64 protein-coding genes (2 of these 64 cut by a window edge) are annotated in these 54524 nt (G+C 57.8%); 37 read left to right on the forward strand and 27 right to left on the reverse strand.

Going from position 1 to position 54524, the window contains the following annotated elements; all coding sequences use genetic code 11:
* The 3 genes in view from AC2FEB_RS17075 to AC2FEB_RS17085 are tightly spaced (at most 10 nt apart) and all read left to right on the forward strand, a layout consistent with a single transcriptional unit that may run on beyond the window.
* Positions 1–83, forward strand: the end of a protein-coding gene (locus AC2FEB_RS17075; protein ID WP_496675219.1) for a DUF6638 family protein. Its footprint begins 1255 nt before the window's first position; only the last 83 of its 1338 coding nucleotides appear in the window; its start codon lies beyond the left edge, outside the window; it ends in the stop codon at positions 81–83.
* A gap of 1 nt (position 84) precedes the next feature.
* Complete coding sequence (locus AC2FEB_RS17080) at positions 85–351, forward strand: hypothetical protein (RefSeq protein WP_117871028.1); 267 nt, start codon at positions 85–87, stop codon at positions 349–351.
* A 10-nt stretch (positions 352–361) separates the two neighbouring features.
* The gene (locus tag AC2FEB_RS17085) at positions 362–1006 is read left to right on the forward strand and encodes a DUF1523 family protein (protein WP_117871026.1); all 645 of its coding nucleotides are present in this window, start codon (positions 362–364) and stop codon (positions 1004–1006) included.
* Between the two features lie 46 nt (positions 1007–1052).
* On the opposite strand, the gene AC2FEB_RS17090 is transcribed toward AC2FEB_RS17085, so the two are convergent.
* The 6 genes from AC2FEB_RS17090 to AC2FEB_RS17115 all read right to left on the reverse strand — a co-directional run bounded on the left by AC2FEB_RS17090 (position 1053) and on the right by AC2FEB_RS17115 (position 8269).
* On the reverse strand, positions 1053–2147 hold the full coding sequence (locus AC2FEB_RS17090; RefSeq protein WP_496675216.1) for a flagellar basal body P-ring protein FlgI: 1095 nt from the start codon (positions 2145–2147) through the stop codon (positions 1053–1055).
* On the reverse strand, positions 2144–3151 hold the full coding sequence (locus AC2FEB_RS17095; protein ID WP_496675215.1) for a flagellin: 1008 nt from the start codon (positions 3149–3151) through the stop codon (positions 2144–2146). Before AC2FEB_RS17095 ends, AC2FEB_RS17090 begins: the two co-directional genes overlap by 4 nt.
* A gap of 2 nt (positions 3152–3153) precedes the next feature.
* A complete protein-coding gene (gene flgK / locus AC2FEB_RS17100) occupies positions 3154–4605 on the reverse strand; it encodes a flagellar hook-associated protein FlgK (RefSeq protein WP_496675213.1) in 1452 nt (483 codons plus the stop codon).
* A 32-nt stretch (positions 4606–4637) separates the two neighbouring features.
* On the reverse strand, positions 4638–5933 hold the full coding sequence (locus AC2FEB_RS17105) for a flagellar hook protein FlgE (RefSeq protein WP_496884232.1): 1296 nt from the start codon (positions 5931–5933) through the stop codon (positions 4638–4640).
* 91 nt (positions 5934–6024) lie between these two features.
* Complete coding sequence (locus AC2FEB_RS17110; RefSeq protein WP_496675209.1) at positions 6025–6864, reverse strand: flagellar motor protein MotB; 840 nt, start codon at positions 6862–6864, stop codon at positions 6025–6027.
* A gap of 85 nt (positions 6865–6949) precedes the next feature.
* The gene (locus AC2FEB_RS17115; protein ID WP_496884244.1) at positions 6950–8269 is read right to left on the reverse strand and encodes a FliI/YscN family ATPase; all 1320 of its coding nucleotides are present in this window, start codon (positions 8267–8269) and stop codon (positions 6950–6952) included.
* Positions 8270–8374: 105 nt separating this feature from the next.
* Between AC2FEB_RS17115 and AC2FEB_RS17120 the strand changes: the two genes are divergently transcribed.
* The 9 genes from AC2FEB_RS17120 to AC2FEB_RS17160 are packed head-to-tail and all read left to right on the forward strand — an operon-like array spanning position 8375 to position 12919.
* Positions 8375–8761: a FlgB family protein gene (locus AC2FEB_RS17120; protein ID WP_117871011.1), complete on the forward strand. Its 387-nt coding sequence runs from the start codon at positions 8375–8377 to the stop codon at positions 8759–8761.
* Positions 8762–8772: 11 nt separating this feature from the next.
* A complete protein-coding gene (flgC, locus tag AC2FEB_RS17125; protein WP_496675207.1) occupies positions 8773–9159 on the forward strand; it encodes a flagellar basal body rod protein FlgC in 387 nt (128 codons plus the stop codon).
* 12 nt (positions 9160–9171) lie between these two features.
* The gene (gene fliE / locus AC2FEB_RS17130; RefSeq protein ID WP_117871007.1) at positions 9172–9462 is read left to right on the forward strand and encodes a flagellar hook-basal body complex protein FliE; all 291 of its coding nucleotides are present in this window, start codon (positions 9172–9174) and stop codon (positions 9460–9462) included.
* Between the two features lie 4 nt (positions 9463–9466).
* Complete coding sequence (locus AC2FEB_RS17135) at positions 9467–9739, forward strand: flagellar biosynthetic protein FliQ (RefSeq protein WP_117871005.1); 273 nt, start codon at positions 9467–9469, stop codon at positions 9737–9739.
* Entirely contained in the window at positions 9739–10449 is a 711-nt protein-coding gene (locus AC2FEB_RS17140) for a flagellar hook-basal body complex protein (RefSeq protein WP_496675204.1), read from the forward strand. The genes AC2FEB_RS17135 and AC2FEB_RS17140 overlap by 1 nt, the downstream gene beginning before the upstream one ends.
* A gap of 21 nt (positions 10450–10470) precedes the next feature.
* Positions 10471–11256: a flagellar basal-body rod protein FlgG gene (gene flgG, locus AC2FEB_RS17145; RefSeq protein WP_496675202.1), complete on the forward strand. Its 786-nt coding sequence runs from the start codon at positions 10471–10473 to the stop codon at positions 11254–11256.
* Entirely contained in the window at positions 11256–11672 is a 417-nt protein-coding gene (gene flgA / locus AC2FEB_RS17150) for a flagellar basal body P-ring formation chaperone FlgA (RefSeq protein ID WP_496675200.1), read from the forward strand. The genes flgG and flgA overlap by 1 nt, the downstream gene beginning before the upstream one ends.
* The gene (flgH, locus tag AC2FEB_RS17155; protein ID WP_496675198.1) at positions 11672–12403 is read left to right on the forward strand and encodes a flagellar basal body L-ring protein FlgH; all 732 of its coding nucleotides are present in this window, start codon (positions 11672–11674) and stop codon (positions 12401–12403) included. The genes flgA and flgH overlap by 1 nt, the downstream gene beginning before the upstream one ends.
* 9 nt (positions 12404–12412) lie before the next feature.
* On the forward strand, positions 12413–12919 hold the full coding sequence (locus AC2FEB_RS17160) for a flagellar basal body-associated protein FliL (RefSeq protein ID WP_496675197.1): 507 nt from the start codon (positions 12413–12415) through the stop codon (positions 12917–12919).
* A gap of 33 nt (positions 12920–12952) precedes the next feature.
* Here AC2FEB_RS17160 and AC2FEB_RS17165 read toward each other — a convergent pair whose 3' ends face one another.
* The 8 genes from AC2FEB_RS17165 to AC2FEB_RS17200 form a co-directional block, all read right to left on the reverse strand.
* Positions 12953–13339, reverse strand: a complete 387-nt coding sequence (locus AC2FEB_RS17165; RefSeq protein ID WP_496675195.1) for a hypothetical protein — start codon at positions 13337–13339, stop codon at positions 12953–12955.
* Entirely contained in the window at positions 13336–14424 is a 1089-nt protein-coding gene (flhB, locus tag AC2FEB_RS17170) for a flagellar type III secretion system protein FlhB (RefSeq protein ID WP_496675193.1), read from the reverse strand. Before flhB ends, AC2FEB_RS17165 begins: the two co-directional genes overlap by 4 nt.
* Complete coding sequence (locus AC2FEB_RS17175) at positions 14421–15194, reverse strand: flagellar biosynthetic protein FliR (RefSeq protein WP_496884233.1); 774 nt, start codon at positions 15192–15194, stop codon at positions 14421–14423. Before AC2FEB_RS17175 ends, flhB begins: the two co-directional genes overlap by 4 nt.
* Positions 15191–17278 carry a flagellar biosynthesis protein FlhA gene (flhA, locus tag AC2FEB_RS17180; RefSeq protein ID WP_496675189.1) on the reverse strand — a complete coding sequence of 696 codons (2088 nt, stop codon included), beginning with the start codon at positions 17276–17278 and terminating at the stop codon, positions 15191–15193. Before flhA ends, AC2FEB_RS17175 begins: the two co-directional genes overlap by 4 nt.
* Before the next feature lie 9 nt (positions 17279–17287).
* A complete protein-coding gene (locus AC2FEB_RS17185; protein ID WP_496675187.1) occupies positions 17288–17986 on the reverse strand; it encodes a transglycosylase SLT domain-containing protein in 699 nt (232 codons plus the stop codon).
* 73 nt (positions 17987–18059) lie between these two features.
* Entirely contained in the window at positions 18060–18488 is a 429-nt protein-coding gene (locus AC2FEB_RS17190) for an Lrp/AsnC family transcriptional regulator (protein WP_496675185.1), read from the reverse strand.
* 52 nt (positions 18489–18540) lie between these two features.
* A complete protein-coding gene (locus AC2FEB_RS17195) occupies positions 18541–19860 on the reverse strand; it encodes an MFS transporter (RefSeq protein WP_496675183.1) in 1320 nt (439 codons plus the stop codon).
* Positions 19861–19863: 3 nt separating this feature from the next.
* Positions 19864–20121, reverse strand: a complete 258-nt coding sequence (locus tag AC2FEB_RS17200; RefSeq protein ID WP_117870976.1) for a metal-sensing transcriptional repressor — start codon at positions 20119–20121, stop codon at positions 19864–19866.
* 133 nt (positions 20122–20254) lie between these two features.
* On the opposite strand from AC2FEB_RS17200, the gene AC2FEB_RS17205 reads away from it, so the two are divergent.
* The 7 genes from AC2FEB_RS17205 to ptsN all read left to right on the forward strand — a co-directional run bounded on the left by AC2FEB_RS17205 (position 20255) and on the right by ptsN (position 25040).
* Positions 20255–20869 carry a ribonuclease D gene (locus AC2FEB_RS17205; RefSeq protein WP_496884234.1) on the forward strand — a complete coding sequence of 205 codons (615 nt, stop codon included), beginning with the start codon at positions 20255–20257 and terminating at the stop codon, positions 20867–20869.
* Positions 20866–21834: a KpsF/GutQ family sugar-phosphate isomerase gene (locus tag AC2FEB_RS17210; RefSeq protein ID WP_299637140.1), complete on the forward strand. Its 969-nt coding sequence runs from the start codon at positions 20866–20868 to the stop codon at positions 21832–21834. Before AC2FEB_RS17205 ends, AC2FEB_RS17210 begins: the two co-directional genes overlap by 4 nt.
* An 11-nt stretch (positions 21835–21845) precedes the next feature.
* Positions 21846–22445, forward strand: coding sequence for an LPS export ABC transporter periplasmic protein LptC (gene lptC / locus AC2FEB_RS17215; RefSeq protein ID WP_496884235.1), 600 nt, complete (start codon positions 21846–21848; stop codon positions 22443–22445).
* Positions 22446–22448: 3 nt separating this feature from the next.
* A complete protein-coding gene (locus AC2FEB_RS17220) occupies positions 22449–22940 on the forward strand; it encodes an LptA/OstA family protein (protein WP_371415282.1) in 492 nt (163 codons plus the stop codon).
* Complete coding sequence (lptB, locus tag AC2FEB_RS17225) at positions 22940–23698, forward strand: LPS export ABC transporter ATP-binding protein (protein WP_299900130.1); 759 nt, start codon at positions 22940–22942, stop codon at positions 23696–23698. The genes AC2FEB_RS17220 and lptB overlap by 1 nt, the downstream gene beginning before the upstream one ends.
* A 252-nt stretch (positions 23699–23950) precedes the next feature.
* The gene (gene hpf / locus AC2FEB_RS17230; RefSeq protein WP_117870967.1) at positions 23951–24514 is read left to right on the forward strand and encodes a ribosome hibernation-promoting factor, HPF/YfiA family; all 564 of its coding nucleotides are present in this window, start codon (positions 23951–23953) and stop codon (positions 24512–24514) included.
* 61 nt (positions 24515–24575) lie between these two features.
* Positions 24576–25040, forward strand: a complete 465-nt coding sequence (gene ptsN, locus AC2FEB_RS17235; protein ID WP_117872900.1) for a PTS IIA-like nitrogen regulatory protein PtsN — start codon at positions 24576–24578, stop codon at positions 25038–25040.
* 57 nt (positions 25041–25097) lie between these two features.
* Here ptsN and dalA read toward each other — a convergent pair whose 3' ends face one another.
* Positions 25098–25613, reverse strand: coding sequence for a divisome-associated lipoprotein DalA (gene dalA, locus AC2FEB_RS17240; protein WP_496675176.1), 516 nt, complete (start codon positions 25611–25613; stop codon positions 25098–25100).
* Between the two features lie 169 nt (positions 25614–25782).
* On the opposite strand from dalA, the gene AC2FEB_RS17245 reads away from it, so the two are divergent.
* Both AC2FEB_RS17245 and AC2FEB_RS17250 read left to right on the forward strand, forming a co-directional pair.
* Positions 25783–26382, forward strand: a complete 600-nt coding sequence (locus tag AC2FEB_RS17245; protein WP_496675174.1) for a L,D-transpeptidase — start codon at positions 25783–25785, stop codon at positions 26380–26382.
* A 139-nt stretch (positions 26383–26521) separates the two neighbouring features.
* Positions 26522–26704 (forward strand): hypothetical protein, encoded by a 183-nt coding sequence (locus AC2FEB_RS17250; protein WP_117870963.1) that lies wholly within the window; start codon positions 26522–26524, stop codon positions 26702–26704.
* A 72-nt stretch (positions 26705–26776) separates the two neighbouring features.
* Here the strand turns inward: AC2FEB_RS17250 and hemH are convergent, their stop codons facing one another.
* Both hemH and AC2FEB_RS17260 read right to left on the reverse strand, forming a co-directional pair.
* Positions 26777–27826 (reverse strand): ferrochelatase, encoded by a 1050-nt coding sequence (gene hemH, locus AC2FEB_RS17255; RefSeq protein WP_496675172.1) that lies wholly within the window; start codon positions 27824–27826, stop codon positions 26777–26779.
* A gap of 56 nt (positions 27827–27882) precedes the next feature.
* Positions 27883–28713, reverse strand: coding sequence for a methyltransferase domain-containing protein (locus AC2FEB_RS17260; protein WP_496675170.1), 831 nt, complete (start codon positions 28711–28713; stop codon positions 27883–27885).
* Here AC2FEB_RS17260 and AC2FEB_RS17265 point away from each other — a divergent pair.
* The 4 genes from AC2FEB_RS17265 to AC2FEB_RS17280 are packed head-to-tail and all read left to right on the forward strand — an operon-like array spanning position 28694 to position 31037.
* Positions 28694–29458, forward strand: coding sequence for a double zinc ribbon domain-containing protein (locus AC2FEB_RS17265; RefSeq protein WP_496675169.1), 765 nt, complete (start codon positions 28694–28696; stop codon positions 29456–29458). The two genes, AC2FEB_RS17260 and AC2FEB_RS17265, sit on opposite strands and share 20 nt — an antisense overlap.
* Positions 29459–29496: 38 nt before the next feature.
* Positions 29497–29754, forward strand: a complete 258-nt coding sequence (gene grxC / locus AC2FEB_RS17270) for a glutaredoxin 3 (protein WP_117870955.1) — start codon at positions 29497–29499, stop codon at positions 29752–29754.
* Positions 29754–30584 (forward strand): carbon-nitrogen hydrolase family protein, encoded by an 831-nt coding sequence (locus AC2FEB_RS17275; RefSeq protein ID WP_496675166.1) that lies wholly within the window; start codon positions 29754–29756, stop codon positions 30582–30584. Before grxC ends, AC2FEB_RS17275 begins: the two co-directional genes overlap by 1 nt.
* 12 nt (positions 30585–30596) lie before the next feature.
* Complete coding sequence (locus AC2FEB_RS17280) at positions 30597–31037, forward strand: MarR family winged helix-turn-helix transcriptional regulator (protein WP_117870951.1); 441 nt, start codon at positions 30597–30599, stop codon at positions 31035–31037.
* A 100-nt stretch (positions 31038–31137) separates the two neighbouring features.
* Here AC2FEB_RS17280 and AC2FEB_RS17285 read toward each other — a convergent pair whose 3' ends face one another.
* A complete protein-coding gene (locus AC2FEB_RS17285) occupies positions 31138–31719 on the reverse strand; it encodes a hypothetical protein (protein WP_496884236.1) in 582 nt (193 codons plus the stop codon).
* Between the two features lie 10 nt (positions 31720–31729).
* A complete protein-coding gene (gene ubiG / locus AC2FEB_RS17290) occupies positions 31730–32476 on the reverse strand; it encodes a bifunctional 2-polyprenyl-6-hydroxyphenol methylase/3-demethylubiquinol 3-O-methyltransferase UbiG (RefSeq protein ID WP_496675162.1) in 747 nt (248 codons plus the stop codon).
* Positions 32477–32524: 48 nt separating this feature from the next.
* Between ubiG and pip the strand changes: the two genes are divergently transcribed.
* The 6 genes from pip (at position 32525) to infB (ending at position 39818) form a co-directional block, all read left to right on the forward strand.
* A complete protein-coding gene (gene pip / locus AC2FEB_RS17295; RefSeq protein ID WP_496675160.1) occupies positions 32525–33502 on the forward strand; it encodes a prolyl aminopeptidase in 978 nt (325 codons plus the stop codon).
* Positions 33499–34320 carry an ABC transporter substrate-binding protein gene (locus tag AC2FEB_RS17300; protein WP_496675158.1) on the forward strand — a complete coding sequence of 274 codons (822 nt, stop codon included), beginning with the start codon at positions 33499–33501 and terminating at the stop codon, positions 34318–34320. The genes pip and AC2FEB_RS17300 overlap by 4 nt, the downstream gene beginning before the upstream one ends.
* 159 nt (positions 34321–34479) lie before the next feature.
* Positions 34480–35070, forward strand: a complete 591-nt coding sequence (gene rimP, locus AC2FEB_RS17305; RefSeq protein WP_117870941.1) for a ribosome maturation factor RimP — start codon at positions 34480–34482, stop codon at positions 35068–35070.
* Positions 35070–36689 (forward strand): transcription termination factor NusA, encoded by a 1620-nt coding sequence (nusA, locus tag AC2FEB_RS17310; protein WP_496675156.1) that lies wholly within the window; start codon positions 35070–35072, stop codon positions 36687–36689. Before rimP ends, nusA begins: the two co-directional genes overlap by 1 nt.
* Positions 36690–36711: 22 nt before the next feature.
* Positions 36712–37335, forward strand: coding sequence for an RNA-binding protein (locus tag AC2FEB_RS17315; protein ID WP_496675154.1), 624 nt, complete (start codon positions 36712–36714; stop codon positions 37333–37335).
* Positions 37336–37343: 8 nt separating this feature from the next.
* Entirely contained in the window at positions 37344–39818 is a 2475-nt protein-coding gene (infB, locus tag AC2FEB_RS17320; protein ID WP_117870935.1) for a translation initiation factor IF-2, read from the forward strand.
* Between the two features lie 68 nt (positions 39819–39886).
* Here infB and AC2FEB_RS17325 read toward each other — a convergent pair whose 3' ends face one another.
* The 6 genes from AC2FEB_RS17325 to AC2FEB_RS17350 all read right to left on the reverse strand — a co-directional run bounded on the left by AC2FEB_RS17325 (position 39887) and on the right by AC2FEB_RS17350 (position 45523).
* Positions 39887–40714: an alpha/beta hydrolase gene (locus AC2FEB_RS17325; protein ID WP_496675152.1), complete on the reverse strand. Its 828-nt coding sequence runs from the start codon at positions 40712–40714 to the stop codon at positions 39887–39889.
* A 3-nt stretch (positions 40715–40717) separates the two neighbouring features.
* Entirely contained in the window at positions 40718–41602 is an 885-nt protein-coding gene (locus AC2FEB_RS17330; protein WP_496675150.1) for a tryptophan 2,3-dioxygenase, read from the reverse strand.
* Between the two features lie 64 nt (positions 41603–41666).
* Positions 41667–42695: an L-threonine 3-dehydrogenase gene (gene tdh / locus AC2FEB_RS17335; protein WP_496675298.1), complete on the reverse strand. Its 1029-nt coding sequence runs from the start codon at positions 42693–42695 to the stop codon at positions 41667–41669.
* Between the two features lie 19 nt (positions 42696–42714).
* Entirely contained in the window at positions 42715–43665 is a 951-nt protein-coding gene (locus AC2FEB_RS17340) for a PLP-dependent cysteine synthase family protein (RefSeq protein WP_496675148.1), read from the reverse strand.
* Positions 43662–44849, reverse strand: a complete 1188-nt coding sequence (locus tag AC2FEB_RS17345) for a glycine C-acetyltransferase (RefSeq protein WP_496675147.1) — start codon at positions 44847–44849, stop codon at positions 43662–43664. Before AC2FEB_RS17345 ends, AC2FEB_RS17340 begins: the two co-directional genes overlap by 4 nt.
* Positions 44850–44959: 110 nt before the next feature.
* Positions 44960–45523, reverse strand: a complete 564-nt coding sequence (locus AC2FEB_RS17350) for a helix-turn-helix domain-containing protein (protein ID WP_117872897.1) — start codon at positions 45521–45523, stop codon at positions 44960–44962.
* 116 nt (positions 45524–45639) lie between these two features.
* Here AC2FEB_RS17350 and AC2FEB_RS17355 point away from each other — a divergent pair, with 116 nt between their 5' ends.
* Positions 45640–46815 carry an acetyl-CoA C-acyltransferase family protein gene (locus tag AC2FEB_RS17355; protein ID WP_496675145.1) on the forward strand — a complete coding sequence of 392 codons (1176 nt, stop codon included), beginning with the start codon at positions 45640–45642 and terminating at the stop codon, positions 46813–46815.
* A gap of 95 nt (positions 46816–46910) precedes the next feature.
* Here AC2FEB_RS17355 and ubiB read toward each other — a convergent pair whose 3' ends face one another.
* Complete coding sequence (gene ubiB / locus AC2FEB_RS17360; RefSeq protein ID WP_496675143.1) at positions 46911–48440, reverse strand: 2-polyprenylphenol 6-hydroxylase; 1530 nt, start codon at positions 48438–48440, stop codon at positions 46911–46913.
* Between the two features lie 3 nt (positions 48441–48443).
* On the reverse strand, positions 48444–49196 hold the full coding sequence (gene ubiE / locus AC2FEB_RS17365; protein WP_496675141.1) for a bifunctional demethylmenaquinone methyltransferase/2-methoxy-6-polyprenyl-1,4-benzoquinol methylase UbiE: 753 nt from the start codon (positions 49194–49196) through the stop codon (positions 48444–48446).
* Positions 49197–49282: 86 nt separating this feature from the next.
* Between ubiE and mutM the strand changes: the two genes are divergently transcribed.
* The 5 genes from mutM to dnaN all read left to right on the forward strand — a co-directional run.
* Positions 49283–50134 carry a bifunctional DNA-formamidopyrimidine glycosylase/DNA-(apurinic or apyrimidinic site) lyase gene (gene mutM, locus AC2FEB_RS17370; protein ID WP_496675139.1) on the forward strand — a complete coding sequence of 284 codons (852 nt, stop codon included), beginning with the start codon at positions 49283–49285 and terminating at the stop codon, positions 50132–50134.
* Between the two features lie 66 nt (positions 50135–50200).
* Positions 50201–50977: an acryloyl-CoA hydratase gene (gene acuK / locus AC2FEB_RS17375; RefSeq protein WP_117870917.1), complete on the forward strand. Its 777-nt coding sequence runs from the start codon at positions 50201–50203 to the stop codon at positions 50975–50977.
* 223 nt (positions 50978–51200) lie between these two features.
* Positions 51201–51464 carry a 30S ribosomal protein S20 gene (rpsT, locus tag AC2FEB_RS17380; protein WP_152459792.1) on the forward strand — a complete coding sequence of 88 codons (264 nt, stop codon included), beginning with the start codon at positions 51201–51203 and terminating at the stop codon, positions 51462–51464.
* Between the two features lie 555 nt (positions 51465–52019).
* Positions 52020–53405, forward strand: a complete 1386-nt coding sequence (gene dnaA, locus AC2FEB_RS17385; protein WP_496675136.1) for a chromosomal replication initiator protein DnaA — start codon at positions 52020–52022, stop codon at positions 53403–53405.
* A gap of 225 nt (positions 53406–53630) precedes the next feature.
* A protein-coding gene (dnaN, locus tag AC2FEB_RS17390; RefSeq protein WP_496675134.1) for a DNA polymerase III subunit beta crosses the window boundary here: on the forward strand, positions 53631–54524 show its 5' portion. It continues 228 nt past the right edge of the window; 894 of the gene's 1122 nt are visible here — the first part of the coding sequence; it begins with the start codon at positions 53631–53633; its stop codon lies off the right edge, out of view.

Here is a 54524-nt window from a genome sequence, read left to right on the forward strand (position 1 = left end):
AACCGGATATGAACGGCGACGATCGGGTCAGCGATGACATAATCGCACGGGTCGGCCCGTGGGGTTCGGTGAGGAAAGGCTGATATGTTCGGATTGTTGCGCCTTTTGCTGATCTTGTTGGTGATCCAGACGGTTACCTATTTCGCACTGTCTTTCTACTCGCGCGGGATGCGCCGTCGCAAACTGGAAACCTGGTGGGATGAAAAAGGCAAGACGGGCAACAAGGAAGCCTTTGTCGAACGCGGATTGCATGTGTATGACAACTCGTTTCGGCGTAAACTGATCTTGGGTGTCTATATCGTGCCGTGGGTGGCGATTGGCGCGATGATCTACATCGTGAATTACATGTGAGGGTTTAGGCATGGCCTATGTGAAATGGGCGTTCATTATCATTTTCTGGGGTACGATTGCCGTGATCCTGCAGTATTCGCTGCCGCAGCATGACATTGTGCGCATCGTGAATACCTATGAAGAACGGCAGGATCTGAACGATTGGACCCGGATATTCTGGTCAGAGCCGGAAGATCAGTCCACCAGCCTGTCCAACCGGGATGTGCAGTTCATTCAGGCGGTGCGGGCCAACGGAAAACCCATCGTATACCGAAACGAGGATACCGGTTGGGGCTGGCCGCCGTATTTCAAGTTCGACACAGCGAACCTCTATACCGAGGCCAATGATGCTAAGTCGACCAAGGAAAACCCGAAATGGGTGGTCGTGACCCATTATGGTTGGCGAAACGAATTCATGTCGATCTTTCCCAACGCCATTTTCATCGAAGATGTAGAAGGGCCGGATGTTCGGATCATTCCCTGGTTCAATATCATCTTCCTGACGATCTTTGCCGCGTTGGTCTGGGCGATATGGGTGCGTTGGCGCAGGTTCCGGCAGGCTCGGATCGATCCGATGATCGAAAACGTGGAAGACGGGCTATATGCAGCCGGTGATGCCATTGAAGAGCGGCGCAACAGGTTTCGCCGCTGGCTGGACAGCTGGAAATCGAAATAGACCGCAGCTTTGGCGGGCGTGCCAGCAGCGCGCCCATCCAGGCCCTTCACCTGACGATGAATTCCGCATGCAGTGCGCCTGCTGCCTTGATCGTTTTCAGAATGTCGATCATGTCCTGAGGCGAGACCCCAAGCGCGTTCAGACCGGCGACAACCTCGGACAACGTGGTGGCCTCGGGGATTTCGGCGAGGCCGGTCCCTTCTTCTTCCTCGATCCCTGCGATTGTACGTGGCACGACCACTGTTTCACCTCTGGCAAACGGGTTGGGCTGAACCGCAATCGGTGCCTCCTGAACCGTCAGCGTCAGATTGCCTTGAGAGACTGCCACACGCGAAATACGGACCTCCTGTCCCATGACAATGGTACCAGAGCGTTGATCGACAACAACACGCGCTTTTGATTCCGGTTCAACCAGAATGTTCTCAATGCGCCCTATGGCGTGGGCTGTTGAAACTGCCTGCGTCGCCGCGACGTTGAGCTCAACCGTACCGGAATCCCGCATGATCGCCACGGCTCTGTTGAACTCGGTGTTTATCGCGGTTTCGATACGTGCGGCTGTGGTGAAATCGGGCTCTCTGAGTGCAAGGCGCATTTGAGTGAGGGTTGACAGGTCGAAGTCAATTTCACGCTCGACCCTTGCGCCGGACGGAATAACGCCCGAGGTTGGTACCCCGCGCACGACTGAAGCTGCCTCTCCTTCAGCCGAAACGCCGCCCGCAAGGATTGTGCCCTGTGCAACCGCATAGATTTGTCCGTCGGCCGCGTTCAGCGGGGTCATGATCAGAGTGCCGCCTAGCAGGCTGTTGGAATCGCCTATGGCTGAAACCGTTACATCGATTTGACCACCCACCCTTGCAAAAGGTGGCAGGCTGGCTGTGACCAATACCGCCGCCACGTTTTTGGGTCGGAAATCCTCACCGGTGACGTTGACACCAAGACGTTCAAGGATGTTGGACATGATCTCTTCGGTGAAAGGCGCGTTGCGTAACCCATCGCCGGTTCCGTTCAAACCGACAACCAGACCGTAACCCACAAGATCGTTGCCCCGGACACCATCAAAATCCACGAGGTCCTTGAGACGTATTGCCCCAGCCCAGGCCATGCCGGGAAGGAGGATCAGGAGAAAAATCAGCGCCCTCATCTCAGAAAATTTACAAGAGACAGGTTCGCATTGCGAACGGCTACGGAATACAGGCTTTCCAACTGAAATTGCACCGTTTGCAGTTTCGCTGCCGTCTCATAAGGATCGGCCGCGATCAGTTCGTTCCGGCTGAATTCCAGACTGGTTCGGGCTGCGGAATTGCGTGTTGCGGCCTCTTCAATGCGGGCTTCGGCCGCTCCGACTTTTGCCCGGAGTTTCACGGTTGCATCCTGTGCATTGGCCAGATCGACACCCAACTGCGTGAACAAAGCGGTGCGTTGACCGGGAGAAAGCGCCAATGTGCTGTCAGTGGCCAGTGCGGCTACTGCAACATCCCTGAGAGCGGCCTTGAACGCCGGGTCCATTGCCGTGATCGGCAGCGTGACGCTTTCGTTTTCCGATATCTGCATCGGAGACAGGGTGTTGCTTGACCCCTGATAAAATACGGCGTCAAACCCTGCCGGGTCGTTGAACCAGGTATCCGCCGCCAGCCGGATATCGGAGACGGTGACAAGCCCGGTTACCTGCGACTTCAGCGCTGCCAAAAGACCGTCCGAAGAGGACAGCGGCGACACATCAGTGGCAGTGCCGGAAAACAGGCTGCGCCCACCCACACGTGTGTTCAGCGTCGAGATCATCGTGTCCAGCTCATTTTTGGCCTGTTGTGACGCTTGTTCATGATTAACGGGCTGATTGGCGGTTCCGTAAGCCAGTAAAGACGCGGTCATGTCTCCAACCGAATCTCCGAAGGTTTTTAGGCTCAGTTGCATGGCATCGGTGAACAGGGCTGCTTCGGACGTTGCGATGCCAAAGGCGTCGAGTCTGGCGAGGCTGCGGTCGAGATCCAGAATTTGTGAATAATCCCCGCCAAGCCGACCCGAGATGTCCTTTACCTGCCCGGTGGACATCTCGTAAGAGAGGGTTTCGATCTGGGTTTTGATATTTGTTGCGCGGGTTCGCAAGGTCATTCCTCGCGCCAAATCGCCGATAGAAGTGATGTTCATGGTCACAACCTCAGAAGAGTTTCCAGAAGCTCGTCAACAACAGAGATGACACGGGCGTTTGCGGCATATGTCTGTTCGACCTGCATGAGCCGTTGCAGTTCCTGATCGGAATCCACGGCCTGGGCGGCCTCGATCTGCGCCATTTGCTGCTGGAAGCTGTTTGCAAAAGTCTTGCGCTGATCTGCGGCATGGGCGTATGCGCCTGCTTTCGACAACAGGGCCTCGGTCAACTCGGCAGCGCGCATGTTTCCCGTACCGAACAGCCCGCCGGGTATCGGATGCGCGTCGGTTAATATGTCCCCGAACGCGCGCAGTTGTACGGCCTGCCCGGGGTCACCCGGTGTTGCGGCACCCAGACCCGCGCGCAGTTTCCAACTGTCCCCGCCATTGTCAGGGTCTACCGTCGAATTGAGTGAGATCCGTGATGCAAGTCCGACAACAGATGCTGGATCAAAGCGGTTGCCGTTATCGGTAAACAGACCGGGATCTGTCGCAAGAACCGACATATCCAAACCCGGCGTTTCAAATCGCTCAATCAAGTCTTGCGCAACCGTGTCCAGCTGAACCTGCGCCTCAACCGATAATTCGTCACGGATGGTGAACTGCGCCATCAGCGCCCCGCCGCGGATTTGAGCGTTGTCTCCGCTTGTCCGTGCCGGGTTGCCGTTCATTTCCAGACCGGACAACAGACCATTTGCCACTGCCATGTGGGGCTTTGTTTCACCGGTCGTAGAAAACGTGAATTCCGAGGCTTTGCCTTCCAGCAGGATCAACCCACCTTCTGAGTACAGCGACACCTGATCATTGGCGCGAGGTACGACATTGACCGGGATCAGGGCATTGACCTGATCGATCAGGACGTGTCGCTGATCCAACAGGGCACCGATGTCACCGCCAGAGTTCTGTATGGCGGGAAGCTTGGCATTCAGGTCTTCGATATCTTTCAGAGTCTGATTCAGGCTGTCGATCTGAGCGCCGATTTTTCGATCTGCGTCCGAGCGCGCCTGGCGCACGCCCTCTGATGCTGCATTCAGTTCATTGGTCAGATCGCGGGCCGAACGCGCAACCTGATCCAGCCGTTCGATAGAGTCAGGCAGACTGGCCGCCGTGATAAAGGCGTTTTCTAACGAGGACAGACGGGTAGATAGCGAAGGGCCGTCGGCAGGAGACCCCACCAGTTGTTCGAACTGCGAGTGAAAGTCCGAAATGGCCGATCGAAAGGTGAGTTCGGCGTCAGACGAACGTCTGTTGGCGGTCAAAACCGGATCCTGATGCCGGACCACGCCAACGGTGCGGACGCCATTTCCGGATATTGGACTTGTCGTAAGTTCGAGAGACCGACGCGCATAACCGGGGGTCAGCGCATTCGCGATGTTTCCGGACACCACAGCGGCCCCGCGACTGGCCGCAGTCAGCCCGCCCAATGCATTATTCAGTGCTGTCGACATGTTCATGAGGCCGCTCCTTTCTTTAGGTCAGAGCTTGATCAACGTTTCAGGTTTGTCGTTTCCTGCAGCATCTCGTCCACCGTCTGGATCACTGTGGCGCTGGAAGAATAGGCGCGTTGCGTTTGGATCAAGGATGTCAGCTCGGTGGCCACATCCGTGGTGGATTCTTCACGCGCGAACGAGACGAGATCTCCGGTAGGACCTTCGCCTGCGTTCCAAAGAAAGAACGTGCCGCTTTCACGGGATGGCGCGTAGGTCTGGCTGTCCAACGCGGTCAGGCCGTTGGGATTGGGGACATCTGCCAGCGGAATCTGGTACATTCGGCGGCTGACGCCGGTGTCGTACAACGCGTAGACATATCCGTTCTCATCGACCTGAACGCTGGTCATTGTGCCAACGGCAGAACCATCACGTGTGATCGAAACAGGTGCAAACGTGTCGGACAATTGGGTTATGCCATCTGCATCCCCAATCAGGCCAATATTGACCTCAACCGGTCCGCCGGCAACATTTACCATGACACTGCCCGTTGCTGGGTCATAAGCACCGCCAGAAACAGGTGTGACGCTAGCCAAGGTGCCGCCAGCCGTTCGGTTGTCGGTGAAGGTCAGCGTGTATTCCCCAATGATCGCGCTGCCCGAGGCCGAGTCACGCAAGACCATGGTCCATTCGTTGCTGCTGCCGGATGCGGGAACAGTTGGGGTCAGTTCAATATCGATGCTCTCGGATTTGCCGAGATTGTCGAAATATTCAACCGACAAAGGTTGAACGTCCCCCGGAGCACCCGCATCTGTCGCCGTGGCCGGCAAGTTCATACGCAGGTTCATTTGCGTGGTGGGCGCGCCCGATAACTGGTTGACACTCAGCTGAATGGGTTCAAGCGCAGCAGGCGTGTCGCGCGAAACCGGTGGAATAGTGCCATCTGGTGCAGCGGGCCATCCCAGAAGAACAAGGCCAGATTCGGTGACCAAATATCCTTCTTCATTGGTACGGAATGACCCTGTTGTTGTCAGCAACATCTCGTTCGAGTTATTCCCGACCTGAGAGCTGGGGCGCACAGGCAAAATGCCGCGCCCCCGTACTGCCAGATCAGTTGAGTTGCTGGTTGTGACCAGAGGCCCGCGCTGATCAACCATGCGCTGGCTTGTCGTCCGCACGCCGCCTGCCGAATAGCTGCCACCCTGACCGGACGTGACCATTGAATGAAAATCCGTCTCGACCCGTTTGTACCCAAAGGTCGAAGAATTCGCGATGTTGTCGGATATCGTCGCCAGCCTGTTGGCATTGGCTTTCAGCGCCGCCACACCGGCATTGAGCGAAGAGGAAATGGTCATGGGTGCGCCCTTCTGTTGCGTCCGTCTTTGGTGCAACAGGTAACGCACAGCCCCTTAACAGCGCGCTAACATGTAAAATGCGCTCTATAGTTCAGGGTTGGCGCAGGAAGATCACTTCTATCCTGTTGTTTCGCGCAGCCATGGGATTGTCGGAGAACAATTCTCTGTCTGCATGGCCCGTAACACGATCCATCCTTTGTGCCTCAACGCCCTTGTCCTGCAGTAACTGACGCAATGTTTGTGCCCTGGCGGTGGACAGATTCCAGGCTGTGTTGCGCGCCTGCACAACCGGAGACGCACTGACATGCCCTTCGACAGCAATCGAATTGACAACAAGATCCGAGGCCCGGGCGATGATCAGGGCCAGGGCCCGCAGAAAGCTGGTTGGTTTGTCAGAGTCTGATTCGAACAATGCCTGATCGTCGGTGTCGAACAGTTCCACAACCAAACCTTCATCGGTGACCCGTGTGACGATATGCTTGAGCAGTTTGTCCGAGACCTCGCTTTCACCGGTACGCCCCAGCAGTTGCGCCTCCAACGTAGTGAAGTCTTCCTTGTTTTCTTTGCCGCCGCCTTCGGCATTCACTCCGATTGAACCACGGGCTTGATGCGATTCGGTCGGGTGCCTGGTCGTGGCACCCTGACCGTCTCGCAACAGCGTGTCTTCAGACAACATGCTGTCGCCGCCAAAGGCTCCGTCGCCGCCGCCGGATTCCGGGCTCAGCGGGATTGTTGGCGCAAAATAATCTGCCAACCCTTTTCGTTGCTGTTCCGTTGTTGCGTTCAGCAGCCACATCAACATGAAGAAGGCCATCATGGCCGTAACAAAGTCTGCATACGCGACTTTCCACGCGCCACCGTGATGGCCATCGCCACCCGATACACGCTTCTTCTTGATGATGATTGGCGCCGCATTGGTTTGCGCACCCATCTCCACCACCTTTTTATCACCCGACTATCTGAATAGCTGTGCAGGTCTTAAGGCGGCCTTAATACTTAAAACTGCTCAGAGTTCGCTAACGCGGCAGGCCGGCGGAAGCCCGGCGCAGAGTCAGCGATAAGCGGTTAAAGCTGTTTTCAATCCCTTCGGAATCGGGTTTGCTAAAAAACGAGTCCAACTCCTCATGAACGCGCACGGCCTGATCCAAGAGCGGGTCTGATCCTTCTGAATACAGCCCGGCCTTTATCATGACTTCGGATTGTTCGTAGCTGCCGACAAGTTTGCGGGTTTCGTTGATCATCTGGTTCTCGGCCTCGGACGCGGCCTCTGGAAGGCTGCGGGATACGGATTTGCTGAGGTCGATGGCCGGGAAGCGCCCGCGTTCGGCAATCTCGCGGCTGAGCACGATATGCCCGTCCAATACACCGCGCAGAATGTCGGCGATGGGTTCATCCATGTCGGAACCCGCGACCAGGACGCTGAACACGGCGGTGATATCACCGTGCTCCTGCGTGCCGGGGCCTGCGCGTTCACACAGATTGGCAATCAGCGGGGTGACAGAGGGTGGATATCCTCGGAGCGAAGGAGATTCGCCCATGGCAACGGCGATTTCACGGTGCGCTTCCGCGAAACGGGTTACCGAATCGGCCAGAAACAGAACGTTCAGCCCCAGATCCCGCAGAAACTCTGCCGCTGACATGGCCGACCACGCGCACCGTCTGCGCGCCAATGCAGACTGGTCGGACGTTGCGGCGACCACGATAGTGCGCTTCATGGCTTCCGGACCAATAGCGCGGGCAACAAACTCGTTCACTTCACGCCCACGTTCGCCGACGAGAGCCACCACAACCACGTCAGCCTGCATGAAGCGCGCCAGCGTCGACAGCAACGTTGATTTCCCCACACCCGATCCCGCAAACAGCCCAACGCGTTGACCGCGCACAATCGGCAGCATGGTGTTGAGAACGGATAGTCCGGTGGCCATCCGCTTTCCCAATGGCTTGCGCGCCACCGCAGGCGGGGGTGCCTGCATGATATCGCGATCCTGTGGCCCGTTCAGCAGGGGTTTTCCGTCCAGCGGTTTGCCAAACGGATCAATGACGCGCCCAAGCCAGTGCAATGCGGGCGCGAATCCCGGCGAGGGATCGAGATACACGCGATCCCCGAGGCTGACACCATCCGGGGCGGCACCCGGTATCATATGGATATGGTCTGCACACACATGCAGCACTTCACCGGCCAGATCGGGCCCCGCGCGCCGCCGCAATGTAAGCAAGTCTCCGATTCGCGCATGTTCGTTGAGGCCACTGATCTCGATCAACCCTTGTGCGACGCCGCTGACCAGACCCACGTGGCGGATCGAAGTCATCCGATCGAATTCATGTTTCAGAAGCATCGGGTCGAGATCGGACATCTTAGGTTCTCCAATTGGGTTCTGAAAACGGTTTCTAAAGGAATCGGGGTTAAGCCTTGGTTGAAATTGATCGAGGGAGAAGCCCCGATGTTCTATGACTTGAACGTCCTTAAGACCGCGTACGCAATGGCAACCCATGCCGGGCAACGGCAGGCGGTGATTGCGCGCAACATGGCCAATGCGGATACGCCGGGCTACCAGCCGCGCGATATTGAGCCCTTCCATAAAGCACTTGAAACCTCAGGACGCGAAGTGACCATGGTGGCCACGCGGCGTGGTCATCTGCACGGCGGCACGGGTGCGCAGCCCTGGGCAGAGCACCAGGCCGCTCCGTCGGGTGATCCAAATGGCAACGGCGTATCGCTTGAAGAAGAGATGCTGAAATCGGTCGAGGTAAAACGACAGCACGACCGCGCGTTGGCGATCTACAAATCCTCGATGAACATCCTTCGCACCAGTCTGGGACGTGGATAAGGAGGCCGAGGATGAGCGATTTTTCCCACTCATTGGCTGCATCCGCCAGCGCCCTGCGTGCGCAGGCAGCCCGGCTGCGCCACGTGTCCGAAAACATATCGAATGCGGATACGCCCGGGTATCGACGCAAGACAGTGCCGTTTGAGACCATCGAAAAAGATGGTCAGAACGTGGTGCAAGCCGGCCGTGTAAAGCTTGATCGACGCGACCTGACACGCATTTTCGACCCCGGCCACCCGATGGCAGATGCCAGTGGTCACTATCAGGGATCGAATGTCGATCTGATGATCGAAATCGCTGACGCGCGCGAGGCGCAGCAGAGTTATGAAGCCAACCTCAAGATGTTCGATCAAACACGGCAAATGTCGTCGTCGTTGATGGAATTGCTCAGAAAATAAAGGACAGCCAGAATGGACATCCGATCCTTAACCGCCGCGCAGAATTATGCCGGTGCACGTCCTGCAACCCAGGCCGACCCCGATCACTCGGGCATGGTGCAGGGACTGAAGGCAGGTTTTCAGGACTTTGCATCCACGCTGAGACACAGCGAGCAGATGTCGCAGACCGCGATGGTCGGGCAAGCCGACCCGCACGCGCTTGTGCAGGCGCTGGCACAGACCGAACTGGCCGTTGAGACAGCTGTGATCGTTCGCAACAAGGTGGTCGAGGCCTATCAGGAAATCCTGCGGATGCCGGTCTGATACCATGCTGAGCGAAGGTCTTTTCTTTGACATCGTGCGTCAGGCCCTCTGGATCGCGGTCATCACATCGGTTCCGATTCTGGCGGTTGCTCTGGTTTCGGGTCTGATCGTCGGTCTGTTCCAGGCGCTGACGTCGATACAGGAAATGACGCTGACCTTCGTTCCCAAACTGATCGCCATCGTCGTCGTGTTCTGGATCTCGATGGGGTTCATGACTCAGACCCTGGTTACGTTTTTCACCGGAACGCTTGTTCCATTGATCGCAGGAGGTCGCTGATGGACACCGCCTATGTCACCTTGTCCCGCCAGTCCGGGCTGATGAATGAAATGCGCCTGGTTGCGAATAACATCGCAAATGCCAACACGACCGGCTATCGCCAGCAGGGGTTAGTGTTCTCAGAGTTCATTCAGGTTGTGCCGAACAGCCCCTCCCTCTCCATGAGCCGGGCCGAGGCGCGAAATACGTCGATGCAGCAGGGTGTGCTTACGCAAACCGGCGGGCAATTTGATTTCGCTATCGAAGGCGACGGGTTCTTCATGGTCGAAACCCAGGATGGCAACCGGCTGACGCGGGCTGGCAGCTTTTCTCCCAATGCTGATGGCGATCTGGTTTCAATGGATGGCGCACGTGTGCTCGATGCCAATGGCGCCCCCGTGTTTATCCCGCCTGATGCCGCGTCAATCGATGTCGGCAGCGACGGAACGCTGAGTGTGAATGGTCAACTTCTGGGTCAGCTGGGCGTTTTCAACGTCGCCGACACGAGCGAACTTGTACGCGAAGGGAACACACGTTTCCGTACTGATGGCGCAATTGATCCGGTCGATGAGCCGGTGGTTTTGCATCGCTTTCTCGAAGGGTCAAACGTGAACGCCATTCAGCAGGTGACCCGATTGGTGGAAATCCAGCGCGCCTATGAGCTGGGGCAAAGTTTTCTCGAGAGTGAAGATGAGCGCGTGCGTGGCGCACTCAAAGCGCTGATGCGCTGAATTGGATGAGGAGAGTTAGACATGCGAGCCCTTAAAATTGCGGCCACCGGGATGACAGCGCAACAGATGCGGGTCGAGACGATCTCGAACAACTTGGCGAATATGAATACCACCGGCTACAACGCCCGGCGGGCGGAATTCGCCGACTTGCATTATCAGCAGATGGCCCGGGCCGGCACTGTGAACGCATCGGACGGAACGGTTCTGCCTACGGGTATTCAACTGGGACTGGGCGTGCGACCGGCAGCGGTGACAGTGCAATTGGAGCAAGGCGCCTTGTCGGCCACCGGGAGCGATCTGGATGTGGCGATCGAAGGTCGTGGCTATCTCGAGGTGACCCTGCCCAGCGGTCAGGCCGCCTATACGCGCGATGGCAGCCTGAAACGGTCGGCAGAAGGTCTGATCGTCACTTCGGACGGGTTTGCGGTTTCACCCGAAATCACCATTCCTGATGATGCTCGTTCTGTTTCGATCAATGCGTCGGGTGAGGTCTATGCATATTTTGACGACTCTCCCGAAGGTCAGTTGCTTGGGGAGTTTGCTCTGGCCAGTTTCTCGAACGCCAAAGGGCTGGAAGCCATCGGAGGCAATCTGTTCAAGGAAACCGAAGCCTCTGGCGCTCCGGTTCTGGGTACTCCGGGCGAAGATGGTCTGGGAATTTTGCGGCAGGGATATCTGGAAGACAGCTCGGTCGACGCCGTGCGCGAGGTTGCCGAGCTGATCGAAGCGCAACGCGGCTATGAGATGAATGCCAAAGTCATCACGGCGGTGGACCAGATGATGAGTGCGACAACGCAGGTGCGGTGATGCGACGTCTTTTATTTACTCTGATGCTAATGGCGCCAATTGCCGCTCAGGCTGACATTGTGGTTTCGACACGTACGATCCGGGCCAAGGAAGTCATTTCTGCGGCCGATCTCGAGTTTAAACCAACGGATATTGCCGATGCAATTTCCGATCCTGACCGTTTGATCGGACAAGAGGCCCGAGTGGCGCTCTACCCCGGTCGTCCAATTCGTGACTCCGATGTTGGGCCGCCTGCCATCGTCGATCGAAACGATCTGGTTGTGCTGGTGTTCAGCAGCCAACCTTTGTCGATCACCACAGAGGGCCGAGCCCTGGGGCGTGGCGCAGCGGGGGATCGCATTCGTGTCATGAACCTTTCGTCCCGAACAACCGTAACAGGCCGAATCCGCCCGGACGGTCAAATCGAGGTAAAGTGATGCACGGATTGTCAAAAACCCTTCTCCTAACGGCTTTTGTCTTGTCCGCTTGTAGTCGAATGGATCATTTGGGCAAACCGCCAAGTTTCACTCCAAACGAAGACTCCCCGGAACAGGTTGCAATGTTGTGGCCGGGTTTGCCATTGCATACGCAACCCCAGCGAAATGTTGACCGGTCCTCTTTGTGGAGCGGCGGGCAGCATTCGCTGCTAGGCGACCAGCGCGCGATCAAGAAAGGAGACATCCTGACCGTTGTCATCGAGCTGGATGAAAAAGCTGAAATCTCGAACAACACCAGACGATCCAGATCTGGGTCCGAGAACCTTGAAGTTCCCAGCCTCTTCGGCCTGCCTCAGCGTGTGCAGAAGAACTTGCCCGAGGGCGCATCGCTGGATGAAGCCGTTTCGATTGAGGCGGATTCTTCAAGCTCTGGACGGGGATCGGTCAGGAGAAACGAAAAGCTGACTCTACGTGTTGCCGCAACAGTGCTGGATGTGTTGCCGAACGGAGTTCTTTCGATAGAGGGATCTCAGGAGTTGCGGGTCAATTTCGAACTAAGAGAGCTTCTTGTGGAAGGATACGTCCGCCCGCAGGACATCTCGCGGCAAAATGAAATCACCTATGACAAAATCGCGTCGGCGCGGGTGTCGTATGGCGGCAGAGGGCAGATAACGGATGTCCAGCAACCCCGTTATGGCCAGCAAGTTCTTGATTCACTTTTGCCATTCTGAGGTGAGATCGTGATCGCGAAATTGATACCTGTGTTTTTTTTGATTGTCGGGCTTGGTGCGGGTATTGGCGCGGGTCTGGTTCTTGCTCCTGCGAAAAATCCTGAAAGTGCAGCTTCTGCAAAAGAAGCGGTCAAAGAGGTCAAGGCGATTGATAAAAAGTCAGGTAAGTCAAAGAAAAAAGATAAGGGAGATGGCTTCGGGTATCTGAAAATGACCAAGCAATTCGTCGTCCCCGTTGTGAAAGACGACCAGATCGAAGCCATGGTAACGCTGTCGCTGAGCCTTGAGGCGAACCCGGCCATTACAGAAACCTATTATGCAATCGAGCCTAAACTCAGAGATGGCTTTCTTCGGGTTCTTTTTGACCATGCAAACATGGGTGGTTTTGACGGGGCTTTTACAGAATCCGGGAACCTGGACGTATTGCGGAATTCCTTGCTGGAAGTAGCGCGCAAAGAATTTGGTGAAGACGTGTCCAAAGTGCTGATTCTGAGTGTAAACCGACAAGATAGCTGACGCTAATTTGCCCGATATTTCGGGCCGGTCGAGCTATTGCCCGAAGTGTTTTCTGGCCTTCGCTTTTCGGTTAACCTGCTGAACTTTCATCCGCAATGTTTCTACGGCTTGTTTTCGCCCAAAAGCTGTACGTAAAGCTGCCATTCCGGCAAGTTTCTGCGCGCGAGTTCGGGCAAGTTGCAGGTTCAATTGTCTCCGCGTCGCGGACTCCCAGCCATTCCAGAGAACGTCGGTCCCTGAAACCTGATAGCCTTCGATCTTGGCGCTGTCTTGGCGCGCCTGATTGAGTTGACTGTCCAATCTGGCAAGTTGTTGCTGAATCCGAGCCTCGGCCTCAAGGATCGGTCGCAGTGCCTGGAAATGCTTCTGAAACGCGGCGTTGGTTACTTTTTCCAAGTCAGGTAGCGGAGTGTGTTTCATCGAACTTGCTCCTTTGCGCGTTTTCGCATTGCTTCGGCAAACCGGATCGCGGCGGCAACAGGACGATAGTGCTCTCCGGCAATCTCCTGACCGATATCCACGGTCGCGTGAAGCGCACGTGCTGTGGGAGGGTCTGAATGGATCGGGACACCAGCCTCTCCTGCGGCAGAGCGGATGGTGGCGGCAACTTCGTCCACACCTTTGGCAACACAAACCGGGGCGCTGCCCGCAACCCGTGTCCATTTCAGCGCCACAGCAAAATGGGTGGGGTTTACGATCACAACATCCGCGTTAGGAACATCTGCCAACATTTGGTTGGTAGCAATCTCCTGTGCACGCTGGCGCCGGTGTTGTTTGACATGGGGGTCGCCCTCGGCATCCTTTGTTTCATCAATAATTTCCTTGCGTGACATACGGTTCTTGCGCATGTGCTCGGCGTATTGCCAAAGGAAATCGACAACCCCGATGGCCAGCGCGACTGCGATAACGATGAACAGAAAGCGAAACAGCAGGTTCATCATCAGCAGAATGGATGACTTTGCCGGTGCCGCGCTGGCCGACAGAATCTCGGTTAGGTTGGCTTTGAGAAAAAGCGCAAGACAGGTGCCGTAGATCAACAGCTTGGCGGTGCTTTTGGCAAACTCAAACAAGCCGCCACGCCCAAACTTGTTTTTGGCATTCGAAACCAGGGAGATACGCGAAAGTTTTGGTTTCAGTTTGCTTGGGGCAAAGATCAGCGCGCGCTGGGCGATCAAGTTTAGAAGAACAGCCGCAGCGGGAAGGCAGAACAGCAATGCCACCGGAAGCAGGGCACTCTTCAAAACCCCTGCAACCAGAGCATGCGAAGGCCCTGCCGTCAGAAGCCGCGAGAGTTCGTCGGACTGGTCGATCAGAACCATGAACACCGTGCCCATTTGCTCGACGGTGTATTGCCCGACCGTCAGAAGGGCGATCAGAAACCCGGCATATGCCGCCACAACCGACAGGTCATTGGATTTGGGAACCTCACCTTTCTCACGTGCTTTCAGCAGTTTTTGTGATGTCGGTTCGTATGACTTGTCGCTGTCGTCATCACCTGCGCTCATCTCTGCGCTCCCATCGGGTTGGTGAAGAAGGCGATCAGCGCGTCAGCCCACACGGAAAGGATCAGCGGTGTGCCTGCAAACAGCAGTAACAGCCCAGCAAAGGTAATCGCCGGAGCACCCACGAAGGCCACCATCAGCTGCGGCATCGCCCGGTTGATGACCCCAAGGGCCAAGTTATAGATCAAGGAAGCGATGACGAATGGCGTTGCCAGTGCAAAAGCCAGCCCAAAGCTGTTTGCGACCTGGTGCAAACCCCAGCGTGACACATCCGCAGCTCCGGGTGCCAATCCTATTGGAAACAACGCGTAACTCTGGATCAGAAACTGTGCGGCCCGGACGTGCAGGTCCATGATTGCCGCAAGTGTCAGCCCTGCCAGGGTCAGCAGATATCCCATAGCGGGGACCGGATCGGCCGCCGCGCCGCCCAGCAATTGCGACAATGACGTTGACTGAGCCGCAATGGACCCTGCGGTTTGCAGTGCGAGAACGAAAAGGCGTAAGCCTATCCCCAGGACAAGCCCGATCAGAACTTCGGTCCCGACCAGTCGCACGGTCGCCCACAGGCTGGAGTCAATTCTGACGGCGGGCGCAGCGGGCAATGTGATCAGGGTGAAAGCAACAGAAGCACCAAGCTTAACCCGTGTCGGGATACTTTGTTCACCGAAAGCTGGAAGCAGCGAGACAAGAGCAGAGACACGCAGAAACACAACGAAGGCCTGCCAGATTGTTTCGGCAAGCTGAGACAGCATTTCTGGTGGCAGGGCGATCACGCGGCAACAGTTCCGACCAAAGCTGGCTTGGCTTCCAACCCGATTTCTTCGAAGGACAAAACCGGGTTGGACACGCCGCGCGCCTGCATGATTGTGCGCAGTAACCTACGGCGCCGGGTCGAGGTCACGACGGCCGGAAACAGGCCGTTGTCAGCGGATTTTGCGATGCTGCTTACAACGCCGTCGGCCAGTTTGTTGAACAGGTTCGGGGGCAGCGCGACATCCATGCCGGCATTGGGGGCGTCGATCTGGTAAGAGGTGAATGTGTCCTCCCATTCAGGGGCCAACTGGATCAGAGGGATTGAGCCATCCTCGCGCTTAATGTCCGCGACCAACTGAAAGCCAAGACGCTGACGCACCAGTTCGCAGATGCCTTCGGGTTGAGTGGCGGTCAGCCGCGCCTCGGCAACACTTTCAAGTATCAGCGCCATGTTGCGGATTGACACACGTTCGTCGAGCAGCAGGCGCAGAACTGCGTGCAAGGTGTCGATCGGCACTTTGTCGGGGATCAGTTCATCCAGCAGTTTGCGGTTGGCTTCGGCGCGTACCGGGTCGCTCAAGCGAGTCATTTCGGACAGCAGGCGACGGAGCGATTTCAGGGTCAGCAGGCGCGAGAAGTTTCGTTTGATGATCTCCAGCAGATGGGTGGCAAGAATCTCGGGTGGTGAGACTATAGTGGCACCATTCAGCGCGGCGTCCTCCTGATCTTTGGGCAGGATCCAGCGTGCTGGAGCACCATAGACCGGCTCGGTCACGTCATTGCCCTCCGGTAACAGGTCAAAACCGTCCTGCACGAGCGCCAGGATCAGATCGGGATGCAAGACACCGCGCGCCTGTTCGACGCCCTGGACCTTGATCACATACGTTCCGGTCGGCAGGTCGGCACGGTCAGTTAAGCGGATCTCGGGCAGTATCAGGCCAAAGGTCGACGCCACATAGGTGCGCATATTGGCAATACGGGCGTCCAACCCGGTGCCCGGATTCAGAACCATGCTGACCAGATCCGGGGCGAACTCCAGATGGACATCATCCAGGTCCAGAATGTCTCCGATGGCTTGGGATGTTGGCGTTTCGGTTTCTGTCGAAGGCAGCTTTGTTGATGCCTCTGTGTCTCGCTGCTTTCGATGAACACTGTAGGCCGCAAATCCCAGTATTGCTGCGCCGAGGATGAATGGCAGAAAAGGGAGGCCGGGCACCAGCGCGAACAGAACCATAAGCATCGCGACGGTAGACAATGCTGCCGGGTGGCGGCCAAGTTGAGAAAAGATGGCGTTGTCTGTGGCCCCTTGCGTACCGCCCCGTGCCAGCAGCAGGGCAGAAGCAATAGAAATGATAACTGCAGGGATTTGGGACACCAACCCGTCGCCGACAGTCAGAATCGCATAGGTTTCGAACGCCGAGGCCACGGGCATTCCATGCACGACAACGCCCATGACCAGGCCCATAACGAGGTTTAGCAGTGTAATCAGAAGCCCGGCGACGGCGTCTCCCTTCACGAATTTCGACGCACCGTCGAGAGAGCCAAAGAATGTCGTCTCCTGCTGTTCCAGCTCTCGCCGTTCCTTGGCCTGCTGATGATCGATTGCCCCGGCGGACATGTCGCTGTCGATCGCAAGTTGTTTGCCCGGCATTCCGTCAAGGGCAAAGCGTGCGCCTACTTCGGCCATGCGGGCAGCGCCTTTGGTGATGACCATGAAATTCACGATCAGCAGAACGCCAAACACCACCAGGCCAAGAAAAATGCTGCCGCCCATGACGAAACTGGCAAAACCTTCGATCACGTCTCCTGCCGCATTCGGGCCGGTGTGCCCCTGCCCGATAATCAGTTTCGTCGACGATACATTCAACGACAGGCGCAACATCAGAGACGCCAACAGAATCGTCGGGAAAGACGAAAAATCCAGTGGGCGCTCAATGAACAGTGTCAGGGTAAAGATCAGGATCGCCAGCGCAAAGGAGGTAGCCAGCCCCACGTCCAGAACCCAGGCTGGCATGGGCAGGATCATCATGACGATGACCGTCATCAGCGCAATCGCCAGCAGGACAGTTGGTGAAAACAGGGACCGGATGTCGATCTTGGGCACGCGAAACTCCTAATTGAAGGCGACAAACGCGGTTGCGGTGCCTGCGGCTGGCACCAGAGACCCCAGCGCCCCGGTGTGGGGCGTAGCGGTCTGCATCGGGATCAAGGGGAGACCGGCCCCGGTGAACGGATCGCGGGGCGTGGCCGCAACCCGGGTTTGGGACGTGCCTTCGAGCTGTGCCAGCACCGTTTGAAATCGCCCTTTGTAAGCTTCGGCAAGGGATGTCGTGCGGGAATGATATGCCCCCGCGGCCGCGGGCCACGATCCAAGCTCGGCATGCAGGTCATTCAGGAACCGGGCGGCGTAGGTTGCGTTCTCATCGGGATCGAACATCGCGTCTATCGAACGGAAGGCTTTGCCGTGCCAGCGATAATTGATCTGAAAACAGCCCACATCAAAGCTGCGTGCGCCGGTTTTGAAGATTTTGAACGCATAGGCCTTGGCTTCGACCTCGGACTTGAACCAGTACCCCTGACCGCCGACATTGATCGTCCAGGGCCAGGGCTGCAACCGGTCGTCCAGTGCGCGCCCGGTTTCAACGCGCGAGATGGCGCGCAGCACGTCCAAGGGCACGCCTTCGGACAGAGCGGCGCGGCGCGCGGCCTGATCGCACAGGTCACCGGCTTTGGCATCTGGCATGGCAAATCCTGCCTGCGCCAAAAGCACAGGCAACAACATGAGAACAAGCGGGATCTTTTGATTTGGCATTCTGCCGGTCCGGGATTCTGATCTATCCCGGCCAAGCTAGCCAACGATCGGTTTACAGAGAGTTATCGCCGTTTCAGTTTCGGTCGATCCTGCGCCCGAACACGACACTGGTATTGGTGCGCAGGACACCGGGAATCTTCGCCAGGTCGTCGACCAGAATGTCCAGATCTTCCAGCCTGGGCGCCTCTGCCGACAGCATAAGGTCGAATTCTCCGTTGATCGAAAGGCATAGTTTGACCTCCGGGTAGGCCTCGAGCCGCCTGATGATCCGGGTGGTTTCCTTCTGCTGTACCTCGAGCATGACGATGACCTGCACTTTCGGTGTGTCTTCCGTGGACCCGAGACGCACGGAATACCCTTCGATCAGGCCGCGCTGTTCCATCCGGTTGATTCGCTCGTGCACGGTTGTACGGGCGACACCCAGCGTGGTCGCAATCTGCGTGGTCGAGGCGCGTGCATTGGCCTGCAAGGCGGCGATGATGCGACGGTCAAGCTGGTCCATTGGGGCTCCGGTTCGTGGTCATTCCGGGTTTAGATCAGATAGAAGCCCTTGCTCAAGGTTCGCGTGGGATGCGCGGGTGCAGATCGTCGATGATGATCGGATGCGCGTGTGGGCCTGACCCGGCCAGATGCGGGTGATCGGGCGGCAGGTCGGGGTGATCGTGGGTGATCGGCTCTTGATCGAGGCGCGGCCAAAGGCTGATTGCACCGACGACGCCCGCCACGGACAGCGTCGCCATGCTGCTGAGTGTCACGGTCGGACCAAACACGGTCATCAGCCACCCCGCCAGCGGGTAAAGAACCAGCCAGCAACCATGCGACAGGGTAAACTGCGCGGCGAAGACGGCAGGGCGATCCTCGGGATGGGCCGACCGGGTCAAAAGGCGGCCCGAAGGTGTAAGTGTGGTGGAGTATCCAAAACCGGTAAGTGCCCACAACACGGTCAGCAGACCGAGCGACATGGGAACAGTTGCGGCCAGCATCGCGGCGACGGCCATGGAGCCTGTGGCAAAAACGGCGCCTGCGACCATGACCCGACGGTCCTCGATCCGATCCAGAAGGCGGGGCAAGGTAAAGGCCGCCAGCATTGATCCGCCTCCGAACCCGGCCAGGGCAATGGCCACGGCGCTTTCCGAGAGGCCCAGATTGGCGCGCACGATGACCACGGTATTGACGATCACCATCGAACTCAGCGCGGCCGCGCTCCAGCTGAGAGCAAGCAGCCCGCGCAACCGGGGTGTTTTCAGATAGATACGAATGCCACGTGTGGTGCGGTCATAGATGCCGCGGGGTTTGCTTGGCTTGGGTGACGGGAGCACAACCGAGACAACCAGCATTGCCGATGCAACAAAACCCAGCGCAGTGCCCCAGAACAGGCTGTTGAAGCTGACCAACAGAAGCAATGCTGCGGCGAACACCGGGCTCAGCAGGCTTTCCATATCGTAAGCCAGACGCGACAGCGACAATGCACGGGTGTATTCTGCTTCGTCCGGCAGCACATCCGGAATCGTTGCCTGAAAGGCGGGTGTGAAGCCTGCCGAGGCCGATTGCAGCACGAAGATCAGCACATAAACCTGCCAGATTTCGGTTACGAACGGCAGGCACACTGCAACAGCAGCGCGGATCAGGTCCAGCACGACCAGCATTTTGCGCCGATCCAGACGCTCGGCAAATGCAGCAGCGAGAGGGGCAACGGTGACGTAAGCCACCATCTTGATCGTCAGTGCCGTGCCAAGGACAAGGCCCGCAGCATTCCCGGCCAGATCAAAGGCGAGCAACCCAAGGGCGACCGTGGCCAGCCCGGTTCCGGTCAGGGCGACGATCTGGGCCGCGAAAAGGTGGCGGTAGGTGCGGTTTCTCAGAATACTCAGCATGACTCAGAGGTACTTTGTGATCGCTTTGAAATCTTCGATACCGCTACCATCGTCGTCAGAGGACAGGCAGTGTTCGATATGATCATGAATCAAAACGCGTTTGGCATTGGTGACGGCCTTTTCAACAGCAAACAGCTGTTGTGCGACGTCCGAACAGGGAGCCTGCCCCTCTAGCATGGCAATGACCTTGGCCAGGTGCCCGTGGGCCCGCTTCAGCCGGGCCGTGATCTGTGGATGTGACTGGTGGGCGTGATTGGACATGGCTTATCCATATCCCCCCGATGGGGATAAGGTCAAGGATTTGGCATCGAATGGCCCGCGACTTTTGGACGGCGTTGAGTTTGGGGACCAAACCGCCTATCTCGGGGGCGATATCGCACAAAGGAATAGTCGCGTGGCGAACCATTTGTACAAAAACGATCTGCCGGATGGGCTGGATCTGGGCCCGGTTGTGGCCATTGACTGTGAAACCATGGGGCTGAACCCGCATCGCGACCGCCTGTGCGTGATCCAGATGTCAGGAGGTGACGGAAACAGCCATATCATCCAGGTGGACAAGGGCCAGACCGAGGCCCCGAACCTGAGTGCCATGCTGGAAAACCCCGATGTCCTGAAGCTGTTTCATTTCGGGCGGTTCGACATCGCCGCGATGTATAACACCTTTGGCGCCTTGGCCGCACCGGTTTACTGCACCAAGATCGCCAGCCGGCTGGTGCGCACATACACCGACCGGCACGGGTTGAAGAACCTGTGTCAGGAACTGATTGGCGTGGATATATCGAAACAACAGCAGATGAGCGATTGGGGCGCTGAAATCCTGACGGATGCGCAGCTGGACTATGCGGCCTCGGACGTTCTTTATCTGCACCGCCTGCGGGACGAGTTGAACAAGCGGCTGGCGCGCGAGGGCCGGACCGAGATGGCGCAGGCCTGTTTTGATTTCCTGCCGATGCGTGCGAAGCTGGACCTCGCCGGTTGGCCCGAAACGGATATCTTTGCACACTCATGACCGACACCGAAGCATTCCTGAAAACCGCCCGTCAGGTCGTCACCGATGAAGCCCGTGCGCTGGACGTTCTGGCCGACAGCCTTGACGAACATTTTGCCGAAGCCGTGCATCTGATCCTGAAAGCCACCGGGCGCATCATCATCAGTGGTATCGGAAAATCGGGCCATATCGGCCACAAGATTGCCGCCACTCTGGCCAGTACCGGAACGCCTGCCTATTTCGTGCACCCGGCCGAGGCCAGCCATGGCGATCTGGGGATGGTTTCCAAAGACGATGTGGTGCTGGCGATATCGAATTCCGGCGAAGCGCCTGAACTGGCCAACCTGCTGGCCTTTACGCGCCGCTTTGGCATTCCGCTGATCGGGCTTTCCAGCAAGCCAGAAAGCACGTTGATGAAACAGGCGGATGTGCATTTGCTGATCCCATCAATGGGTGAGGCCTGCGGTTTTGGCATGGTACCTTCGATCTCTACGACGCTGACTCTTGCCATGGGCGATGCGCTGGCCATTGCGCTAATGAAGTATCGCGATTTCCGCCCCGAGGATTTCCGTGCCTTCCACCCCGGCGGCAAGTTGGGAGCGCGGCTGAGTACGGTGGGTGACCTGATGCATACCGGCAACGCCCTGCCTCTGGTCGCAGCGAACACCCCGATGAGCGATGCGCTGATCGAAATAAGCCAAAAGGGTTTCGGCGTGGCCGGTGTAACGGATGCGCAGGGGCAGTTGTCGGGTATCATTACTGACGGTGACTTGCGCCGGCACATGGACGGTCTTCTGGATAAAACGACCGAGCAGGTCATGACGGCCAGTCCGACCACCATAACACCGGGCGCATTGGCCGAAGAGGCGGTGGCGATCATGAATGATCGCAAAATCACATCTCTGTTCGTGGTTGACGAGGCTTCATCAGGTCAGCCCCTGGGTCTTCTGCATATCCACGACTGCCTGCGCGTCGGTCTGGGCTGAGGAAGACTGAAGTGGACAGGTATTCCCGCATGGTACAGTTCCTGAAGGTTCTGTTGCCGCTTGCGGCCATTCTGATGCTGTCCACCGTGTTCTTACTGTCCCGCAGCATCGAAACCAACGTGTCGGTGCCATTTGCTGAGAAAGACATTGACGAGCGGCTGGCGCAGCAGGTGGTCACTCAGCCGAAATATCGCGGGACAACCCGTAAAGGCGAAGATGTTCAGATCGAGGCCACCCAAGCAAAGCAGGGCAGCGAAGACGAAACCCCGACCGCATCCGAGTTTCGGGGACGTCTGGGGCTTCTCAGTGGCGGAACGATATTTCTGGACTCCAATTCAGGTTTGATCCGCCCAGATGAGGGCACGGCAACTTTCGTTGGCGATGTGGTAATTACAACCGCCGACGGTCTAAAAGTCACAACGGATCTGCTCAACACGTCGCTGGACGAAATCCGGGGCGACACTCCGGGGCGGGTAAATGGAACCGGGCCGATCGGCAACTTTTCCGCCGGACGCATGACCTTCGGGGCTGAAAAAAAGGGCGGACCGGTCCATATTGTTTTTACAGACGGTGTGAAGCTGGTATACGAGCCTGAAAAATCAGAAAGATAACCTGTGTTCGATTTTCGATTTGTTCCTTTGTGCCTGGCTCTGGTTGCAGGTGCCGCTCCCGCAACTGCGCAAGAGGCGCAGGTGGCTTTTGGTTCTGCTAATGCCGACCCGAGCCTTCCGGTCGAGGTGACATCCGAAACATTGAACGTCAATCAGGAGGACGGGTCTGCCGAATTCCTCGGAAATGTCATCGTAGTTCAGGGCGAAATGCGGCTGACTGCCGAACGGGTTCTGGTGATTTATAACGAGGAACGCTCAGCCATTGAACGGATGGAAGCCACCGAGAATGTTGTTCTGGTCAGCCCGCCGGATGCTGCGGAGGGCGATTGGGCAGAATACACAATCGATTCCGGTGTGATCGTCATGAAGGGTAATGTCCTGCTGACGCAAGGCCCCAGCATCATCAGCGGCGACCAGATGAACGCCAATCTTACAACGGGCACAGCCACAATGACCGGACGCGTCAAAACGATCCTTCAACAGGGAAACAATTGATGGCGCGACCCAACCTGTCAGTGGCCGAAGGCAGTTCCGGGCTGCGAATTGAGAAGCTGCGGAAGTCTTACCGGAAAAAAACGGTGATCCGCGACGTCTCGATGACGCTGGACAGGTCCGAAGTCGTTGCCCTGTTGGGACCCAACGGGTCGGGTAAAACCACAACATTTTATTCCGTGGCCGGGCTCGTTTTCCCTGAGGCCGGTAAAGTCACTATAGATGGCCAGAATGTTACGACTTTGCCGATGTACCGGCGCGCGCGGATGGGCATTGGTTATTTGCCGCAGGAGATGTCGATCTTTCGAGGCATGAGCGTCGAGGACAATATCGCTGCGGTACTGGACATCACTGTCCCTCATGCACACAGGCGGAAAGAACGGCTGGAAGAGCTGTTGTCGGATTTCTCGATTGAACACCTGCGCCGTGCGCCAGCCCTTGCCCTTTCCGGCGGTGAGCGTCGCCGCGTTGAGATTGCGCGGTGTTTGGCCGCAGACCCGAAGTACCTTCTGCTGGATGAACCGTTTGCAGGCGTTGATCCGATCAGTGTCGGCGATATCCGGCATCTGGTTGCCGACCTGAAAAAACGAGGAATCGGTGTTCTGATCACCGACCATAACGTGCGGGAAACGCTGGAAATTGTCGACCGCGCCTACATTCTGCATGACGGGCAGGTTCTGATGTCCGGCACACCGGATGAAGTCGTCGAGAACGAAAATGTACGCCGGGTTTATCTGGGCGAAAACTTCCGTATTTCATAGGCTTGTGTTAGCCTGCGCCGGATGCATGACGGAAATCGCGTATATACACACCTGTTTTGATTGACTCTTCCGTCGTCTCTTGCCTCAATTGTCCCATGGCATTTACCCGGTTCCAGTCTGGAGATCGATGTCCCTTCGTTGAAGGGCTGGTTTTAAGGCAACCGCGGAAAGTGTCTCGACCCCCCACCCGATAAAAACAAGTTCGTCGCGTAACGTGACGTCAGAATGGGTGTGAATTGTGAAGGAGATCACATGCGTTACCAAATCAGCGGAAAACAGATCGACATCGGTGCGGCGCTGCAGACACACGTGCAGACCGAACTGGGCGAGGTTGTGGGCAAATATGCCCAGCGGCCTACGGATGCCAACGTCGTCTTTTCCCGTTCAGCGCATGAATATGTATGCGAAACAACAGTGCACCTGTCTACCGGGCTGACCGCCCAGGCCAAGGCGCACGCAACCGAAATATATGCGGCGTTCGAGGCATGCTGCGACAAAATGGAAACACAACTGCGGCGCTACAAGCGTCGTTTGAAGGACCACCACAAGGATCGGTCCGAACCGGTTGAACTCTTTGGGGCGTCCTCTTATATCCTCGCCTCTGACGAATCGGACACGGCCGATGAACCCGAATCGCTGCAGCCCATGATTGTGGCTGAGATGGAAACAAAAATCCCATCTTTGAGCGTTGGTGAAGCCGTGATGCAAATGGAACTTGCCGGTGCCCCGGTGCTGGTGTTCAGAAATGAGAACAAGGATGGATTGAATGTCGTGTATCGTCGCGAAGACGGTAACATCGGCTGGATTGATCCTTGACAGGCAGGAATACGGCGCCGCACCCGCCGAGGCGGGTGCTGCTGTGCCATGGAGCGTTATCATGGAGCTTTCGAGCATACTGAAGCCCGAAGCAGTACGTGTATTGTCCGCCGCTTCCAGCAAGAAGCGGTTGTTTCAGGAAATCGGCGATGTCGCGGCCGCTAATCTGGGCCTCGATTCTCAGGCAGTCGTCGACTGTCTGCTAGAGCGGGAAAGCCTGGGCCCAACCGGCGTGGGGCATGGCGTGGCGCTTCCGCACGCGCGTTTGCCCGAGCTTGATTCGGTTTCGGGCGTATTCGTCATGCTGGAAAAGCCCATCGACTTCGGATCGGTGGATCGTCAACCCGTAGACATTGCCTTTGCACTGTTTGCACCGGAAGAGGCCGGGGTCGATCACCTCAAAGCGCTGGCCCTTGTGTCGCGCACGCTGAGGGACACGTCGGTGTGCACCAAGCTTCGGGCGAACCCTGATCCGGTCAAACTCTATGCGATCCTGACCGAAGCACAATCTATGCAAGCGGCATAAACTGCAAAAAAAGACCCCCGAAATTCGGGGGCCTATTCATTGAATCCATATTCAGCATCAGCCGCCCGTACCCATTTCCAGCGTCCACCAGATTTTGCCGCCGTTTTCCTGATGCCAGGCGAACCCCATCTGAGTGGCCTTGGGGTCCATGATGACTGCACGCGGCCCGGGCTCCTGCATCCACGCGGCAAGGGTTTCCGTTTCGGTTTCATAGGTCTCGGAAATGGCTTCACCGAGGAACGTGCCGAAATAGCCGACCCGTGCAGCCCGATCAATCGGAGAGGACCCGTCCGACCCGAAGTGCCAGGGCCGGTTCTGCCGGGCCATGTCCTTGGAATGAGTTGCCGCAGCCGCGTTCAGCTGCGCGTTCAGCTGGACAGGCTGCAAACCTTGGGCTTGTCGCAGGGCATTGACCGAATCAACCATACGAAACTGCAGTTTTTCCGGGTTGCCGCGAATTTTATAAACCGTTGGCAGCGGGCGGCCGTCCGCACCAATGGTTGTGGTGCCGGTGTCTGTACATGCCGCTAGCGCGACAAGGCAAGTCAAGAGTAAAGAAACGATGCGCGTCATGATCGACCTGATTATTGTGTCAATACAGGGCATAGCGCGCCTGACAGTTCTGAGCAAACGCGCAATAGCCTAAACTTGCGTGATTCTGCCGGTTTGATTTGCGACTGAAGCATTCTGGCAATAGAATGTCATAGATTTCAAACCTCATCTAAACACAGGACCCGTTGTCATGGTCAAAAAGCGCAATCACTCGTCCACACGCAGAGGTTTTCTGGCAGGGGCTACCGCGACGCTGGCAACCCCGGCACTGGCGCAATACATCCCCGGTGATCCGCTGCGTCCCGCACCCGAGCCCGAGGCATCCGTGCGCCGGAACGTATCGGGTTTTCGGGCACTGGATTGGCAGCCGTACTTTTCGAACACCAGAAACGGAGCCATTCTGGTCGATACCGTGTCGCGCGCGCTGCATTATTGGTCAGATGATCAATCCGTATACAAACTCTACCCGTCATCGGTTCCGCTGACCGAGGAAATGACCCGCCGCGGTCGCACCAGCGTTATTCGCAAGGTAGAAGGCCCCAGCTGGTCTCCGACGCCATCGATGAAAAAGCGAAACCCGGAATGGCCTGACCATATCCCTCCGGGTCCTGATAACCCGCTGGGAACACACGCTTTGTACCTGGCCTGGAAATACTACCGTATTCACGGAACGCACGATACGCGCAAAATCGGGCGACGGTCGTCGAATGGCTGTATTGGTCTGTTCAACGAAGACATTGCTGAGCTGTTCTCGATGACGAAGGTCGGCACGCAAGTGTTGCTAATTTGACGACATTTTCGTGTGGGAACCTGCTTACCGGTCAAGTTGCAATTGCATTCCAGCGCCAATGCTGATTAGAAAAAACCACGAGGTAAGTCTTAGATGTGCGGTTCCGGGCATTGGAACTGCGCAAATTCTGGAGGTTAATATGAAGAAACTCGTTCTCGCTGCTGCACTGACTGCTGCTGCTTCGACCGCTTATGCAGGTAACCTGGAAGAGCCGGTTGTTGAAGCACCTGTTGTTGTAGAAGAAACTCAGGGTTCGTCGCAGGGCATCCTGCTGCCGCTGATCCTGCTGGTCGTTGTTGCTGCTGCTGTTGCTGCAAGCTAATTCGACGCGGAATTCACGAAGAAGGCGGTGGAGCAATCCACCGCCTTTTTTGTTTTCCCAAGGCTGTGCCGGTCAGTCCAGCCAGCCGCTCAAATTGTCTTCGATCACCGTGCCCAATGCAGTTATGTGCGCCGGGTCGTCGTTTAGGCATGGAATATAGGTGAAGGTTTCGCCGCCCGCTTCTTCGAAGCTTTCCTTGATCTCTTCGTTGATTTCTTCCAGCGTTTCGATGCAGTCGGCCGAGAATGCCGGCGCGATGACCGCTAAGTTCTTTTTGCCCTGCTTGGCCAAATCCGCCACATGATCCACTGTATAGGGTTTCAGCCATTCCTCGGGGCCGAATCGCGACTGGAACGTTGAAACCAGTTGATCGTCTGACCATCCCAGCCGTTCCTTCAGCAGCCGTGTCGTCTTGGCGCACTGGCAATGATAGGGGTCACCCTGTTGCAGATACCGTTCCGGCATCCCGTGATACGAGCAGACCAGAATATCGGGTTTTGTCTCCGCCGCTGCATAAGCACGTTCAACGGATTGCGCCAAGGCGTCGATATAGGCGGGTTGGTCGAAATAGGCGGGTACGGTTCGCGAGGCGGGCTGCCAGGCCTCATCCATCAGTGCACGAAAGAACTGGTCATTGGCGGTGGCCGTGGTTGCGCCCGCGTATTGTGGGTAAAGCGGGAAGAACAGAATACGGTCACAGCCCGCGGCAACCATCTCGCGCACTTTGGACTTTGTTGACGGGTTGCCGTAGCGCATGCAGAAATCGACCATCACCTGATCGCCATAACGATTCTGCATCGCGTCGCGCAGCTTGGCAGTCTGGTCCTTGGTGATCGTCATCAGCGGGCTTTCGCCTTTTTCGTGATTCCAGATCGATTTATAGGCTTCACCCGAACTGAACGGCCGTTTGCTGAGGATGATCCCCTGAAGAATCGGTTGCCATTTCCACTTCGGATAGTCGATGACCCGCTGATCCGACAGGAACTCGTTCAGATAGCGGCGCATGGGCCAGTAGGTGTAATCATCCGGCGTTCCCAGATTGGCCAGCAAAATGCCAACGCGGCCCATCTTGACCTTCGGGTGGTCGGCAGGGGCATGAGCGGGGCGAGTGGCATCAAACATGTGGGCATTCCTGAGTTATCGTGTTCCGACCTGAGATAAAGGGATTTGGTTGCGCGTCAATCCGGCAGTTTGCCCTCTTCCGTGCGCAAGACATCTGCAAGACGCATTTGGGCTGACCCCGGGCGCAGCGGCTTTGGTTGGCTGTCATCGGGGGACCAACCGGTCAGGCAAATCAGTTCGAACGTAGCGGCAAGGCGGCCTGTTCCCGTCGAAAAGTGATCCGAATAGATGCGTTGCGCGGCTTCAAACACTCTGCGTTGGGTCGGGCATTTCAACCGAGCCGTCAAAGCGTTGGCCTCGCCCATGTCCCGCAGATCGTGCATCAGGTGCCGGACATCGCGGTATTCCGCCGTCAGCGGTACGGCATCGGCCACTGGCAATGCCAGACCGGCCCGTTGCAGCAATCCGCCGAGATCGCGCAGCTCGGCCATAGGGGCGACGCGGGGGCTGAGCCCGCCCGTGACCTCGATTTCGGCCTGACCCAGCGCGGCGCGCAATTCGTGAAGGGTCTCTCCCCCAAGGCATACGACAAGCACCAGCCCGTCTGGCTTCAAAGCCCTTTTGCATTGGATCAGTTGGCCGACCGGGTCATTGGCGCAGTGCAGCGCCATCGCATGAATCGCCAGGTCATGAGCACCGGGTTGCAGTGCCAGCACATCGTCATCCGCGACAATGGCGGCATCAGGAAAAACGTCCGCCCAAAGCTGTGGGAAAGGGGTTACAACCGCAGGAGCCGTAAAGGTTTTGTTAACCAAGGAGAGCCGATCCTGCACCTCGTCAATGGCGGCGCGATGCAAGAACAAGGCGTCGTCCTTCGCGCGGGCGCGATGATTCAGAATGGCGTTGCGGTCGAAAAGAGAGGGTGCGGTGGACTCGGGTAGTTTCATAGGTCGCAAGTATCGCATTGCGCAGCGGATTCAAACTGCCCTTGCATTGATCTATCCGCCGCGTTGCATGGGCTGTGGAGAGTTGACCGAATCCGATTTTGGCCTGTGTGGGGCGTGTTGGCGGGATACGCCGTTCATCGGTGGTACGATTTGTGAAAGCTGTGGTGTGCCCGTGATCGGGAGCGCGGACAGGTTTCGGACGGAGTGCGACGATTGCCTGAAAGCCCCACCGCCCTGGAAAGCGGGCCGCGCTGCGTTGCTGTATGATGGGAAGGCGCGGTCACTTGTCTTGGCTTTGAAACACGGCGACAGGACCGAGTTGGCGCGTCCGGCTGCACGTTGGCTGGCACAGGCCGGACGCGAGCTGTTGCGGCCGGAGATGGTGATTGCTCCGGTGCCGTTGCATTGGTCGCGCCTGCTGAAACGGCGTTACAACCAGTCTGCTCTGTTGGCACGAAACCTGGGGCGAGAAACCGGGTTGGAGTGCGTACCGGATCTGCTGGTGCGCAAACGTCGGACCCCGGTGCTGGACGGGAAGACTGCGCAGGAGAGGGGCGAAGCCCTGGAGGGCGCAATTGGCGTCCACCCAAGGCGCGCACTGCATTTGAAGGGGCGCGATATCCTGTTGGTGGATGACGTGATGACATCCGGCGCGACGCTGGCGGCGTGCACGCGTGCGTGTCAGGTCGCAGGGGCAAATCATATTTTCGTGTTGGCACTGGCGCGCGTTGCCAAGGATGCCTAATTCGCCCAAGATTGCACGAAACCCTAGGGGAACGGAAAATGAAGTCGGTAGAAATCTATACCTCGCCGCTCTGTGGCTATTGCCATGCAGCCAAACGCCTGCTGAAGCAGAAAGGCGTTGAGTTCAAGGAGGTTGACGTTCTGATGCACCCCAAGCGCAAACCTGAGATGATCCAGCGTGCCGGTGGTAAACGCACCGTGCCTCAGATTTTTATCGGGATACAGCATGTAGGCGGCTGCGACGACCTTTATGAACTGGAGCGGCAAGGCAAGCTTGACCGTTTGCTTGCGGCTTGATGAAGACCGCGCTGCTGCAAATCACCTCGTCGGATGATCCGGTCGAAAATCTGGACATGGTGCGCGCCATGGCGGCCGACGCGGCAGGGCAGGGTGCGCGCTTTATCCTGACGCCAGAGGTCACGAATTGCGTGTCAAACAGTACGACGCGGCAAAACGAGGTTCTTCAACACGAAGAAGACGACATCACCTTGGTCGGCCTGCGGGATCAGGCCGCCCAACTGGGCGTTTGGGTGTTGATCGGATCACTGGGCATCAAAACTCATGACGCCGACGGGCGGTTTGCCAACCGCTCTTTCATGATCGATCCGCAAGGTCAGATCGTGGCGCGTTACGACAAGATCCATATGTTCGACGTGCAGGTCACGGAGACCGAGACGTTCCGCGAATCAAAGAACTACCGCCCCGGCAAAAAGGCGGTCATAGCCGAAACCGACTTTGGCAAGGTGGGTCTGACCATCTGTTACGACATCCGGTTTCCATACCTGCACGCGGCTTTGGCACAGGCAGGCGCACGGGTTTTGACTGTGCCGGCGGCGTTTTCACCGGTAACGGGCGCCGCACATTGGGAATCGCTATTGCGGGCACGGGCGGTTGAGACGGGCTGTTGGGTCTTGGCTCCGGCACAAACGGGGGAACACCCGAAGACGCGTGGAAAGACACGTTTTACCCACGGGCACAGCATGGTTGTGGACCCTTGGGGAAAGGTGCTGATCGACGCAGGGACAGATCCAGGCATTCACATTTTCGATTTGGATGATAGTTCTGTGACTGAGGCGCGCCGTCGCGTGCCGTCGTTGACACACACCCGGTCTTTCACTGGACTCTGACAGAACTGAACAATGACAGAAGACACCAATGCCCTTGCGGTCACGCTGTTCAGCGAGATCCTGACCGCAGACCAGTTGTTGCGTAACCGGCTCAGCCGGGTGCTGCCCAAGGGTATGGAAATTTCGCATTTCTCGGTGCTGAATCATCTGGTTTTTGTCGGCGACGAGCGTAGCCCCGCGCAACTGGCCAGCACATTCCACGTGACCCGAGGCGCGATGACCAACACCTTGGCCAAGTTGGAATGGGCCGGATACATTCACATCCGCCCCGACTGGGACGATGCCCGTCGCAAGATGGTCGCGATCAGCCCCGCCGGTCGCCGCGCGCGGGATCAGGCGATTTCGTCAATCGCGCCGCTGATCAACCGCGTGGTCGGAGAGCTGGGGCTGGAGCGGGTCCGCAGCGCCCTGCCAGTGCTGCGGGATTTGCGGTTGCAGTTGGAGGGGGAGTAGGGATCAGCGAACCGTTGTCCCAAGGTGGATCCAGGACTGGTGTGGTCGGGCGCTGGCAGGCTTGATGCTCATGCAATGTGCCGCGGACTAAACGGCCACTTCATTCTAAGAGCATTCTATCCAGAAGCTGCCGTAAATCACGGGGATGCAAAGCAGGAAGATCAGCCAACCAAATTCCGGCCGAAGCCGCCGCCGCAAAAAGAAGGCAGGATTCAATTCCTTCTTTGCCCTCATATTGCCCACCATGAACAAGCCATACCAAATACTCTCCTTTTTCTTCTTCATTCGTGGAGAAAATTCTCCCTACATTGCATCCTTCGTCAGAGAGTTCGTGTTTGGAAAATGGTTCTGTCGTCTCCTCCGTCAGTTCTATTTCGACTGGTTTCAAAAAATTGCCATCCGTAACTATCTCGGGGTCAATAAAGACGAAAAAATACAACGCCCTTACCAGATCGTAGTTGTTCGAGTTCGAACCCAAGTAACGATCTGCTATTTCCTGAGTCGCCTCAGAAACCTTAGGATCGCTTACATAGCCATACAGCGGAACGCCTTCATGTTCGTACACGAACACGCCCACATTCTCTTCTGCTGTGGCTAGTGTGTTATCGAACAAGGTAGCAGCGGAAATTGCCGCACCAAAAAATACCGCGCGCCACGGCGCGTAACTTAAAGATCGAATCAAAAAACCTACCTCACCCCGCCTTCACACTCGCCGTCACATAATTCACGCTCAGATCCCGGTCCGAGATCGACCAGTTCCACAGGATCGGGTTGAACACAAAACCCTTCCGGTCCACCGGTTCCAACCCGGCTTGGCGCAGCAGGTCGAACAGCTCATCGGGGGTGATGAACTTGTTCCACTCATGCGTGCCGCGCGGCAGCCAGCGCATGACGACCTCGGCCCCGAAAATCGCCATCGCATAGGATTTCGGGTTGCGGTTGATGGTTGAACAAACCTCCAAACCGCCGGGCTTAAGCAACTGTTGTGTCGCGGTCAGATAGGACAGAGGATCAGCCACGTGTTCGACCACTTCCATGTTCAGTACCACATCGAACTGCTCGCCCGCAGCGGCCATGTCCTCGGCCGTGGTGTGGCGATAGTCGATTTGCAGCCCCGATTGCTCGGCATGGATGCGGGCCACAGGCAGGTTGCCCTCGGCGGCGTCGGCGCCCACCACCGTAGCACCGAGTCGCGCCATGGGTTCGCTCAGCAGCCCGCCGCCGCAGCCGATATCCAGCAGGCGCAGGCCTTCGAACGGCGTCGGCGACTTTAGGTCGCGATCGAATTCACCAGCGATCTGCTGCGTGATATAATCCAGCCGGCACGGATTAAGCATGTGCAATGGTTTGAATTTCCCGTGCGGGTCCCACCATTCAGCCGCCATCGCCTCGAATTTTGCGATCTCGGACGGGTCCACCGTGTTCGGATGCGCTTGCATTCCTGTCTCCGTGTGCTCTTTTACGCTTAAGGACTATATAGGGCCATAATGGACAAGTACCCGGACCAAAAGCGCGCAGTTCAATATCTGTACTCGCCGATCGATCCTTTCGATCAGCGGATGGTCGATATGGGCGATGGGCACCGTATTTATGTGGAACAATGCGGCAATCCTGATGGCATACCCGTCGTGATCCTGCACGGGGGTCCGGGGGGTGGCTGCAGCCCAGCCATGCGGCGGTATTTTGATCCGCAGGCGTACAGGGTGATTCTGTTCGATCAGCGCGGATGTGGAAGATCGCGCCCCACAGCCTCGGTCGAAGACAATACAACGTGGCATCTGGTGGCCGATATAGAGCGGCTGCGCAAACTGTTCGAGATCGAAGAATGGATCGTATTTGGTGGCAGCTGGGGTGCGACTCTGGCGCTGATCTATGCCCAGACTCATCCCGACCGGGTCAGCCGGTTGGTCTTGCGCGGCGTGTTTCTGGCGACTCAGGCCGAGCTTGACTGGTTCTATGGCGGCGGTGCCGGGCGGTTCTGGCCCGAGCAATGGCAGAAGTTCACCTCACTGCTGCCAGAAGTTGAGCTTGAGGACACCATTGCCGCCTATAACAAACGTCTGTTTTCGGGAGACCGTGCGACAGAAGTCCTGTACGCGCGGGCCTGGTCGCATTGGGAGAATGCGTTGGCTTCGATCCACACCAACGGATCAGTTGGAGAAAGCCCCGGCGAATACGCGCGCACCTTTGCGCGGCTCGAGAATCACTATTTCACCAACAAGGCGTTTCTGGAAACGGATGGGCAGATTCTGGATCAGATGGATCGAATTGCGCACATTCCCGGCCACATCGTGCAAGGGCGCTATGACATGATCTGCCCGCCCCAGGCCGCGTGGTCGCTGGCCGAACGCTGGCCGAATGCCGAGCTGAAGATGGTTCGTCAGGCGGGGCACGCATTGTCAGAGCCGGGCATCAGCGCAGAGCTGATACGGATCATGGATCGTGTGGCGGAGGGTATCGCATGACCCGGATTGACCGCCGCGCTCTCTTTGCCTCTGGTGCCGCGGCTGCATTGCTGGCAGCGACAGGTGCATCCCTTGCGGATACGCCCAAAAAAGGCGGTACATTGCGTCTGGCTGTTCCGCGCGATGACAGCCTTGAGCGCATCGCGCGTGGCGCCGTGTTCGATACGCTGACCGAGATCGCCCCGGATGGTACATTGCGTGGTGAGCTTGCGACAGGCTGGCAAACCGACGCCGACGCACGGGTCTGGAGCTTTGATCTGCGTGATGACGCGGTCTTCCATGATGGCGAGCCTTTGCATGTTGTCGACGTCTTGGCCGTTTTGGCTGAAGTCGGAAGAACCGAGGCACTTGCCTCCAACCGCCTGCGGCTTGAGCTTGCCGAGGCAAACCCGGGGCTGCCTTTCATGCTGGCAGACAGCCACTTTGTTGTTACGCGCGCCGGAGAAACCGTAACACCGTTGCGCACTGCCAACGGCACCGGCTGCTATCGTGTCGAACGGGCTGATGATGGTCGCCATTTCCTGGGGCGTCGTGTGGAGGGGCATTACAAAGATGGTGAGGCCGGATGGGCTGACGCGGTTGAGGTCATAGTGATTCCGGACTCTGCTGTACGGGCCGAGGCGCTGCGGGACGGGTATGTCGATATTGCCGCGCTCCCGGATCAGGCAGGAATTCGAGGCAAGCGCGGTGTCCGGTTCCACCCGTCCGAGGCTGACATGGCCCTTGCCGTATCAGGTGCTGTCGGGATGCCGCGGCAGATTGCCGGGAACGCCGTACTGGACGATGGCCGTATCGCCGAACGGTGGTGGATGATGTAAATCCGATCGCAATTCCCGCTGGGGGTTGCAGACTCGGACCATCCTGCGTATATGCAGTTTCAACAGCGGCGCGTTGGACTTCTGGTCCAAGGCTCCACCGGAAAATTCGACGGGCCGCGCGCCCGTTTTTTTGTGCCCGTTTGAAGGGTAGAGCACCAGATGACAAACGACTTGATAGCCAAAGCTGCCATCGACCGGCGACTGGCCGAGATCATCACCCCCGTGATCGAAGATCTGGGGTATGAGTTGGTTCGCATCCGACTGATGAGCGGCAAGCTGACCACACTGCAGATCATGGCCGACAAGCCCGATGGCGGAATCGAAGTGGATGATTGCGCTGAAATTTCCAACGCGGTCAGTGCCACGCTGGATGTCGAGGACCCGATTCTTGACGCCTATACGCTTGAGGTCTCCAGCCCTGGTATCGACCGCCCTCTCACCCGTCTCAAGGATTTTGAGAACTTTGAGGGGTATGAAGCCAAGATCGAGACCGCCGAACTGATTGATGGCCGCCGCCGTTTCAAGGGTGAACTGGCCGGGATCGAAGGGGAAGAGGTTCTGATCAACATCCCCGAGGGGGATGAGACAATCACCATCGGTCTGCAATTCGACTGGCTGAGCGATGCCAAGCTGGTCCTGACCGATGATCTGATCAAGGAAATGCTGCGCCAGCGCAAGGATGCCGGTGCCCTGAACGAAAACGCTTTCGACGAGATTGAGACCGAAGGGTCCGAAGAGGAGACGAACTGATGGCAATCACCTCAGCCAACCAGCTGGAGCTGCTGCAGACCGCCGAGGCCGTGGCCCGCGAAAAGATGATCGACCCCGGTCTGGTTGTCGAAGCGATGGAGGAATCGCTCGCCCGTGCCGCCAAGAGCCGCTACGGCGCCGAGATGGACATCCGCGTCAGCATCGACCGCAAAACCGGTAAGGCGACCTTCACCCGTGTTCGCACCGTGGTCGAGGATGAAGAGCTAGAGAACTACCAGGCCGAGATGACCGTCGAGCAGGCCAAGCAATACCTGGAAGCGCCCCAAGTTGGCGATGTCTATGTCGAAGAAGTGCCTCCGGTTGAAATGGGCCGGATCGCGGCGCAATCGGCCAAGCAGGTCATCTTGCAAAAGGTTCGTGAGGCCGAGCGGGATCGTCAGTACGAAGAATTCAAGGATCGCGCAGGCACCATCATCAACGGTGCGGTCAAGCGCGAGGAGTTCGGCAATGTGATCGTTGATCTGGGCGGTGCCGAAGCCGTTCTGCGCCGCAATGACAAGATCGGTCGCGAAAGCTATCGCCCGAATGACCGTGTGCGCGCGTATATCAAGGAAGTGCGCCGCGAAGTACGTGGCCACCAGATCTTCCTGTCGCGCACTGCGCCGGAATTCATGGCCGAGCTGTTCAAGATGGAAGTACCGGAAATCTATGATGGCATTATCGAGGTCAAGGCCGTAGCCCGCGACCCCGGTTCGCGCGCCAAAATCGCCGTCATCTCGTATGACAACTCGATTGACCCTGTCGGGGCCTGCGTTGGTATGCGCGGCAGCCGCGTGCAGGCTGTTGTGAACGAGTTGCAGGGCGAGAAAATAGATATCATCCCATGGAACGAAGATCAGCCGACCTTCCTGGTGAACGCGCTGCAACCCGCCGAGGTGTCAAAGGTGGTTTTGGACGAAGAAGCCGGCAAGATCGAAGTTGTGGTTCCCGAAGAGCAGCTGAGCCTTGCCATTGGTCGCCGCGGCCAGAACGTGCGTCTGGCCAGCCAGCTGACCAATCTGGACATCGACATCATGACCGAAGCCGAAGAATCGGCGCGTCGTCAGAAAGAATTCGAAGCCCGTACCCAACTGTTCATGGAAACATTGGATCTGGACGAGTTCTTTGCTCAGTTGCTGGTTTCTGAAGGGTTCACCAACCTCGAAGAAGTGGCCTACGTCGAGATTGACGAACTGCTGGTCATCGACGGTGTTGACGAAGGCACCGCGCAGGAACTTCAAACACGTGCGCGTGAGTATCTGGAGGCACAGGCCAAGGCTGCACTGGATGCAGCGCGTGCACTGGGGGCCGAGGACAGCCTCATTGAATTCGAAGGTCTGACACCCCAGATGGTGGAGGCACTGGCCAAGGACGATGTGAAGACCCTGGAAGACTTTGCAACTTGTGCCGACTGGGAACTGGCCGGTGGCTGGACGACCGTCGATGGTGAACGCGTCAAGGATGACGGTGTACTGGAGCCTTTCGGTGTAACGCTGGAAGAAGCGCAAGACATGGTCATGACTGCGCGTATCCTGTTGGGTTGGGTTGATCCCGCAGAGCTGGAACAGGCGGAAGAAGACGTCGACGGTGACGCAACAGGCGAGGAGGTCGAGGCCTGATCTCAGGCTTCGGGTGGCGCGTATGAGTCGCGGTGGCGTCCATAAGGATCGGTCCGAGGGGCCCGAGCGTAAGTGCATCGCCACAGGCGAGGTTCAGCCCAAGTACGGGCTGATCCGCTTCGTGGCAGGGCCGGACGGTCAGGTTTTTCCGGATGTCGCGGCGAAACTGCCGGGACGAGGGGTCTATGTGGCGGCGGATCGTGCCGCTCTGGAAAAGGCCATTGGCAAGAAACTGTTTGCGCGGGGGTTCAAGGCACAAGTGACCGTGCCCACGGACTTGACAGATGAGGTTGAAAAGCAGATCGCACGCCGTGTTGTTGAGCTGCTCAGCCTGGCGCGCAAGTCCGGTGATGCGGTTGCCGGGTACGAAAAGGTCAAGACGTGGCTGGACCGGGAAGAAGCACAGGTGCTGATTCAGGCCGCGGATGGATCGGGGCGCGGTAAGTCCAAGCTGAGTACGCCGCACTTCGGAAAATACATAGGTTGGCTAACCGCAGACGAATTAGGGCAGGCATTTGGGCGCCAAACGGTGATTCATGCTGCGTTGGCCTCTGGCGGACTCGCCAAACGTGTTGTAGAGGAAGCGCAGCGCCTGCGTGGCTTGCGCGAAACGGATGACGGCGGCAGGGGCCGCACGGAAGGGTAAATAGCTTTATGAGCGATAATGACGGCAAAAAGACATTGGGTCTTCGTGGCGGGACACGTCCCGGAAATGTGAAACAGAGTTTCAGCCACGGACGCACCAAGAATGTCGTGGTGGAAACCAAACGCAAACGCGTGGTGGTCCCCAAGCCGGGCGCAGCAAAGCCGGGTGGCGGTACTGCTCCTTCGGGTGATCCGTCGCGTCGTCCCGCGGGAATTTCCGATGCGGAAATGGCCCGCCGGATGAAGGCGCTGCAGGCTGCTAAGGCCCGCGAGGTCGAAGAGGCCGCCGCCCGCGAGGCAGCTGAAAAAGCGCGCGAAGAAGAGCGCGCCCGCCGCCGTGCGGAACTTGAGGCCAAAGAACGCGAACAGCGCGAAGCTGAAGAGCGTGCGCGACAGAAGGCTGAGGATGAAGAGCGCAAGCGCAAAGAGGCGGAAGAAGCCGCCAAGCGCGCTGCTACGGCGCCTGCTCCGGAAGAGCCCAAAGTGGCCCGCAGCCCGGCGAGTAAACCTGCGCCTGCGGCCACACCGCGCAAACAGGATCGCGAACGTGAACAACGTGGTCGTGGCAAGGGTCGCGACGACAACCGCCGTTCGGGGAAGCTGACTCTGGGTCAGGCCACCGGTGGCGAAGGCAACCGGCACCGGTCGATGGCAGCGATGAAGCGCAAGCAGGAGCGCGCGCGTCAGAAAGCCATGGGCGGCACTGTCGAGCGGGAAAAGGTCATCCGTGACGTTCAGTTGCCCGAAGCTATTCTTGTTTCGGAACTGGCCAACCGTATGGCCGAGCGTGTGGCTGACGTGGTCAAGTCGCTGATGAACATGGGCATGATGGTCACGCAGAACCAGACCATCGACGCCGACACTGCCGAGCTGATCATCGAAGAATTCGGCCACAAGGTTACCCGTGTCTCTGATTCGGATGTTGAAGACGTCATCAAGGAAGTCGAAGACAGCGAAGCAGATCTGCAGCCACGTCCGCCTGTCATTACCATCATGGGTCACGTTGACCACGGTAAGACTTCGTTGTTGGACGCAATCCGCGACGCGCGGGTTGTGGCGGGTGAAGCCGGTGGCATCACGCAGCATATCGGTGCCTATCAGGTAAAAACCGATGGCGGCACGACGCTGACCTTCCTGGATACGCCAGGTCACGCGGCCTTTACTTCGATGCGCTCACGCGGTGCTCAGGTAACGGATATCGTGGTTCTGGTTGTCGCCGCCGATGATGCGGTGATGCCTCAGACGATCGAAGCGATCAACCACGCTAAGGCGGCCGGAGTGCCGATGATCGTAGCGATCAACAAGGTCGACAAGCCGGATGCAAATCCGGACAAGGTACGCACCGATCTGTTGCAGCATGAAGTCATCGTCGAGAAAATGTCGGGTGAGGTTCAGGACGTCGAAGTGTCCGCCATCACCGGTCAGGGGCTGGACGAGCTGCTGGAAGCCATCGCGCTTCAAGCCGAGATTCTGGAGCTGAAAGCCAACCCCAACCGCGCCGCTCAGGGTGCAGTGATCGAGGCCCAATTGGATGTGGGTCGTGGTCCTGTGGCCACTGTTCTGGTTCAGAACGGCACGCTGCGCCAGGGCGATATCTTTGTCGTGGGCGAGCAATACGGTAAGGTCCGTGCGCTGATCAACGACAAGGGTGACCGCGTCCAGGAAGCGGGCCCGTCAGTTCCGGTTGAGGTTCTGGGTCTGAATGGCACGCCCGAAGCAGGCGACGTTCTGAACGTGACCGAGACCGAAGCACAAGCCCGAGAGATCGCTGAATACCGCGAGCAGGCTGCCAAGGACAAACGCGCCGCCGCTGGTGCTGCGACCACACTCGAACAGCTGATGCAGAAGGCCAAGGAAGACGAAAACGTCACCGAGCTGCCGATCCTGATGAAGGCAGACGTTCAGGGTTCCGCCGAGGCCATCGTTCAGGCGATGGAGAAGATCGGGAACGACGAGGTTCGCGTGCGTGTACTGCACTCGGGCGTGGGTGCCATCACCGAAACGGATGTCGGCCTGGCTGAAGCTTCGGGCGCTCCGATCTTTGGCTTCAACGTCCGTGCCAACGCCTCTGCCCGGAACACCGCAAACCAGAAGGGTGTCGAGATTCGCTATTACTCGGTGATCTACGATCTGGTCGACGACGTGAAAGCTGCTGCATCCGGCTTGCTGAGCGCTGAGATCCGCGAGAAGTTCATCGGTTATGCCGAGATTCGCGAAGTGTTCAAGGTTACTGGTGTCGGCAAGGTTGCTGGCTGTCTGGTGACCGAAGGCGTTGCGCGTCGCTCCGCAGGCGTCCGCCTGCTGCGCGACAACGTGGTTATTCACGAAGGCACGCTGAAGACGCTGAAGCGTTTCAAGGACGAAGTGGCCGAAGTTCAGTCTGGCCAGGAATGCGGTATGGCGTTCGAGAACTACGACGATATTCGCGAGGGCGATGTGATCGAGATTTTCGAGCGCGAAGAAGTTACCCGCACCTTGGATTGATCCGAAGCGGGATAGAAACAAGAAAACAGCGGCTCAGATTGGGCCGCTGTTTTCTTTTGTAGAATCAGCTATTTCGTGTCGGGTAAGAATGTACCGGAATGCATGATGATATCGAAGTGATGCATTCCCTGTTCCAGGGCAAAGCTGACCGAGTGCCCGGCCTTGCGCAGTCGTTCCGCATAGTCGCGGCTTTGACGAATGAATTCGCTCGTGTCCCGTTCCCCCACTGACACATGATAGCGGGGGCCTGGTGGGGGCAGGTTGCGGATCGGAGACAGATCGTTCACCTCGACCGGGGTCAGGTGCAGCGGGTCATTCACAGACGTCATACTGATGGGTTCCAGATCGTAAACGCCGCTGATCAGAAGCACGTCACGCACGCGCAGCCCGGCGCGGGCCAATGCGCCGGCCGAGGTTGCCATGACCATGCTTGCCAGATGGGCACCGGCACTGTGCCCTGACAAGGTGATCCGTGTCGGATCGAATCCCAATGCCTCGGCCTTTGATGCAAGCCACAGAAGCGCGTCGCGGCATTCGTTGACCATTTGATCCAGCCGCGCATCCGGGGCGAGCGTGTAATTCAAGGTTGCGAAAGATTGTTCAGCTTCGATCAGCGCCGGGGCCATCATGGCCGATTCGCGCTGGCTGAGGTCCTGCCAATAGCCTCCGTGAATAAAGACATGCAACGCTGCGCCAGCCCCTTGCGCGGGAAAGAAATCCAGCACATGGGTCTGGCTGTCGCCATAAGTCAGGTTTTCTTGAACGGGGAGCTTGGTACGGGCCTGCGCACTGAGCGCTTGATAACTGGCAAGATAGGGGACCAGGTCACCACCGATCATCGAACTGGGAGAGTACTCCCGCTCCAGTTCGGCTTGTGAAAATCCACGATACAGCATGCCTCAGTCCTGTCCGCTGTACATCAGTTCCGTCCGCACATCGTAGAGGTCATGGAAGAACCGCAACTCAAGCGCTTTTCGCAAGAAAGCCACGCCGCTGGAACCTCCGGTACCGGGTTGCATTCCGATCACACGTTCAACTGCGGTGGCGTGGTCAAAGCGCCAGCGTTGAAACAGGCTTTCCACATCCATGAGTTTTTCGGCCAGCGCATACAGATCCCAATACTTGTTCGTGTTGCGGAACACTTCGACCCAGATTCGAACCACTCGCGAATCGCCGGAATATGGTTCGGAGTAGTCCCGCTCGACCAAATCACTTGGAACGTCGAACCCCTGTCGGGCCAGCATGTGCAACACTTCGTCATACAGGGACGGTTTGGTCAGGGCGGCGTTCAGCATCTCCATCACCTCAGGGTCATGCTCGTGCACTTTCAGGGTCGAGGCATCCTTGTTGCCCAGAATGAACTCGATCTGCCTGTACCCATAGCTTTGAAACCCGGAAGAATTGCCGAGGGCCTGCCGAAACGTCATATAGTCGGCCGGCGTCATGGTCAGCAGGGTTTCCCAGGCCGCAATCAATTGCCGTTGAATGGCCTTTATGCGGTCGAGGTTCTTCATGGCGGGTCCGAATTCATCTTCTTGCAGGAATCGGCGGACCTCGACCAGTTGGTGATTCATCAGTTTCAGCCACAGCTCACTAACCTGATGAATGATGATGAACAGCATCTCGTCAGGTTGTGCGGGGTCCTGAAAGGTCTTTTGCAGGTTCAGCAGCGTCTTCAGTTGCAGGAAGTCGCCATAGCTTTTGCGGTGCGTTTCAGCGAAATCAGTGACCAGGGTGCCTTCTACCCCCCGCTGCAACAGACGATCGTCTTTGTCCTCGCCCATCTCATGCCTCCCTTGTGCAAGTTCTGCACCTGTCTAGGGGCTGAGGTTGCAACTTTCCAGCGCGTTAGGTCCAGTCCAGAACAACCTTGCCGGACAGGCCTGATTTCATCGCGGAAAACCCTTTGGCGAATTCATCAACCGCAAAGCGGTGCGTGATCACGCGGGACACATCCAGACCGTTTTGCAGCATGGCGATCATCTTGTACCACGTCTCGAACATCTCACGCCCATAGACGCCCTTGATTGTGATCGCCTTGAAGACGATGCGCGACCAGTCGACCGGAGATTTGCCCGGTGGAATCCCCAGCAGTGCGATTTTTCCACCCATCACCAACGCTTCGACCATCTGGTCCAGGGCGGCTTGCGAGCCGGACATTTCAAGCCCGACATCGAACCCCTCTTTCATCCCAAGCTTGGCTATGACGTCCTGCAAATCCTCGGTGGATACATCGACGGTACGCACCGAAGGAACCACATGTTCCGCCAGTTTCAATCGGTCAGCGTTGATGTCGGTGATGACCACGTTGCGCGCACCCGCGTGACGAGCAACGGCAGCGGCCATGATGCCGATGGGGCCTGCACCCGTGATCAGAACATCCTCGCCCAGCAAATCAAAGCTGAGGGCAGTATGCACCGCGTTGCCCAGCGGATCGAGGATGGCTCCGATCTCATCCGGTATGTCGTCGGGCAAGGGAACCACGTTGAAAGCAGGCAGTTTCAGATACTCGGCAAATGCGCCCTGTTCGTTCACTCCAATGCCCCGAGTGCCCGGATCCAGATGAAACTTTCCCGCGCGGCTCTGGCGGCTGTCGGTGGTGATCAGATGGCCTTCGCCCGAGCACCGCTGGCCGATTTCAAGCCCTGTCACGTTGCGCCCGATCTCTACGATCTCTCCGGCAAACTCATGGCCAGTGATCATCGGAACTGGCACGGTGTGAGAGGCCCATTCGTCCCAGTTCCAGATATGGATGTCGGTGCCGCAGATGCCCGTCTTGTGGATACGGATCAGCACCTCATCCGGGCCGATTTCGGGGATCGGGGCCTGTACCATCCACAGCCCCTCTTCGGGTTTGGACTTTTCCAGTGCTTTCATTGGGTTGGGTCGCATGCACTTACTCCCACAAATCGGTCGACAGGTATTTCAAGCCGCTGTCACACGTGACGATTGCGACACAGCCGCCTTCCTCGGGACCGCGAAGCAGTTCAATTGCCGCAGCAAGGTTCGCGCCTGCCGAGTAGCCGGCGAATATCCCCTCGGTGCGGGCCAGAAGCCGGGCACAATCCCGCGCGGCCTTTCCCGAAACCGCAAGGTGTCCGGCCAATTGGGTGGCCTTCAGATGCACCAGATCACCCATGGCGTAACCACCGCCCTGAATGGGGTGATCCGGGATCGAAACTGGTTCACCGGCCAATGCGCGTGCTCCTTCGGGTTCTATGGCATAACACCGTACGCCGTGCCGGTTCAGATACTCTGTCGCGCCAGCCAGTGTTCCACCGGATCCTGCAAAGTCGCAGAATGCCGTGACGGTGCCTTCGGATTGCGCCCATATCTCTGGTCCGGTCCCGGTTTCGTGGGCCTTGGGATTTCCCGAATGACCAAATTGATCCGCACGAAATGCGTCACGTTCAGCTGTGATGCATTTTGCCTCGACATCGACCAGTTCAAGATCGGCGCCCGAGACTTCGCCGGGTTTGCTGCCCGGGGCCTGGGGCACGATGACAACTTCGGCCCCCAGGGCCCGCATCATACGTGCGCGTTCGACCGAGTTTCCGGCGCTCATGACCGCCACGAAAGGATGGCCCAGAATACCGCAAACAATGGCCAGCCCGGTGCCCATATTGCCCGAGGTCAACTCGACCACCGTTTGCCCCGGTGACAAAGTACCGTCTGCGCGCGCCGTTTGGATGATGGACTTTGCCGCGCGGTCCTTTTTCGAAAATCCCGGCAGCAAGTAGTCAAGCTTGGCGATGATACGCCCGTTCAGCTTTTGCTGGGCACACACGCGCGACAGTTCAACCATGGGGGTGTCGTCGATCACATCAATGACCGATGGAAGGATCATTCGATGACCCCCAGTTCTTTGCCGACCTTGCCAAATGCGGACAGGGCGCGGTCCAGTTCATCCTTGGTCAGAGCCGCATTCATCTGCGTTCTGATCCGCGCTTGCCCGCGTGGGACGACCGGAAAGAAGAAACCCGAAACATAGACGCCTTCGTCGAACAGCCGTGAGGCCATGTCTTGAGCCAGCGTCGCCTCACCCAGCATCACCGGGATGATCGGGTGTTCCCCGGGCAGCAGGTCAAAACCAAGCTTTTCCAAGCCAGCGCGCCAGTACTTGGCGTTGCCGAACAGTTGCGCGCGCAGCATGTCGCCTTCTTCGACCAGACGGATCGCCTCCAATCCGGCAGCGACGATGGAGGGCGGCAGCGAGTTTGAGAACAGATAGGGCCGCGCCCGCTGCCGCAGCAGGTCGATCACTGGCTGCGGCCCGGCAATGTAGCCGCCGATTGCCCCCCCAAGTGCCTTGCCCAAGGTTCCCGTCAGAATATCCACATCGACGCCGAAATGATCCGGTGTGCCGGCCCCGTTCGGCCCCATGAAGCCGGTCGCATGGCAATCGTCCACCATGACAATCGCATCGTATTTATCGGCCAGTTCCCGGATTTTCGGCAGGTTGGCCAGATAGCCGTCCATCGAAAACACGCCATCGGTGGCGATCATGATATGCCGCGCCCCGTCCTCACGCGCCTGTTTCAGCCAGGCTTCGAGGTCATTCATGTCGTTGTTCAGATAGCGATAGCGTTTGGCCTTGCACAGCCGCACGCCGTCGATGATCGAGGCGTGGTTCAGGCTGTCCGAAATGATGGCGTCTTCTGGTCCCAGAAGGGGTTCAAACAACCCGCCATTGGCGTCGAAACAGGCGGCAAAAAGGATGGAGTCGTCCTTGTTCAGGAAATTGGCAAGACGTTGTTCCAGTTCGCGGTGAATGTCTTGCGTACCACAGATGAACCGAACCGACGCCATGCCGAACCCTTTGGGCCCCATCGCTTGTGTCGCGGCCTCGATCAGCGCCGGGTGATCCGCCAGACCCAGATAGTTGTTGGCACAGAGGTTGATCACCTGCTTGCCGCCCACAGTGATCTCACCGCCCTGAGGCGAGGTGATCATTCGTTCGCGTTTGTAAAGACCCTCAGATTCGATCTGCGCGAGTGTGTCCGTGATATGGGACAGGAATGCATCTGCCATTGCGACCTCCGTTCATCTGAGTCGCACATCTAACATAGCGGATGAAATTCCCAAATAGGGGAAATTCAATATGAAGGAAAAATATCCGTGAAGGCGGAATTTTGCGGATGTCAGGCGTTCTTTACGATCAGGAATACCCGGGCCGGTCCTATGGCACAGATGGAATGCGCAATGTCGGCGGCATATCGGGCCGTGTCCCCCTGGTTCAACTCGGTCACTGCATTGCCTGAAGTAACTTTGACCGCGCCTTCCAGCACGGTGAGCTGTTCACGGGCACCGCGGGCGTGGGGTTGGCTGTTCAGGGCCCCGTCCTCGTCGAATTCGATATCATAGACTTCATGACCTCCGGCCTCTTCTGGCGGTGACAGGATGCGAATTCGGCAGTTCTGCCCCATATTGTCGATGCTGGGCACTTCGGGGTTTCTGAGCACCTCGATCTGGTCAGTGGCCTTTGTGCCCTCCAAGAGACCGGCGAAATCCACCTGCAACGCTCGCGTCAGGTTCCACAAGGTCGAGATCGTAGGGCTGCTTTCTCCGCGTTCGATCTGACTGACCATAGACCGGGACACGCCGCTGAGATTGGCGACCGCTTCCAGGGAAAGGCCCTTGGCCCGTCGCGCCTCTTTCAAGCGGGCGGGCAGGAGGTTCAGGATATCGTCTGTGTCTTCCGTCATGACGGAATCCATGCGTGCTGCGCAATGCAATGTCAATTGTCGCCGTGACGGGACGTCTGGGGCGACAGTACCATTCTGCGCATGCATAATGCAGCGAAATTCAGGAGGAGTAGCTCATGAGCGATATCGTTATTCTCGACGGTGCCCGCACCGCAATTGGCACCTTTGGTGGTGCGCTGGCTTCAACCGCGCCGATAGATCTGGCCACTGTCGCGACCGAAGCGGCGCTTGAGCGCTCGGGGGTTGAGGGGGCGCAAATCGGGCATGTGGTGTTCGGTCACGTGATCAATACTGAACCGCGTGACATGTATCTGTCGCGCGTCGCCTCGATGCAGGCGGGCATTCCCAACGGCACACCGGCCATGAACGTGAACCGCCTGTGCGGATCCGGCGCGCAGGCGATTGTGTCAGCCGTGCAGTCACTGATGCTGGGCGATGCTGACTTCGCGGTAGCGGGCGGAGCAGAGAGCATGTCACGAAGCCCCTATATCGTTCCGCAGGCGCGCTGGGGCGCGAAGATGGGCGACGTTACCTCGCTGGACATGATGCTGGGCGCGCTGAACTGCCCCTTTGGCACCGGACATATGGGGGTGACGGCCGAAAACGTGGCGGATGAGCATCAGATCAGCCGCGAACAGATGGATGCGTTCGCCATGGCCAGCCAGACACGAGCGGCTGCGGCGATCGAGGCTGGATACTTCGAAAGTCAGATCACACCGATACAGGTCAAGGTCAAACGGGACATGGTCGACTTTAAAGTCGACGAGCATCCAAAGGCGACGACCGCTGAAGCGCTGGCGGGGCTGCGCCCGGTGTTCAAAAAGGATGGGCGTGTGACGGCCGGCAATGCCTCTGGCATCAATGACGGTGCGGCGGCGATGGTGCTGGCGACAGCGGATGCGGTCGAAAAGGCTGGGTTGAAACCGAAGGCGCGTGTCATTGGGTATGCGCATGCAGGAGTGCGGCCGGAAGTCATGGGCATTGGCCCTGTTCCGGCAGTGCAAAACCTGTTGAAGAAGACGGGCTTGTCAGCAGAAGACTTCGACGTGATTGAAAGCAATGAAGCCTTCGCCGCGCAGGCTCTGGCCGTGAATCAGGAACTTGGATTGGACGCGAACAAGGTGAACCCCAACGGCGGTGCGATTGCGTTGGGTCATCCGGTGGGTGCCACGGGTGCGATCATCACGCTAAAAGCGCTGTATGAGTTGGAACGTACCGGAGGGTCCAAAGGGCTGGTCACGATGTGCATCGGGGGCGGTCAGGGGATTGCCATCGCCATCGAACGGCTTTGATCCGCAAGTGGCCCGGGGGGCTGTCTGCCCCCCATCGCGCAAGGCGCGATTCCCCCCGAGGATATTTTTGGCCAGATGAAGCAGGCGGGTTGGTTTTAGTTGAGCGCGCTGATCAGCAATACCAGCGCTGCACCTGCCGCGGCTCCGATCGTGGCAGGCAAAACAATGGACCACAGGGTGGGCGTCTGCGGTTCGTCTTTCTGGGTTTGCGCGATCAGTGCGTTTTCGACCAGGGCCGGCAGACGCGGGCCGAAGCGGGCCAGAACCATCGCGGTTTTTCCCAAATCCCGCAGGGCCGCCCGGGGGCCGATGGATTGTTTGATGTAGTCTTCGACTACGGGGCGCGCAACTTCCCAGATGTTCATATGAGGGTCGAGTGAGCGCGCGACGCCTTCGACGACAACCATGGTGCGTTGAAGCAGAATCAACTCGGTTCGTGTTTCCATCCCGAACCGTTCGGTTACTTCGAACAGATAGCTCAGCAACCGCCCCATGGAAATATGCGTGGCATCCATGCCGAAGATCGGCTCGCCCACGGCCCGCAGAGCGCGGGCGAACTCGTCCACGTCCTGATTGGCGGGAACATAGCCGGCTTCGAAATGCACCTCGGCTACGCGTTTGTAGTCACGGCGGATGAAGCCAAACAGGATTTCGGCATAGACCCGGCGTGTGTATTCATCGATATGACCCATGATGCCGTAATCATAGGCTATGATATCTCCGTTCGCGGCCACCTTCAGGTTGCCCTGGTGCATGTCGGCGTGAAAAAAGCCGTCGCGCAGAGCATGGAGAAGGAACAGGCGCAGGACACGCTCGGCCAGATCATTGCGGTTATGACCTGCGGCATCCAGAGCATCATTGTCACCGAGCGCGACCCCGTCCGCCCAGCTGAGCGTCATGACGCGGCGCGCGGACAGCGACCACACAACGGGCGGCAGCCAGAAGCCGGCGTCGTCTTTGGTGTTGGCGGCATATTCTGACGCAGCGGCGCTTTCCAGGCGCAGGTCCAGTTCGCCGCGTACGACACCGTCGAAATGCTCGATCACTTCCATCGGGCGCAGACGGCGCGCGCCAGGCGCGCAGAGTTGCACCATGCGGGCGGCAAAATAGAACGCATCGACATCCTTGCGGAAAGCACGTTCGATACCCGGGCGCAGGACTTTGACCGCGACATCTTCACCCGTGCTGGTCAGCTTGGCCTTGTGAACCTGCGCAATAGATGCTGCAGCAATCGGTTCGCTGAATTCGCTGAACATTTCTGAGATGGGCTGACCCAGTTCTTTCTCGACTTCGGCCATCGCGTCGGCTTTGGAGAAAGGCGGTAGCTTGTCTTGCAGAACGCGCAGTTGCTCGGCCAGTTCATTTCCAACGACGTCAGGGCGGGTCGAAAGCACTTGACCGAATTTTATATAGGCGGGGCCAAGCGCCGTCAGGGCGCGCGTGGCGGGCGGCATCCCGGGGTCGCCCTTGTAGCCAAGCCATTGAAAGGGTTTGCCCAATGCGTGGGCCAGGATACGAACGGCGCGCGGGGCTTCGAACGCATCCAGTACCACGTTCATTGCGCCTGTGCGCTCGAGCGTGGCGCCTGTGCGGATCAGGCGGATGATGTTATGGGGACCACGCATGCGTCAGATCTTCCAGCCTGAATGCAGCGCGGCGATACCCATGCTCAGGTTGCGGTATTTGGCGTTTTCAAAGCCTGCTGTGCGAACCATGTTCAGGAACGTCTCCTGATCGGGGAAATTTCGGATCGATTCGACCAGGTACTGATAGCTGTCATAGTCATTGGCGATCAGTTTCCCCATGCGTGGTATGACGTTGAAGCTGTAAAGATCATAGAGCTTTTGCAGCCCGTCATTGGGCAACTGGCTGAATTCCAGAACCATCAGGCGGCCGCCGGGTTTCAGCACACGGTAAGCCTCGTTCAAAGCTTCTTGCGGGCGGGTGACGTTCCGAATGCCGAACGAGATCGTATAAACATCGAATGTACTGTCTTCGAAAGGCAGGGCCATGGCATCGCCCACAACCCAATTCAGGCTGTCCGACATCTGATCTGCTTCGGCACGTTGCCGCCCTTCGATCAGCATCGGCTCGGTCAGATCCAGCACCGTGGCGTGGCCGTGGCCCGCGCGTTTGAGGAACCTGAACGAGATGTCGCCCGTACCGCCGGCCACGTCCAGAAGCCGCTGGCCGGGGCGGGGCGCCAGCCAGTCCATCATCGCGTCCTTCCAGACCCGGTGGATGCCCATCGACATGACATCGTTCATCACGTCATATTTCGAGGCAACCGAGTTGAAAACGCCCTGCACGTGCCCGGCCTTTTCGGCCTCGGGGACGGTTTCGAAACCGAAATGAGTGGTCTTGTCGCTGTTGTCGGACATTTGCCTTGCCGTTTGTCGAATTTCGCCTCTGTTATAGGGCCAAGAGAGGCGGGCACAATGCGGCCCTTTGAATTAGGAGCCCTGTAATGCCCGAATTACCTGAGGTCGAGACAGTAAGACGCGGCCTGAGTCCTGCGATGGAAGGGGTCGTGATCGAACGGGCTGATGTGAATCGCCCCGATCTGCGCTGGCCGTTCCCCGAACGTATGGCCGAACGGTTGACCGGACAGCGGGTGGAGCGGCTGCGGCGGCGGTCGAAATACATCCTGGCGGATCTTAGCAGCGGTGAGACGTTGCTGATCCACCTAGGTATGTCGGGGCGGATGACGGTGTCGGGCGACCCGTTGGGGCAGTTCGTCCATGACCATCCCGCCGTGCAAAAACATGACCATGTGGTCTTTCATATGGCCAATGGCGCGCGCATCACCTTCAACGATCCGCGCCGGTTTGGCGCGATGGACCTGTTGCAAACCGCCAGCGCCGAAAATCACAAGCTGCTATCGGTTCTGGGGCCTGAACCCTTGGGCAACGATTTTCACGACCAACACCTGATCGATACGTTCAAAGGCAAGAACACTCCTGTCAAATCCGCCCTGCTGGATCAGGGAATCGTTGCCGGTCTGGGCAATATCTATGTTTGTGAAGCTCTTTATCGCGGCCGAGTGTCGCCACGTCGCAAAGCCGGACAGATTTCTGCATCCCGCGTGGCGGCGCTTGTTCCGATCATCCGGCAGGTGTTGCAGGACGCCATAGAAGCCGGTGGGTCCTCGCTGCGGGATTTCCGCCAAGCCGATGGAGAACTTGGATATTTTCAGCACAAGTTTGATGTCTATGGCCGCGAGGGCGAGGCCTGCCGGACCGAAGGGTGCGGAGCGCCAATCAAGAGAATCACCCAGTCCGGTCGCTCATCCTTCTATTGTGCGCAATGCCAAAGATAGCTTGATCCAAGTTTTTCGCGTGGTAAGGAATCGTACCTGAACGGAACAACCGGAAGCTTTCTCCTCATGGCTTTTGAGACGATCATCGTCGAAATCGAAGACCACGTCGCACTTATCAAACTCAACCGACCGGATGCGCTGAACGCGTTGAACACCCAGTTGCTGGGTGAGCTCTGCACCGCGCTGGAAGATGCGGACAGCAATGACAAAGTGCGCTGCATCGTTATCACCGGCTCGGACAAGGCCTTTGCCGCCGGCGCGGACATCAAGGAGATGTCCGAGATGAGTTTTGTCGACGTCTACAACATCAACCTTTTTGCCGACGCGAATGATCGTGTGACCGCGATTCGCAAGCCGATCATTGCGGCCGTCGCAGGCTATGCGCTGGGCGGCGGATGTGAACTTGCCATGCTGTGCGATTTCATCATCGCGGCGGACACCGCGAAGTTTGGCCAGCCCGAGATCAATCTGGGCGTCATTGCCGGTTTGGGTGGAAGTCAGCGTCTGACGCGGTTTGTGGGTAAATCCAAATCGATGGACATGAACCTGACGGGGCGTTTCATGGATGCGGACGAAGCTGAACGCGCAGGTCTCGTGAGCAGGGTAGTGCCGGCCAAGAAGCTCATCGAAGAAGCTGTGAGCGCAGCGCAGAAAATTGCCGAGAAGTCTCAGCTGACCGCGATGGCCGCGAAAGAAGCGGTGAACCGCAGCTACGAGCTTCCGCTGAGCGAAGGTATGCTGTTCGAGCGTCGTGTCTTCCATTCGATGTTCGCAACCGAAGATCAGAAAGAGGGTATGGCCGCGTTCCTCGAAAAGCGCACGGCGCAATTCCGCGACAAGTAACGCGCTGGACCTCTATGGCGGGTAGGCTTGAGCCCGCCCCTTTTTTCCGGCCATGGTGTGAAGAATCAACTTGGCAATCCCCCCAAACTTGGGTAAAGAGCGCCGCTATACATGCGCGTGCGGCCCGCTTGGCCCGACTCACACTCGTGATTTCTGATCCGGTGCGGATATGTCCGTGGCGCGCAACCCTAGACAACCGTACCGAACAAAAGGTCAGAGACACATGGCTAATTCGCCTCAGGCAAAGAAACGCGCCCGTCAGAACGAAAAGCGTTTCGCAATCAACAAAGCACGTCGTTCGCGCATCCGCACCTATCTGCGGAAAGTCGAAGAAGCGATCGCATCCGGCGACAAGGACGCGGCGACCGCGGCCCTGCGTGCGGCTCAGCCCGAGTTGATGCGTGGCGTCACCAAAGGTGTCTTCCACAAGAACACTGCGGCCCGCAAAATGTCGCGTCTGTCCTCGCGAGTCAAAGCGCTGGGTTAAGCTTTCGGGTGACCCTACGTCACGTCAGAAAAGCTGAACTATTCTGAAAGGCGTCGCACATTGCGACGCCTTTTTTCGTGTTGCCAGAAAACCGCGCCTTCACGAAACCGAGAGATTCTTTCGGCCAAAGACCCGAGTCAATATCAGAGTTTCGTTGCCGCGCCCCGCTTCGAATTGCTACCACTGATGTCAGCGATTCACTCGCTTGGGGGGACAGGCTGTTTACCCGATTGAACTGACGGGCATCAGAACGATCTGGGGACAATTGTCGACGACTGGCGCAAGCCAGGCTGCCGATCTGCCGTGGTTTCCGGGTTATACCCGGTGATCTTGGCCCTGTCTAAAAATTGAGATTGCGACGTGCAACCCGATTTTCGGGACGCTCTATTTTTGTTGAGCGCCAGATTTGGGGTTTACCGAGCACTCCGGGACAGTCCCGTCAAACCAATTGGTTTGACGACAGGATTCCTATCGCGTGTGAATACAATACCGGGAAACCGGCTTCGTCTGAATAAGGCTGACAGGCCAATAAGAATGGGATGCGTGAGGCGCTTAATGACACAAGAGAAATGGGGACTACTGCGTAACAAATTGCTGAAGGCCATCGGTCGGAACAACTATACGACCTGGATCGAGCCTTTGGAATTTAAAGAGCTTCAGGATGGCGTGGCGGTTTTCTCCGTGCCGACCAATTTTATGGGCAATTACGTCAGCCAGAATTTCGCGGACCTCATTCTGTACGAACTGAATACCGCAGGTGAAACTGTGCGGCGTCTGGATTTCCGCGTGGCAGCAAACTCGCCGATGCGCCCGAAGCCTGCAGCCAATGCAGCACCTGAGGCACAGCCTGCACCTGTCACCGCGCCGAACCAGGACACAGCGCAGGACGCCTTGGAATCGCTACAGGCCGCACCGCTGGATTCTCGTTTTACCTTTGACAGTTTTGTAGTCGGCAAGCCCAATGAACTGGCCCATGCAGCCGCGCGTCGGGTATCCGAGGGCGGGCCGGTGACCTTCAATCCGCTGGTTTTGTACGGCGGTGTGGGTCTGGGTAAGACCCACCTGATGCACGCCATTGCATGGGAGTTGAAAACCAAACACCCGGAACTGAACGTTCTTTACCTGTCGGCGGAACAGTTCATGTACCGGTTCGTGCAGGCCCTGCGCGAGCGTCGGATGATGGACTTCAAACACCTGTTCCGTTCGGTTGACGTATTGATGGTTGACGACGTGCAGTTCATCGCTGGCAAGGATTCCACTCAGGAAGAGTTTTTCCATACATTCAACGCGCTGGTAGATCAGAACAAGCAGATCATCATCTCGGCCGATCGCGCCCCGGGTGAGATCAAGGATCTGGAAGATCGGGTAAAATCCCGTCTGCAATGTGGTCTGGTGGTCGACCTGCACCCGACCGATTATGAACTGCGCCTGGGCATTCTGCAAAACAAGGTGCAGCAATACAGCTCATCCTATCCTGACCTGGCTATTGCCGACGGTGTTCTGGAGTTCCTGGCCCATCGTATCTCGACCAATGTGCGCGTGCTCGAAGGCGCGTTGACCCGTCTGTTCGCTTTCGCGTCACTGGTTGGCCGCGAGATCGACATGGAACTGACCCAGGATTGTCTGGCGGATGTATTGCGTGCCTCCGAGCGCAAGATCACCGTCGAAGAGATTCAGCGGAAGGTGTCTGAATACTACAACATTCGCCTCTCCGACATCATCGGCCCAAAGCGCCTGCGTTCTTACGCGCGTCCGCGTCAGGTGGCTATGTATCTGTGCAAACAGTTGACCAGCCGGTCCCTGCCCGAGATTGGCCGCCGTTTTGGCGGGCGCGATCACACGACGGTCATGCACGGCGTCAAGCGCATTGAAGAGCTGAAGCTGACCGATGGTCAGATCGCTGAAGATGTGGAAATGCTGCGCCGGTCGCTAGAAGCCTGATCCGCGCCTGCAATGCAAGAAACCGCCCCGGATCCTCGGGCCCGGGGCGTTTCTTGTGCGCATTAATCCACGGTTGGATCAGAACTGATGCCTGTCGGGCACGCTGCCCTTGACGCTTGGGACATTCCGACCCAGAAATCCGTAAAAAATCCTTGTGCCTCAGGGTGGAACCGCTAACGTGCCAGTCCCGCCCATGTCGGTACGCAAGTCAGAGGAACTGAGGGTATGAAGATCAGCATCGAACGCGGCACCCTTCTTAAGGCCGTTTCACAGGCCCAATCCGTTGTGGAACGTCGCAATACCATTCCCATACTTGCCAATGTGCTGATCGAAGCTGAAGGCGATCAGGCGCTGTTTCGGGCGACCGATCTGGATATCGAAGTGGTCGACAAGGCCCCGGCACAGGTCGAAAAGGCAGGAGCCACGACAGTTGCGGCAACGACCCTGCATGAGATCGTGCGCAAACTGCCCGACGGTGCGTTGGTCACGCTGACCGCGGACAGTGCAGCAGGACGTCTGACGGTTGAGGCCGGGCGGTCGAATTTCTCGCTGGCGACACTGCCGAAAGAGGATTTTCCGGTCATGGCGTCCTCGGAGTATCAATCGAATTTCACCGCATCTGCGGCCCTGCTGCGTCGGTTGTTCGACAAGTCGAAATTCGCAATTTCAACAGAAGAGACACGGTATTATCTGAACGGTGTCTACATGCACGTGTCCGACGGATCCGAAGGTGGTAAAGTGCTGCGCTGCGTGGCCACCGATGGTCACCGTCTCGCTCGGATCGATGCCGATCTGCCTGACGGTGCGACGGATATGCCAGGCGTTATTGTTCCCAGAAAAACCGTGGGCGAGCTTCGCAAGCTGCTGGATGACGATGAAATGGATATCGCCGTTTCGGTCAGTGAAACCAAAGTGCGCTTCGCCACGCCGGATATCACGCTGACCTCGAAGGTCATCGACGGCACCTTCCCCGACTATATGCGCGTTATTCCACAAGGGAACACCCGCAAGCTGGAAGTGGATGCTGCTGAATTTGCGCAGGCCGTGGACCGGGTGGCGACTGTGTCTTCCGAACGCTCGCGCGCGGTAAAGCTACAATTGGATGGCGACAGACTGGTT

This window comes from Ruegeria sp. YTSC106 (assembly GCF_059609765.1).

Excerpts from the sequence above, each read along its gene's own strand:
- AC2FEB_RS17080 (WP_117871028.1), top strand. The coding sequence starts at position 85 with ATGTTCGGATTGTTGCGCCTTTTGCTGATCTTGTTGGTGATCCAGACG.
- AC2FEB_RS17085 (WP_117871026.1), top strand. The coding sequence starts at position 362 with ATGGCCTATGTGAAATGGGCGTTCATTATCATTTTCTGGGGTACGATT.
- AC2FEB_RS17090 (WP_496675216.1), bottom strand. The coding sequence starts at position 2,147 with ATGAGGGCGCTGATTTTTCTCCTGATCCTCCTTCCCGGCATGGCCTGG.
- AC2FEB_RS17095 (WP_496675215.1), bottom strand. The coding sequence starts at position 3,151 with ATGAACATCACTTCTATCGGCGATTTGGCGCGAGGAATGACCTTGCGA.
- flgK (WP_496675213.1), bottom strand. The coding sequence starts at position 4,605 with ATGAACATGTCGACAGCACTGAATAATGCATTGGGCGGGCTGACTGCG.
- AC2FEB_RS17105 (WP_496884232.1), bottom strand. The coding sequence starts at position 5,933 with ATGACCATTTCCTCTTCGCTCAATGCCGGTGTGGCGGCGCTGAAAGCC.
- AC2FEB_RS17110 (WP_496675209.1), bottom strand. The coding sequence starts at position 6,864 with ATGGGTGCGCAAACCAATGCGGCGCCAATCATCATCAAGAAGAAGCGT.
- AC2FEB_RS17115 (WP_496884244.1), bottom strand. The coding sequence starts at position 8,269 with ATGCTTCTGAAACATGAATTCGATCGGATGACTTCGATCCGCCACGTG.
- AC2FEB_RS17120 (WP_117871011.1), top strand. The coding sequence starts at position 8,375 with ATGTTCTATGACTTGAACGTCCTTAAGACCGCGTACGCAATGGCAACC.
- flgC (WP_496675207.1), top strand. The coding sequence starts at position 8,773 with ATGAGCGATTTTTCCCACTCATTGGCTGCATCCGCCAGCGCCCTGCGT.
- fliE (WP_117871007.1), top strand. The coding sequence starts at position 9,172 with ATGGACATCCGATCCTTAACCGCCGCGCAGAATTATGCCGGTGCACGT.
- AC2FEB_RS17135 (WP_117871005.1), top strand. The coding sequence starts at position 9,467 with ATGCTGAGCGAAGGTCTTTTCTTTGACATCGTGCGTCAGGCCCTCTGG.
- AC2FEB_RS17140 (WP_496675204.1), top strand. The coding sequence starts at position 9,739 with ATGGACACCGCCTATGTCACCTTGTCCCGCCAGTCCGGGCTGATGAAT.
- flgG (WP_496675202.1), top strand. The coding sequence starts at position 10,471 with ATGCGAGCCCTTAAAATTGCGGCCACCGGGATGACAGCGCAACAGATG.
- flgA (WP_496675200.1), top strand. The coding sequence starts at position 11,256 with ATGCGACGTCTTTTATTTACTCTGATGCTAATGGCGCCAATTGCCGCT.
- flgH (WP_496675198.1), top strand. The coding sequence starts at position 11,672 with ATGCACGGATTGTCAAAAACCCTTCTCCTAACGGCTTTTGTCTTGTCC.
- AC2FEB_RS17165 (WP_496675195.1), bottom strand. The coding sequence starts at position 13,339 with ATGAAACACACTCCGCTACCTGACTTGGAAAAAGTAACCAACGCCGCG.
- flhB (WP_496675193.1), bottom strand. The coding sequence starts at position 14,424 with ATGAGCGCAGGTGATGACGACAGCGACAAGTCATACGAACCGACATCA.
- AC2FEB_RS17185 (WP_496675187.1), bottom strand. The coding sequence starts at position 17,986 with ATGCCAAATCAAAAGATCCCGCTTGTTCTCATGTTGTTGCCTGTGCTT.
- AC2FEB_RS17190 (WP_496675185.1), bottom strand. The coding sequence starts at position 18,488 with ATGGACCAGCTTGACCGTCGCATCATCGCCGCCTTGCAGGCCAATGCA.
- AC2FEB_RS17195 (WP_496675183.1), bottom strand. The coding sequence starts at position 19,860 with ATGCTGAGTATTCTGAGAAACCGCACCTACCGCCACCTTTTCGCGGCC.
- AC2FEB_RS17200 (WP_117870976.1), bottom strand. The coding sequence starts at position 20,121 with ATGTCCAATCACGCCCACCAGTCACATCCACAGATCACGGCCCGGCTG.
- AC2FEB_RS17210 (WP_299637140.1), top strand. The coding sequence starts at position 20,866 with ATGACCGACACCGAAGCATTCCTGAAAACCGCCCGTCAGGTCGTCACC.
- lptB (WP_299900130.1), top strand. The coding sequence starts at position 22,940 with ATGGCGCGACCCAACCTGTCAGTGGCCGAAGGCAGTTCCGGGCTGCGA.
- hpf (WP_117870967.1), top strand. The coding sequence starts at position 23,951 with ATGCGTTACCAAATCAGCGGAAAACAGATCGACATCGGTGCGGCGCTG.
- ptsN (WP_117872900.1), top strand. The coding sequence starts at position 24,576 with ATGGAGCTTTCGAGCATACTGAAGCCCGAAGCAGTACGTGTATTGTCC.
- dalA (WP_496675176.1), bottom strand. The coding sequence starts at position 25,613 with ATGACGCGCATCGTTTCTTTACTCTTGACTTGCCTTGTCGCGCTAGCG.
- AC2FEB_RS17245 (WP_496675174.1), top strand. The coding sequence starts at position 25,783 with ATGGTCAAAAAGCGCAATCACTCGTCCACACGCAGAGGTTTTCTGGCA.
- AC2FEB_RS17250 (WP_117870963.1), top strand. The coding sequence starts at position 26,522 with ATGAAGAAACTCGTTCTCGCTGCTGCACTGACTGCTGCTGCTTCGACC.
- hemH (WP_496675172.1), bottom strand. The coding sequence starts at position 27,826 with ATGTTTGATGCCACTCGCCCCGCTCATGCCCCTGCCGACCACCCGAAG.
- AC2FEB_RS17260 (WP_496675170.1), bottom strand. The coding sequence starts at position 28,713 with ATGAAACTACCCGAGTCCACCGCACCCTCTCTTTTCGACCGCAACGCC.
- grxC (WP_117870955.1), top strand. The coding sequence starts at position 29,497 with ATGAAGTCGGTAGAAATCTATACCTCGCCGCTCTGTGGCTATTGCCAT.
- AC2FEB_RS17275 (WP_496675166.1), top strand. The coding sequence starts at position 29,754 with ATGAAGACCGCGCTGCTGCAAATCACCTCGTCGGATGATCCGGTCGAA.
- AC2FEB_RS17280 (WP_117870951.1), top strand. The coding sequence starts at position 30,597 with ATGACAGAAGACACCAATGCCCTTGCGGTCACGCTGTTCAGCGAGATC.
- ubiG (WP_496675162.1), bottom strand. The coding sequence starts at position 32,476 with ATGCAAGCGCATCCGAACACGGTGGACCCGTCCGAGATCGCAAAATTC.
- pip (WP_496675160.1), top strand. The coding sequence starts at position 32,525 with ATGGACAAGTACCCGGACCAAAAGCGCGCAGTTCAATATCTGTACTCG.
- AC2FEB_RS17300 (WP_496675158.1), top strand. The coding sequence starts at position 33,499 with ATGACCCGGATTGACCGCCGCGCTCTCTTTGCCTCTGGTGCCGCGGCT.
- rimP (WP_117870941.1), top strand. The coding sequence starts at position 34,480 with ATGACAAACGACTTGATAGCCAAAGCTGCCATCGACCGGCGACTGGCC.
- nusA (WP_496675156.1), top strand. The coding sequence starts at position 35,070 with ATGGCAATCACCTCAGCCAACCAGCTGGAGCTGCTGCAGACCGCCGAG.
- AC2FEB_RS17315 (WP_496675154.1), top strand. The coding sequence starts at position 36,712 with ATGAGTCGCGGTGGCGTCCATAAGGATCGGTCCGAGGGGCCCGAGCGT.
- infB (WP_117870935.1), top strand. The coding sequence starts at position 37,344 with ATGAGCGATAATGACGGCAAAAAGACATTGGGTCTTCGTGGCGGGACA.
- AC2FEB_RS17325 (WP_496675152.1), bottom strand. The coding sequence starts at position 40,714 with ATGCTGTATCGTGGATTTTCACAAGCCGAACTGGAGCGGGAGTACTCT.
- AC2FEB_RS17330 (WP_496675150.1), bottom strand. The coding sequence starts at position 41,602 with ATGGGCGAGGACAAAGACGATCGTCTGTTGCAGCGGGGGGTAGAAGGC.
- tdh (WP_496675298.1), bottom strand. The coding sequence starts at position 42,695 with ATGAAAGCACTGGAAAAGTCCAAACCCGAAGAGGGGCTGTGGATGGTA.
- AC2FEB_RS17340 (WP_496675148.1), bottom strand. The coding sequence starts at position 43,665 with ATGATCCTTCCATCGGTCATTGATGTGATCGACGACACCCCCATGGTT.
- AC2FEB_RS17345 (WP_496675147.1), bottom strand. The coding sequence starts at position 44,849 with ATGGCAGATGCATTCCTGTCCCATATCACGGACACACTCGCGCAGATC.
- AC2FEB_RS17350 (WP_117872897.1), bottom strand. The coding sequence starts at position 45,523 with ATGACGGAAGACACAGACGATATCCTGAACCTCCTGCCCGCCCGCTTG.
- AC2FEB_RS17355 (WP_496675145.1), top strand. The coding sequence starts at position 45,640 with ATGAGCGATATCGTTATTCTCGACGGTGCCCGCACCGCAATTGGCACC.
- ubiB (WP_496675143.1), bottom strand. The coding sequence starts at position 48,440 with ATGCGTGGTCCCCATAACATCATCCGCCTGATCCGCACAGGCGCCACG.
- ubiE (WP_496675141.1), bottom strand. The coding sequence starts at position 49,196 with ATGTCCGACAACAGCGACAAGACCACTCATTTCGGTTTCGAAACCGTC.
- mutM (WP_496675139.1), top strand. The coding sequence starts at position 49,283 with ATGCCCGAATTACCTGAGGTCGAGACAGTAAGACGCGGCCTGAGTCCT.
- acuK (WP_117870917.1), top strand. The coding sequence starts at position 50,201 with ATGGCTTTTGAGACGATCATCGTCGAAATCGAAGACCACGTCGCACTT.
- rpsT (WP_152459792.1), top strand. The coding sequence starts at position 51,201 with ATGGCTAATTCGCCTCAGGCAAAGAAACGCGCCCGTCAGAACGAAAAG.
- dnaA (WP_496675136.1), top strand. The coding sequence starts at position 52,020 with ATGACACAAGAGAAATGGGGACTACTGCGTAACAAATTGCTGAAGGCC.